This is a genomic window from Candidatus Marsarchaeota archaeon (assembly GCA_023473665.1).
Lineage (GTDB): Archaea > Micrarchaeota > Micrarchaeia > Micrarchaeales > Micrarchaeaceae > JAMCYM01.
Genome location: JAMCYM010000001.1, coordinates 55,985 through 111,271, shown reverse-complemented (window position 1 = coordinate 111,271; position 55,287 = coordinate 55,985). Strand labels below are relative to the sequence as shown.

General features: G+C 53.7%; 62 protein-coding genes, 4 tRNA genes, 1 rRNA gene, 1 other RNA gene and 1 pseudogene (2 of these 69 only partly in view). 32 read left to right on the top strand and 37 right to left on the bottom strand.

What is annotated here, in order from left to right:
- Positions 1 to 485: the final stretch of a hypothetical protein gene (locus M1158_00670; protein MCL5099622.1), read on the top strand. The gene continues 727 nt to the left of window position 1, outside the view; 485 of the gene's 1,212 nt are visible here — the last part of the coding sequence; the start codon falls outside the window, past its left edge; the stop codon is at positions 483 to 485.
- Positions 486 to 496: 11 nt separating this feature from the next.
- Positions 497 to 1,579, top strand: a complete 1,083-nt coding sequence (locus M1158_00665; protein ID MCL5099621.1) for a hypothetical protein — start codon at positions 497 to 499, stop codon at positions 1,577 to 1,579.
- A gap of 12 nt (positions 1,580 to 1,591) precedes the next feature.
- Here M1158_00665 and M1158_00660 read toward each other — a convergent pair.
- The 3 genes from M1158_00660 to M1158_00650 form a co-directional block, all read right to left on the bottom strand.
- A tRNA-Asp gene (locus M1158_00660) sits at positions 1,592 to 1,663 on the bottom strand.
- An 83-nt stretch (positions 1,664 to 1,746) separates the two neighbouring features.
- Complete coding sequence (locus M1158_00655; GenBank protein MCL5099620.1) at positions 1,747 to 2,253, bottom strand: hypothetical protein; 507 nt, start codon at positions 2,251 to 2,253, stop codon at positions 1,747 to 1,749.
- 26 nt (positions 2,254 to 2,279) lie between these two features.
- Positions 2,280 to 2,380 (bottom strand) — tRNA-Tyr (locus tag M1158_00650).
- 128 nt (positions 2,381 to 2,508) lie between these two features.
- Between M1158_00650 and M1158_00645 the strand changes: the two genes are divergently transcribed.
- From M1158_00645 to M1158_00635, 3 genes are all read left to right on the top strand, one after another.
- Positions 2,509 to 5,265: an AAA family ATPase gene (locus M1158_00645; GenBank protein ID MCL5099619.1), complete on the top strand. Its 2,757-nt coding sequence runs from the start codon at positions 2,509 to 2,511 to the stop codon at positions 5,263 to 5,265.
- Positions 5,266 to 5,351: 86 nt separating this feature from the next.
- On the top strand, positions 5,352 to 6,617 hold the full coding sequence (locus M1158_00640; protein MCL5099618.1) for a Glu/Leu/Phe/Val dehydrogenase: 1,266 nt from the start codon (positions 5,352 to 5,354) through the stop codon (positions 6,615 to 6,617).
- A 9-nt stretch (positions 6,618 to 6,626) separates the two neighbouring features.
- Entirely contained in the window at positions 6,627 to 7,442 is an 816-nt protein-coding gene (locus M1158_00635) for an S-methyl-5'-thioinosine phosphorylase (GenBank protein ID MCL5099617.1), read from the top strand.
- Between the two features lie 3 nt (positions 7,443 to 7,445).
- Here M1158_00635 and M1158_00630 read toward each other — a convergent pair whose 3' ends face one another.
- The 4 genes from M1158_00630 to ffs all read right to left on the bottom strand — a co-directional run bounded on the left by M1158_00630 (position 7,446) and on the right by ffs (position 8,870).
- Positions 7,446 to 7,607, bottom strand: a complete 162-nt coding sequence (locus tag M1158_00630) for a hypothetical protein (GenBank protein MCL5099616.1) — start codon at positions 7,605 to 7,607, stop codon at positions 7,446 to 7,448.
- A 62-nt stretch (positions 7,608 to 7,669) separates the two neighbouring features.
- Positions 7,670 to 8,455: a DUF429 domain-containing protein gene (locus M1158_00625; GenBank protein MCL5099615.1), complete on the bottom strand. Its 786-nt coding sequence runs from the start codon at positions 8,453 to 8,455 to the stop codon at positions 7,670 to 7,672.
- A gap of 19 nt (positions 8,456 to 8,474) precedes the next feature.
- A tRNA-Ser gene (locus tag M1158_00620) sits at positions 8,475 to 8,558 on the bottom strand.
- A 49-nt stretch (positions 8,559 to 8,607) separates the two neighbouring features.
- Positions 8,608 to 8,870: signal recognition particle sRNA (gene ffs / locus M1158_00615), an RNA gene on the bottom strand.
- 86 nt (positions 8,871 to 8,956) lie between these two features.
- On the opposite strand from ffs, the gene M1158_00610 reads away from it, so the two are divergent.
- The 13 genes from M1158_00610 to M1158_00550 all read left to right on the top strand — a co-directional run bounded on the left by M1158_00610 (position 8,957) and on the right by M1158_00550 (position 16,396).
- The gene (locus M1158_00610) at positions 8,957 to 9,373 is read left to right on the top strand and encodes a translation initiation factor IF-2 subunit beta (protein MCL5099614.1); all 417 of its coding nucleotides are present in this window, start codon (positions 8,957 to 8,959) and stop codon (positions 9,371 to 9,373) included.
- A 17-nt stretch (positions 9,374 to 9,390) separates the two neighbouring features.
- A complete protein-coding gene (locus M1158_00605; protein ID MCL5099613.1) occupies positions 9,391 to 9,696 on the top strand; it encodes a translation initiation factor eIF-1A in 306 nt (101 codons plus the stop codon).
- 65 nt (positions 9,697 to 9,761) lie between these two features.
- A complete protein-coding gene (locus M1158_00600) occupies positions 9,762 to 11,006 on the top strand; it encodes an AAA family ATPase (protein ID MCL5099612.1) in 1,245 nt (414 codons plus the stop codon).
- Positions 11,007 to 11,008: 2 nt separating this feature from the next.
- Entirely contained in the window at positions 11,009 to 11,542 is a 534-nt protein-coding gene (locus M1158_00595) for a hypothetical protein (protein MCL5099611.1), read from the top strand.
- Positions 11,532 to 11,885 (top strand): Rpp14/Pop5 family protein, encoded by a 354-nt coding sequence (locus M1158_00590; GenBank protein ID MCL5099610.1) that lies wholly within the window; start codon positions 11,532 to 11,534, stop codon positions 11,883 to 11,885. The genes M1158_00595 and M1158_00590 overlap by 11 nt, the downstream gene beginning before the upstream one ends.
- Positions 11,886 to 12,025: 140 nt before the next feature.
- Entirely contained in the window at positions 12,026 to 12,721 is a 696-nt protein-coding gene (locus tag M1158_00585; GenBank protein MCL5099609.1) for an archaeal proteasome endopeptidase complex subunit alpha, read from the top strand.
- Positions 12,722 to 12,758: 37 nt separating this feature from the next.
- Complete coding sequence (locus M1158_00580; GenBank protein MCL5099608.1) at positions 12,759 to 13,442, top strand: ribosome assembly factor SBDS; 684 nt, start codon at positions 12,759 to 12,761, stop codon at positions 13,440 to 13,442.
- 9 nt (positions 13,443 to 13,451) lie between these two features.
- Positions 13,452 to 14,075 (top strand): KH domain-containing protein, encoded by a 624-nt coding sequence (locus M1158_00575; GenBank protein MCL5099607.1) that lies wholly within the window; start codon positions 13,452 to 13,454, stop codon positions 14,073 to 14,075.
- A gap of 4 nt (positions 14,076 to 14,079) precedes the next feature.
- Positions 14,080 to 14,814, top strand: a complete 735-nt coding sequence (locus M1158_00570; GenBank protein MCL5099606.1) for an exosome complex exonuclease Rrp41 — start codon at positions 14,080 to 14,082, stop codon at positions 14,812 to 14,814.
- Positions 14,811 to 15,596, top strand: a complete 786-nt coding sequence (locus M1158_00565) for an RNA-binding protein (protein ID MCL5099605.1) — start codon at positions 14,811 to 14,813, stop codon at positions 15,594 to 15,596. The genes M1158_00570 and M1158_00565 overlap by 4 nt, the downstream gene beginning before the upstream one ends.
- 4 nt (positions 15,597 to 15,600) lie before the next feature.
- The gene (gene rpl37ae, locus M1158_00560) at positions 15,601 to 15,843 is read left to right on the top strand and encodes a 50S ribosomal protein L37ae (GenBank protein ID MCL5099604.1); all 243 of its coding nucleotides are present in this window, start codon (positions 15,601 to 15,603) and stop codon (positions 15,841 to 15,843) included.
- A gap of 20 nt (positions 15,844 to 15,863) precedes the next feature.
- Positions 15,864 to 16,223, top strand: a complete 360-nt coding sequence (locus tag M1158_00555) for a hypothetical protein (protein ID MCL5099603.1) — start codon at positions 15,864 to 15,866, stop codon at positions 16,221 to 16,223.
- A gap of 41 nt (positions 16,224 to 16,264) precedes the next feature.
- Positions 16,265 to 16,396, top strand: a complete 132-nt coding sequence (locus M1158_00550) for a DNA-directed RNA polymerase subunit P (GenBank protein ID MCL5099602.1) — start codon at positions 16,265 to 16,267, stop codon at positions 16,394 to 16,396.
- A 25-nt stretch (positions 16,397 to 16,421) separates the two neighbouring features.
- On the opposite strand, the gene M1158_00545 is transcribed toward M1158_00550, so the two are convergent.
- From M1158_00545 to M1158_00530, 4 genes are all read right to left on the bottom strand, one after another.
- Positions 16,422 to 16,667 (bottom strand): PRC-barrel domain-containing protein, encoded by a 246-nt coding sequence (locus M1158_00545; GenBank protein ID MCL5099601.1) that lies wholly within the window; start codon positions 16,665 to 16,667, stop codon positions 16,422 to 16,424.
- Positions 16,668 to 16,685: 18 nt separating this feature from the next.
- Complete coding sequence (locus tag M1158_00540; protein MCL5099600.1) at positions 16,686 to 17,228, bottom strand: hypothetical protein; 543 nt, start codon at positions 17,226 to 17,228, stop codon at positions 16,686 to 16,688.
- A complete protein-coding gene (locus M1158_00535) occupies positions 17,229 to 17,435 on the bottom strand; it encodes a hypothetical protein (protein ID MCL5099599.1) in 207 nt (68 codons plus the stop codon).
- A 199-nt stretch (positions 17,436 to 17,634) separates the two neighbouring features.
- Complete coding sequence (locus M1158_00530) at positions 17,635 to 17,997, bottom strand: hypothetical protein (protein ID MCL5099598.1); 363 nt, start codon at positions 17,995 to 17,997, stop codon at positions 17,635 to 17,637.
- Positions 17,998 to 18,155: 158 nt separating this feature from the next.
- Here M1158_00530 and trxA point away from each other — a divergent pair, with 158 nt between their 5' ends.
- Together trxA and M1158_00520 are read left to right on the top strand one after the other, a co-directional pair.
- Positions 18,156 to 18,476, top strand: coding sequence for a thioredoxin (trxA, locus tag M1158_00525; protein ID MCL5099597.1), 321 nt, complete (start codon positions 18,156 to 18,158; stop codon positions 18,474 to 18,476).
- Positions 18,477 to 18,489: 13 nt separating this feature from the next.
- Entirely contained in the window at positions 18,490 to 18,999 is a 510-nt protein-coding gene (locus M1158_00520) for a hypothetical protein (GenBank protein ID MCL5099596.1), read from the top strand.
- A 90-nt stretch (positions 19,000 to 19,089) separates the two neighbouring features.
- On the opposite strand, the gene M1158_00515 is transcribed toward M1158_00520, so the two are convergent.
- Positions 19,090 to 21,944 (bottom strand): 23S ribosomal RNA (locus M1158_00515).
- 604 nt (positions 21,945 to 22,548) lie between these two features.
- On the opposite strand from M1158_00515, the gene M1158_00510 reads away from it, so the two are divergent.
- Positions 22,549 to 23,331, top strand: a complete 783-nt coding sequence (locus M1158_00510) for a HEAT repeat domain-containing protein (protein ID MCL5099595.1) — start codon at positions 22,549 to 22,551, stop codon at positions 23,329 to 23,331.
- Between the two features lie 66 nt (positions 23,332 to 23,397).
- Here M1158_00510 and M1158_00505 read toward each other — a convergent pair whose 3' ends face one another.
- Genes M1158_00505 through M1158_00490 form a run of 4 tightly spaced genes read right to left on the bottom strand, consistent with a single transcriptional unit; the run spans position 23,398 to position 27,568 of the window.
- Positions 23,398 to 24,747 (bottom strand): aminotransferase class III-fold pyridoxal phosphate-dependent enzyme, encoded by a 1,350-nt coding sequence (locus M1158_00505; GenBank protein ID MCL5099594.1) that lies wholly within the window; start codon positions 24,745 to 24,747, stop codon positions 23,398 to 23,400.
- Complete coding sequence (locus M1158_00500) at positions 24,707 to 26,143, bottom strand: acetate--CoA ligase family protein (protein MCL5099593.1); 1,437 nt, start codon at positions 26,141 to 26,143, stop codon at positions 24,707 to 24,709. The genes M1158_00505 and M1158_00500 overlap by 41 nt, the downstream gene beginning before the upstream one ends.
- A gap of 11 nt (positions 26,144 to 26,154) precedes the next feature.
- Positions 26,155 to 26,778 (bottom strand): acetate--CoA ligase family protein, encoded by a 624-nt coding sequence (locus M1158_00495; GenBank protein MCL5099592.1) that lies wholly within the window; start codon positions 26,776 to 26,778, stop codon positions 26,155 to 26,157.
- A 13-nt stretch (positions 26,779 to 26,791) separates the two neighbouring features.
- Complete coding sequence (locus tag M1158_00490) at positions 26,792 to 27,568, bottom strand: hypothetical protein (protein MCL5099591.1); 777 nt, start codon at positions 27,566 to 27,568, stop codon at positions 26,792 to 26,794.
- Between the two features lie 126 nt (positions 27,569 to 27,694).
- Here M1158_00490 and M1158_00485 point away from each other — a divergent pair, with 126 nt between their 5' ends.
- Entirely contained in the window at positions 27,695 to 28,951 is a 1,257-nt protein-coding gene (locus tag M1158_00485; GenBank protein ID MCL5099590.1) for an MBL fold metallo-hydrolase, read from the top strand.
- A gap of 38 nt (positions 28,952 to 28,989) precedes the next feature.
- Complete coding sequence (locus tag M1158_00480; protein ID MCL5099589.1) at positions 28,990 to 29,676, top strand: hypothetical protein; 687 nt, start codon at positions 28,990 to 28,992, stop codon at positions 29,674 to 29,676.
- A gap of 25 nt (positions 29,677 to 29,701) precedes the next feature.
- On the opposite strand, the gene M1158_00475 is transcribed toward M1158_00480, so the two are convergent.
- Both M1158_00475 and M1158_00470 read right to left on the bottom strand, forming a co-directional pair.
- Complete coding sequence (locus M1158_00475) at positions 29,702 to 30,163, bottom strand: CYTH domain-containing protein (protein MCL5099588.1); 462 nt, start codon at positions 30,161 to 30,163, stop codon at positions 29,702 to 29,704.
- A gap of 116 nt (positions 30,164 to 30,279) precedes the next feature.
- Positions 30,280 to 31,245, bottom strand: a complete 966-nt coding sequence (locus tag M1158_00470; GenBank protein MCL5099587.1) for a deoxyhypusine synthase — start codon at positions 31,243 to 31,245, stop codon at positions 30,280 to 30,282.
- Between the two features lie 98 nt (positions 31,246 to 31,343).
- On the opposite strand from M1158_00470, the gene ftsZ reads away from it, so the two are divergent.
- Both ftsZ and M1158_00460 read left to right on the top strand, forming a co-directional pair.
- Positions 31,344 to 32,420, top strand: a complete 1,077-nt coding sequence (gene ftsZ, locus M1158_00465) for a cell division protein FtsZ (GenBank protein MCL5099586.1) — start codon at positions 31,344 to 31,346, stop codon at positions 32,418 to 32,420.
- The gene (locus M1158_00460) at positions 32,389 to 32,637 is read left to right on the top strand and encodes an NUDIX hydrolase (GenBank protein ID MCL5099585.1); all 249 of its coding nucleotides are present in this window, start codon (positions 32,389 to 32,391) and stop codon (positions 32,635 to 32,637) included. The genes ftsZ and M1158_00460 overlap by 32 nt, the downstream gene beginning before the upstream one ends.
- 224 nt (positions 32,638 to 32,861) lie before the next feature.
- Here the strand turns inward: M1158_00460 and M1158_00455 are convergent, their stop codons facing one another.
- The 10 genes and pseudogenes from M1158_00455 to M1158_00410 all read right to left on the bottom strand — a co-directional run bounded on the left by M1158_00455 (position 32,862) and on the right by M1158_00410 (position 43,463).
- On the bottom strand, positions 32,862 to 33,077 hold the full coding sequence (locus tag M1158_00455) for a 50S ribosomal protein L24e (protein ID MCL5099584.1): 216 nt from the start codon (positions 33,075 to 33,077) through the stop codon (positions 32,862 to 32,864).
- Positions 33,078 to 33,084: 7 nt separating this feature from the next.
- Positions 33,085 to 33,351, bottom strand: coding sequence for a 30S ribosomal protein S28e (gene rps28e, locus M1158_00450; GenBank protein MCL5099583.1), 267 nt, complete (start codon positions 33,349 to 33,351; stop codon positions 33,085 to 33,087).
- 248 nt (positions 33,352 to 33,599) lie between these two features.
- A pseudogene (gene rpl7ae / locus M1158_00445) lies at positions 33,600 to 33,899 on the bottom strand (50S ribosomal protein L7Ae).
- 165 nt (positions 33,900 to 34,064) lie between these two features.
- The gene (locus M1158_00440; protein ID MCL5099582.1) at positions 34,065 to 36,257 is read right to left on the bottom strand and encodes an elongation factor EF-2; all 2,193 of its coding nucleotides are present in this window, start codon (positions 36,255 to 36,257) and stop codon (positions 34,065 to 34,067) included.
- A 9-nt stretch (positions 36,258 to 36,266) separates the two neighbouring features.
- Positions 36,267 to 37,001 (bottom strand): 30S ribosomal protein S7, encoded by a 735-nt coding sequence (gene rpsG / locus M1158_00435; GenBank protein ID MCL5099581.1) that lies wholly within the window; start codon positions 36,999 to 37,001, stop codon positions 36,267 to 36,269.
- Between the two features lie 5 nt (positions 37,002 to 37,006).
- Positions 37,007 to 37,435, bottom strand: a complete 429-nt coding sequence (locus M1158_00430; protein ID MCL5099580.1) for a 30S ribosomal protein S12 — start codon at positions 37,433 to 37,435, stop codon at positions 37,007 to 37,009.
- A gap of 10 nt (positions 37,436 to 37,445) precedes the next feature.
- Positions 37,446 to 37,766, bottom strand: a complete 321-nt coding sequence (locus M1158_00425; GenBank protein ID MCL5099579.1) for a 50S ribosomal protein L30e — start codon at positions 37,764 to 37,766, stop codon at positions 37,446 to 37,448.
- A 133-nt stretch (positions 37,767 to 37,899) separates the two neighbouring features.
- The gene (locus M1158_00420) at positions 37,900 to 38,913 is read right to left on the bottom strand and encodes a hypothetical protein (protein MCL5099578.1); all 1,014 of its coding nucleotides are present in this window, start codon (positions 38,911 to 38,913) and stop codon (positions 37,900 to 37,902) included.
- A 13-nt stretch (positions 38,914 to 38,926) separates the two neighbouring features.
- Positions 38,927 to 42,340, bottom strand: coding sequence for an AAA family ATPase (locus M1158_00415; GenBank protein MCL5099577.1), 3,414 nt, complete (start codon positions 42,338 to 42,340; stop codon positions 38,927 to 38,929).
- Positions 42,341 to 42,371: 31 nt separating this feature from the next.
- Positions 42,372 to 43,463: a M50 family metallopeptidase gene (locus M1158_00410; GenBank protein MCL5099576.1), complete on the bottom strand. Its 1,092-nt coding sequence runs from the start codon at positions 43,461 to 43,463 to the stop codon at positions 42,372 to 42,374.
- 70 nt (positions 43,464 to 43,533) lie between these two features.
- Here M1158_00410 and M1158_00405 point away from each other — a divergent pair, with 70 nt between their 5' ends.
- The gene (locus M1158_00405; GenBank protein MCL5099575.1) at positions 43,534 to 44,310 is read left to right on the top strand and encodes a metallophosphoesterase; all 777 of its coding nucleotides are present in this window, start codon (positions 43,534 to 43,536) and stop codon (positions 44,308 to 44,310) included.
- Here M1158_00405 and M1158_00400 read toward each other — a convergent pair.
- The 4 genes from M1158_00400 to M1158_00385 form a co-directional block, all read right to left on the bottom strand.
- The gene (locus tag M1158_00400) at positions 44,300 to 44,473 is read right to left on the bottom strand and encodes a DNA-directed RNA polymerase subunit K (GenBank protein ID MCL5099574.1); all 174 of its coding nucleotides are present in this window, start codon (positions 44,471 to 44,473) and stop codon (positions 44,300 to 44,302) included. The genes M1158_00405 and M1158_00400 overlap by 11 nt on opposite strands.
- A 9-nt stretch (positions 44,474 to 44,482) precedes the next feature.
- Complete coding sequence (locus M1158_00395; protein ID MCL5099573.1) at positions 44,483 to 45,928, bottom strand: dehydrogenase; 1,446 nt, start codon at positions 45,926 to 45,928, stop codon at positions 44,483 to 44,485.
- 86 nt (positions 45,929 to 46,014) lie between these two features.
- Positions 46,015 to 46,641, bottom strand: coding sequence for a hypothetical protein (locus tag M1158_00390; GenBank protein MCL5099572.1), 627 nt, complete (start codon positions 46,639 to 46,641; stop codon positions 46,015 to 46,017).
- 22 nt (positions 46,642 to 46,663) lie between these two features.
- Positions 46,664 to 47,095, bottom strand: a complete 432-nt coding sequence (locus M1158_00385) for a hypothetical protein (GenBank protein ID MCL5099571.1) — start codon at positions 47,093 to 47,095, stop codon at positions 46,664 to 46,666.
- 99 nt (positions 47,096 to 47,194) lie between these two features.
- On the opposite strand from M1158_00385, the gene M1158_00380 reads away from it, so the two are divergent.
- Positions 47,195 to 47,935, top strand: a complete 741-nt coding sequence (locus M1158_00380) for a hypothetical protein (GenBank protein MCL5099570.1) — start codon at positions 47,195 to 47,197, stop codon at positions 47,933 to 47,935.
- A gap of 28 nt (positions 47,936 to 47,963) precedes the next feature.
- On the opposite strand, the gene M1158_00375 is transcribed toward M1158_00380, so the two are convergent.
- The 3 genes from M1158_00375 to M1158_00365 form a co-directional block, all read right to left on the bottom strand.
- A complete protein-coding gene (locus M1158_00375) occupies positions 47,964 to 48,359 on the bottom strand; it encodes a cytidine deaminase (GenBank protein ID MCL5099569.1) in 396 nt (131 codons plus the stop codon).
- 25 nt (positions 48,360 to 48,384) lie between these two features.
- Positions 48,385 to 48,491 (bottom strand) — tRNA-Leu (locus M1158_00370).
- Between the two features lie 6 nt (positions 48,492 to 48,497).
- Positions 48,498 to 49,280 (bottom strand): PAC2 family protein, encoded by a 783-nt coding sequence (locus tag M1158_00365; GenBank protein MCL5099568.1) that lies wholly within the window; start codon positions 49,278 to 49,280, stop codon positions 48,498 to 48,500.
- 173 nt (positions 49,281 to 49,453) lie between these two features.
- On the opposite strand from M1158_00365, the gene M1158_00360 reads away from it, so the two are divergent.
- Positions 49,454 to 49,750, top strand: a complete 297-nt coding sequence (locus M1158_00360) for a hypothetical protein (GenBank protein MCL5099567.1) — start codon at positions 49,454 to 49,456, stop codon at positions 49,748 to 49,750.
- Between the two features lie 85 nt (positions 49,751 to 49,835).
- Here M1158_00360 and M1158_00355 read toward each other — a convergent pair whose 3' ends face one another.
- Positions 49,836 to 50,246: a DUF192 domain-containing protein gene (locus tag M1158_00355; GenBank protein ID MCL5099566.1), complete on the bottom strand. Its 411-nt coding sequence runs from the start codon at positions 50,244 to 50,246 to the stop codon at positions 49,836 to 49,838.
- Between the two features lie 9 nt (positions 50,247 to 50,255).
- Positions 50,256 to 51,881: an aldehyde dehydrogenase family protein gene (locus M1158_00350; GenBank protein MCL5099565.1), complete on the bottom strand. Its 1,626-nt coding sequence runs from the start codon at positions 51,879 to 51,881 to the stop codon at positions 50,256 to 50,258.
- 223 nt (positions 51,882 to 52,104) lie between these two features.
- Between M1158_00350 and sufB the strand changes: the two genes are divergently transcribed.
- The 4 genes in view from sufB to sufC are tightly spaced (at most 31 nt apart) and all read left to right on the top strand, a layout consistent with a single transcriptional unit that may run on beyond the window.
- Positions 52,105 to 53,520: a Fe-S cluster assembly protein SufB gene (gene sufB / locus M1158_00345; GenBank protein MCL5099564.1), complete on the top strand. Its 1,416-nt coding sequence runs from the start codon at positions 52,105 to 52,107 to the stop codon at positions 53,518 to 53,520.
- Between the two features lie 10 nt (positions 53,521 to 53,530).
- A complete protein-coding gene (locus M1158_00340) occupies positions 53,531 to 54,793 on the top strand; it encodes a SufD family Fe-S cluster assembly protein (GenBank protein MCL5099563.1) in 1,263 nt (420 codons plus the stop codon).
- 4 nt (positions 54,794 to 54,797) lie between these two features.
- Positions 54,798 to 55,109 carry a helix-turn-helix domain-containing protein gene (locus tag M1158_00335; protein MCL5099562.1) on the top strand — a complete coding sequence of 104 codons (312 nt, stop codon included), beginning with the start codon at positions 54,798 to 54,800 and terminating at the stop codon, positions 55,107 to 55,109.
- A 31-nt stretch (positions 55,110 to 55,140) separates the two neighbouring features.
- A protein-coding gene (sufC, locus tag M1158_00330) for a Fe-S cluster assembly ATPase SufC (protein ID MCL5099561.1) crosses the window boundary here: on the top strand, positions 55,141 to 55,287 show its 5' end (the start). It continues 618 nt past the right edge of the window; only the first 147 of its 765 coding nucleotides appear in the window; its start codon is at positions 55,141 to 55,143; its stop codon lies off the right edge, out of view.

Here is a 55,287-nt window from a genome sequence, read left to right as displayed (position 1 = left end):
ACCGGCTGCTCGCACCGTTGGAGCGCACCGCCAGGAAGTTCGACCACGCATCGGGCAGCAAGGAGCGGCTCACGGATTTCATGGCAGAGCCGGTCGCCAGGATGGCAGACGAATCCGAATACAAAAAGTTCAGGCACATGCTCTCGGGATTGAGGGCTGCGCTGGATTCTGGCGTGATAGAGACCGACAACAAAAACAGGCTGATGGAGGCGCTGGACGAGCTGATGGGCTCAGACATCTACGGCATGATATCTGCGCTCAGAGACCTTGACGTAAAAAGGCTCGAGCTTGAGGGCAGCATAAGACTCTCAAGAAACGCGCTCGCGAGACTCAGGGAAGGCAGGGAGTCGCGAAGGAGGGCCGCGGAAACAATCGAATCTGCAAGGGCGCAGGAAAAGGAGACGGCGGCAGGGCTCGACGAGACGAAAAGGGCTATAGAGAAGATGTTCCTTGATTATTACGGCAAGAGGATAAGGATAGTTTAGATAGTGAGTACATGGAGAAGTGCACGGCCGTCAGCTTCGCAGAAAAGAGCGCACCAAACGCACTGATTGGCGGCGAGAAGAGAGTGCTAGACGAGGTAATCAGAAAAACGGGCTTCGTGCCCGAAAAGGAGATTTTCAGAGGAGAACAGATTTATGCGAAGGGTAAACCGCTCCTGGGGAGCGTACATTACAGCGGCACGTACGAGGGCAAACCCGCAGTGCTCAAGCTGCAGGGCCTCAAGGTCGAGGTATCTGAAGCCCTGATGGCAAGGAACTTTGAAAGGCAAAACAGGAGCAAGATCATTCACGCACCGAAAATATACAGGAACGAGGAATGGAGCGCCAAGAGGGGCTACGGATTCACGATAAGCGAACTGATAGAGGGGCGGCCCATATATGGCACACCGTTCGCCACAGAGAGGCAGATGAAGGAATTTGCAAGATTCTACCAAGAGTACAAGACGAGAGCCATAACAAGGCCCTGGGTGAGCGCCGATCCCGGCAGGATCCATATCAGCACGCCGTCGCGGAGCTCGACGGCCCTCGAGGCGGTCATGAAGTCCGTTGAGAGGTGGAGGTCCAATGCGGAAGAGAGGGGCAGGCTGGAGTTCGACGACTACGCACGGTGTCTCGTAAGGTTCTATCCGCTGGCGGCCGAGTACATTCCCAGGATGAAGCTGGAGTTCATGCACGGCGAGCTTATGGCGCAGCATGTGCTAAGGATGCGGGATGGCACTTACAGGATCCTGTCGAACATACTGTGGCGCTATGCCCTTGAATGGAACGATCTTGCGAAGAACGTATGGTGGAACCTGCTCCAGATACACAGCAACAGCTGCACGCTTAAGGAAGTAACAGCTTATGTTGAAAAATGGCTCAAGGTCTACAGGACCATCCCGGTAGTCAAAAGAGACAAGAACTTCGGGCGGAAGATCGACTTCCTCATGCTGGAAAGAATGATTGGCACAATAATCGGCGACATGGGCAGCCAACCCTACTGGGGCAGCGAGGAAGGTAGAAGGCACTTCAAGCACATGCTCGGCATTTATCAGGGACTGTTCGACCATTTCGCAGAACGCTTAAGCAGATACTAACGATTCAGAAGACGCCTTGGCCGGGATTCGAACCCGGGTCGCAACCGTGACAGGGTCGTATGCTGACCACTACACCACCAAGGCAGCGCGTATTGATTAATGCCGCAGTCTTTTATAAGCGTTCCGTTCGTGCACAAAGGAGGGCGCCGTCACGGCCCTACTTCTGTTCAGCCCTTGTACAGCATGCCTAGCACGCTCCCGATTATTGCCAATCCCATGCCTAAGTACAGGAAGCCTGCGCCGCCGAAGAAGCTGGCAATAGACGCAATTAGCGCTATGATGGAAAGGTTGTGCATGCGCTTTATGTCTCCTGTTTTCCACATCATGAACGCCATTACTATTACCACAAGCCCTGCGACAATGCCTATTCCGCCAGTCGGATATAGCGTGCTTGGCGCATTCTTCAGTGCAGTTATCTCAGTCTGGTTGAGCGTGAGAGTGGTGTTTCCTATTACAAGTGTGTTGCCGGTCACCTTGCCTGCTAGGGATACCGCCGCCAGGCCGCCAAGAAGTATCAGCACAGCGTACAGCAGTATCATTATGCCGCCGATCAGCATCAGTATGAATGCAGCCTTCGGCCTGTTTGCGGTATATGGCGATGCCTGCGTTGATCCCGTCGAGGATCCGTGCGCCGTTGATTGGGCGCTCTGCGCACCTTTCTGAATCGTTGCCATCTAACAACCACTTTGCTTTGGAACAGTCCCGTTGGGGCGAGTTGAACGCCCAACCTACCGGTATCTTCTTGTTTTGCAAGAAGCTAACAAACTACAGCCGGTCGCTCTGCCATTGAGCTACAACGGGCCGGATAAAAATTGCACGACAACCTTAATATGCTTTTAGTGCGCTGGGGAACCCTCGGCACATTTAAATATTAACTTAAAGAGATATGTAAGCCGCAACAGATTTATTGGCTAGGGAGAGGGTGCGCGATGTCTGCGTTGGACCTTAAACGGTCTACGGTCAAGAGCGAGAGGGTAAGGAGACTTGTCAAGGAGAGGCACAAGCTTCTGCCCATAGGCTTCTATACCCTCAAGGACAAGCTGCTCAGGATCGCGACTAACTCTAATTTCATAGATGCTGCGCTGGCGCTCGCGGCATTTCTTGCCGCGACTTATGCATTCGGCTATTATCCATATGCTCTTGTGGCCGCGCTGGCAGTGGCGCTGTTTGCGATCGCGCTGTACAAACCGTTCATCGGAGTAATCGCGCTGATGGCCATAACCTTCCCGATGCTCATGTATACGGTTCCAGCACTGGCGCTCGTATTCATGTTCATCATCTCCGTCGCGCTAGTATACGGTTACATGCACTACCGCACAATGATGTTCGCATACATACTCGTGGCGCTCGCCTTCTCGCCCGCAGGCTACACCTTCTTCATACCGTTTCTTATCGTTACGCCGCTGGTCGTCGGTTTCAGGCGTGCGGCGATCGTCTATGTGATAGCGTTCATCGGGATAGCTGCGCTCTCGGGGGTGCTGGGAGTGCAGAACTATGCATTTGTAATCTACAATGCGGCCGCAGCGCACTCTGCTTTGCTAGGCAACCCGTCGCTCGCATACATCACGCCTCAGTTGCCGCGCCTCACCTTGCAGAATCTCGCCTCTTCAAGCGGCAGCGCATACGCGCTGTTCAAGAGCAGCGCTGTGATAGACGGCATAGACTACACGTTCCTCGGCCTGATAAGCTCGCTAGCGAACAGCATGCTCTACTTGCTCCAGCTTGCAATTGCAGTTGCAATGGCATTCGGGATAGACCTTGTGGCTGTGACAAGCAGGTCGAAGTACAAGGGCACCAAGGCCTCGTTCATAGGGCTCGCATATCCGATAACGGCCCTCGGCCTGGCGCTGTATTCTGGCCAGGCCATCATGTATGTGATACCGTTCGCGAGCTTCGTGCTCGCGCCAATTGCAGTAGCGTTCATGGAGCTCTACAACATCCATATAGTCAAGGCCCTCGACGTCAAGAAGCAGGATGTCAGGATGAAGTTCGGCGAGGCGTTCGAGGACCTCGAGCAGGGCAACGTGACTGAGACATTCGACGATGTGGGCAACTACGACAGGGTTAAGAAGGAGCTCAAAGAGGCCGCGATAGGGCCGATAGAGCAGAGAGGCGTATCGCGCGCCTACAATGTGAATCCGGTAAAAGGCATAGTCTTCTTCGGGCCGCCGGGCACAGGCAAGACAATGATGATGCGCGCGCTCGCCAACGAGATACACGCGAACTTCTACTACGTCAAGTCCGCAAACCTGATATCTGCGTATCCGGGCGAAAGCGAAAAGATTCTGGCTGGCATATTCGACACCGCGAAGAAGAACACGCCCTGCGTGCTGTTCATAGACGAGATAGACACGGTGTGCTCGAGCAGGCTGGCCGAAACCGATGACGTGCACAGGCACCTGCTCTCGCAGTTCCTGCAGGAGATGGACGGCTTTGAGAAGCTGGACCGGGTGCTGATAGTTGGCGCCACCAACATACCCAACGCGCTGGACTCGGCTGTGCTCAGGCCGGGCAGGTTCGACAGGGTCATATACATGCACCTGCCCGACGAGAAGGGCAGAAAGGCCATATTCGACATCTACCTGTCGAAGCTGCCGATCGCGAAGGATGTCAACATAAGCAAGCTCGCCAAGGCTACTGAGAGATATTCCGGCGCAGACATACGCGGCGTGTGCCAGAATGTCGCGCAGGAAGTCGCCCAGAGGGCTGCAGCCGAGCATCGCATAATAGAGATAGGCATGGATGACCTTGAGGACGCAATACGGAAGACGAAGGCTTCGACATCGCTGGCACAGGTCGACGAGTACAACAAATTCAAACTCGATTTCGACAGGTCGCGCGGCGTAACGTCAACGGGCACTGATTCCGATACAGGCATATCGTTCGACGACGTGATAGGCCTCGAGGATGCGAAGAAGGCGGTTGTTGAGGCAGTGCAATTGCCGTTGATGCATCCCGACCTGATAGCGAAGTACGACATAAAGAATATAAACGGCATACTCCTCTTCGGGCCGCCGGGCACCGGCAAGACTATGCTGATGAAGGCGATAACCCACGAGCTTCGCGGAATAACGATGCTCGAGATAAACGGAGCGACGCTGCAGCAGGGCGGCATGGAGAGAGCGGGAGCCACGATAAAGGACATATTCTACAGGGCGCAGGAGAACAAGCCCTCGATAATATTCATAGACGAGATAGACGACCTGGTGGCTGACAGAGGAGGGGCGAGCGAGTACGCCGCACAGGTGACCGGGGAGTTCCTGCAGGAGATGGACGGGATACGCAAGAACGTAGATGTGGTGGTTGTGGGTGCGACTAACAAGCCTGACGCGCTCGATCCTGCGATACTCAGGCCGGGCAGGTTCGACAAGCTGATATTCGTCAGGCCGCCAGATGCTGCACATAGGGCAGCACTCTTCAAAGCCTATCTTAGCAAGGTGCCGGTTGAAAAGGACTTCCCATATGCAAGGCTTGGCAGCGAGACCAAGGGCTTCACAGGCGCAGACATAGCCAGCACATGCAGGGAGGCCAAGACGCTTGTGATGGAGAGGGCCATGGACAGCGGCGCAGACGAGAGCGTACGCATGGACGACATGCTATCCATAATACACAAGATGAAGCCCTCGGCGCCGGACTCGGTGATGAGCAGCTATCTGGCCTTCTACGCGAAATACGGCCAGCGCTAGCGCAAGCTGATGCGACTTTTGCTTTTAGGTGGATAAAATCCGAGCAATATATTTAGCCTTAATCATGCATAATCTGCTGTGATTCTATGGCTGAGGAATTGAATCCTTTCAAGATAGCGCAGCAGCAGCTTGATGAGGCCGCTAAAGTTATGGACCTTGACGAGCAGGCCCATGCAATACTCAGGGAACCGATGCGCACACTTGTTGTCAACATACCAGTTAGGATGGACAGCGGAGAGACAAAGGTGTTCACTGGATTCAGGGTGCAGTACAACGACGCCCGCGGGCCAGTGAAGGGCGGTATAAGATTCCACCCGCAGGAGAGCCTCGATACCGTCAAGGCGCTCGCTGCATGGATGACTTGGAAGACGAGCCTGGCCAACATACCATACGGCGGCGCGAAAGGCGGCGTAATATGCGACACGAAGGGCATGAGCATGCGCGAACTCGAAGCGCTCTCGCGCGGCTACATTCGCGCGATCGGCAAGTTCATAGGCCCGCAGGTCGACATACCGGCGCCAGACGTGTATACGACGCCGCAGATTATGGCCTGGATGATGGATGAGTACAGCAATATTGTCAGGTATGACGCCTTCGGCACAATAACGGGCAAGCCGCTTGAGGTTTGGGGATCTGAAGGCAGGAACGATTCTACGGCCATGGGCGGCATGTACGTCATGCGCGAGGCCGCGAAGAACCTTGGCATAGACCTGAAAAAGGCAAAAATAGCCGTGCAGGGATTCGGCAACGCAGGCATGTTCGCGTACACCTTGTCCAAGAAGCTCTTTGGCTCCAACGTAGTCGCGATAAGCGATTCGAGGGGCGCGATTTATGATGCAAACGGCCTTGACCTGGCGAAGCTCGAGAAGGCGAAGAAGGAGAGCGGCAGCGTGCAGGGCTATGAGGGCGGCACAAAGATGACAAACGAGCAGCTCCTTGAGAGCGACGTCGACATCCTCATACCGGCCGCGATAGAGAACCAGGTAACCGGGAGCAACGCCGACAAGATAAAGGCCAAGCTCGTGCTTGAGCTGGCCAACGGTCCGGTTACGCCAGAGGCCGACAGCATACTCCACGAGAAGGGAGTGCTCGACCTGCCTGATTTCCTGGTCAATTCAGGAGGCGTGATAGGCTCGTACTTCGAATGGGTCCAGAACATAGGCGGCTATTACTGGGGCGCAGACGAGGTGTACCAGAAGCTTGACAAGATAATAACCAAGTCGTTCGCAGACACGATGGCTGTCAGGAAGGAATATGAGGCAAAAGGCAGCAGGATAACACCCAGGACCGCAGCCTACATAATAGCAATAGGCAGGGTGGCGAGCGCGATGAAGGCGCGCGGCTGGTACTGAGGAATTCAGATGGCGGAGCAGAAAGCCGAGATAGGCATCATAGGAGGTTCCGGCTTGTACTCGCTGCTCGACAACGGCGAAGAGCTGGAACTGGAAACAAGGTTTGGCAAGCCCAGCGACAGCATAGCCATAGGCGAGCTTGCGGGGAGGAAGGTGGCGTTCCTGCCGAGGCACGGCAGCAAGCATACCATTCCGCCGCACAAGGTGCCATACAGGGCCAACATCGAGGCCATGAGCCAGCTGGGTGTTGAGCGCATAATATCAGAATCTGCGGTGGGTTCGCTGCGCGCGAGCTTTATGCCCGGCGACTTCGTCTTCCCCGACCAGTTCATCAATCTCAGCCATGGCCGAGACGAAACTTTCTTCGACGGCGGCTCTGAACCGGTGACGCACGTGAGCACAGCGAAACCTTACTGCGACGAGATGCGGCAGTTCGCCATAACCGCAGGCGATGCCACCAACGTGAAGTACCACAATGCAGGCACGGTCATAGTCATCAGCGGCCCGCGCTTCTCTACGAAGGCGGAATCGAAATTCTTCAGAAGCATAGGCGGCGACATAGTTAACATGACGCAGTATCCAGAAATAGCGCTGGCGAGGGAGCGGGGCATGTGCTTCCTAGGCATATCGGTAATAACTGATTACGATTCCGGAGTAGAAGAGAACAGGGACATAGGGCCCGTAAGTTTCAATGACGTGGGCGCAAGGATGAATGCCAGCATGGGCAAGATGAAGGCGCTGATTACAGAGATAGTCAGGACCCTGCCGGAGAAGCGCTCATGCAGCTGCAAGGACGCTCTGGCGGATGCAGCCGTAAAAGCGTAAGGTTCAGCAGTGGCCGCCGCAACCGCAGGCACCACCGCAGCCGCATCCTGCAGATTCTGCAGAACCGCAGCCGCATGATTGCTGGCCGTCGACTACAACCATCTCGCGCCCGCATTCAGGGCATACGCGCTTGTCGGCTTCAGCCTGTTCCTCTTTTAGTTCCATGAACATCGCAAGAATGACACCTGCGATATTTTTAAACAGGTCGCTGCATCTATTTACCTGAATTACAGGAATAGCTCTTTCTGCATGCCGCGCATTGACTCCTTGACAGGCGTTACTATGTAGCCGTTTTTCATGTCGCCCAGTACTGCACATTTTTCAGGATGCGCCCAATAGTAATAGGCAGTATAAGCGCAGAACACTGCATCAAGCGTGTCCTCGTGGCGCTTCATCGCAACATGACTAAGGCCGCCGAGCTTCCTCCCCAGCAGCAGCCCGTCGCCCACTTCGAGCCGCGGATCCGCCTTTGAGAGGCCCTTGAGCAGCGCTTCATACTTGGCAAATTCCTTGACGCGGAACCCAGAAGCCCTGTTCGGCTTGGATTTGTATCTGAGTATGTGGTCCAAGCCGAATATAACCACCATGGCCGGATGTGGATACACTTCGAACACCTTCCTCGTGCGCTCGAAGCGCTTGATATATGGATTGTGGGAGAAGCCGATGCGTTCGAGGCCTGCGACAAGCTCCTCGCCGCGTACCTTGCCATTTGACCATGCGCCCAGGCGCGCGCGGTTCGCCGGATATGCGCCGGCATCATATTTCCTGAACAGCTCGCTGACGAGCGTGTCGGCTGGCCTCCTGCCGGAATTGTTGCGCACTATGAGCGGCGCATCGACGGCCACAAGCGCGCTTGCCTTGCCGACGCCCTTGCGCACATAGTCGACAAGAGAATCATCAGACACCCCTATGCCTGCGCTGGCGAGTCTGCCGCCATTCTCGTCGCCCTTTATGAGCGCTATGCCCGTATTGTTCCTTGGCGACCACGCAAGATCTATTCCGACGAAGAGCACTCAACCACGCACATAAGAACGCCGGGGGTGGGAATCGGACCCACGGAGGCCTTTCAGCCAAACAGCTTAGCAGGCTGCCGCCCTACCTCTAGGCGACCCCGGCAGTGTAATCATTTCGCTACTTTGTGGCGCTGCGCTTTTAGCGCTATCGTGTGGCAGAGGCCGGCGTTGCACATGAATGCCAAATGAGGTTGGTTGCATCTCGACTCAGTCCTGTATCCTAGAAGCATGGCCTGAATATGCTTAAGGTTGCTCCTTCCGGCCTGGCCTGGTTCACATATTGGGCCATCATCCAGGGCAAGACCTCAACGCCTTGGTGCAGGCCTCAAATGGCATTCCGGCACGCTGCCGGCATTGGCCCGCCTGAAAGGGATTTGCGAATGGGAAACCCTTAACTTCCCAGCCTATCTGCCACGGGTAGTATAACGCAGGAACGCTTTAAATAGGTTCGTTGCCATTACTACTAACGCTGCGCTTTCACTGCGCACGTCGGTGTTCTGGTTGGGCGACGAAGAGTACAATGCACTTTTAGACAGGGCATTTTCGAAACTGCCGAGCCTGGCCGCCGAGCATTCTGACTTCGTGATACCTACCGTCGACTCGATAGTGCAGGGCGCGAAGACGATAATAAGGAACATATCCGCTATAGCGGACAAGGCCCGCAGGAACGTGGGCGACATAAGCAGGTACCTGAGCAAGGAGCTCAGCGTGCCGGTCAACATGGAGGAGCAGAGGCTCGTGCTGAACGGCAGGTTCAGCACCGATGACCTCAACGCCAGAATGAAGCGCTACTTCGAGGTTTACGTCATATGCAGGGAGTGCCACAAGCCGGACACGCACCTCGAGGGAGCGAGCCGCGGCATGTTCTATCTCGTGTGCGAGGCGTGCGGCGCGCGCTATGGAGTCAAGAACTATTGAATTGATATGGTGTTGAAATGTCGTTCTACAGGAGAAGGCCGAGGGTCGAAGAGCCGGCGCATGAGCTCAGGCTGCCGGGAAATGGCCAGGTGCTAGGCAAGGTCGTCAAGATATCTGGCGCGTCGAAGTTCGTTGTACAGTGCAGCGACGGCAACGAGCGCGTCTGCTCCATACCAGGAAGGCTGAGGAGGCGCTTCTGGATAAGGGAGAACGACGTCGTGATAGTGATGCCATGGGTAGTGCAGAGCAACGAGCGCGGCGATATAGTGTGGAAGTACAGCATCATGGACGTCGGAAGGCTCAGGGACCGCAAGCTTATATGAGTGCGCAGCGCGCCCCTGCGCATCACTTATAAACCTGCGTGGGCAAATTAAATGCGGTGGGTTTCATGCAGACGCTCAACGATCTCCTTGTCGAGTCAAAAATATTCGCTAACAGGGAGGTGCTATCGCCGCACTTCACCCCACGCAAGCTCGTTTTCAGAGAGAAGGAGATCAATTCTATAGAGAGGGCGCTGGCGCCGTCGCTCAATGGGGAGCGCGGGCGCAACCTGTTCGTCTACGGCCGCACAGGTACGGGTAAGACCACGTGCACTAAGTACGTGATAAACGAGATAGAAGGTATACCTAACACGCACGCGCGCATCTCTTACGTGAACTGCAGGGTATACAACACCCGCTTCAGGGTGCTCAACAAGATAATAAGCGACCATATGCCTACGTACGCCAAGCGCGGCTACGGAACCGTCGACCTGTACGAGAAGCTGGCCAACTGGATAGAGGAAGACAGCAAGATACTCGTAGTGGCGCTCGATGAGATAGACGTTGTCAAGGACCTCGACGACCTCGTTTACACGCTGACAAGGATAAACAGCGACATACGCGCGGGCGGCGTCACCATAATAGGCGTGTCAAACAAGGTATCGTTCAAGGAGGACCTTGACCCGAGGAGCCTGTCGACGCTGTACGAATCGGAGCTCGTGTTCTCGCCCTACTACTCGAACGAGATCTACGCGATAATAAAGGAGCGCGCGAAGGACGGCTTCAAGCCAAATGTGGTGAGCGACGACATATTGCACTACATCGCAGCGGCGGCTGCCAAGGAGGGAGGCGACGCTAGGTTCTCGCTCAAGGTGCTGTCCAAGGCAGGGGAGCTGGCAGAAGAGAACTCCGGCGAAAAGGTGAGCATGGAGAACGCGGAGCACGCCGTCAAGGTCGCAGAGAACGATGTGGTTTATGACCTCATAGTGTCGCTGCCCGAGCACCAGAAGCTCGTTCTTTACTCCATAGTGATGCTTGCGGAGAGCGGCGGCTCCTACAAAAAGCTTACTGACGGCGTAGACACGTACCTGTTCAGCGGCGAGGTATACAACCGCTACAAGTCGATAGCAGAAGGGCTGCACAGGGGGCCCAAAAGCGAACGCTGGTACAGGAACTACATAGCAGAGTTGGAAATGCAGGGGCTCATAGTGTCGTTCGACTCCGGCAAGGGCATACGCGGCCACACCAAGCTCATAAAGCTGCTTTATCCTAGCAAGAAGACTAGAAGCGTGCTCGAGAAGGACATATTCGGTACGGGTGAGCAGCACAAATCTGACCAGCCGGCTGACGGCAACGGCAATGCCGAGGTGTAAGCATGGACTACTACGACCTCGTCAGGGCGACGTGCGACTACGATCGCGGATTCGACGCCAGGCTCGGCTTCAAACGCGTCTTCAAGGAAGGCAATGACATTGGCATGGCGATCCAGGGCGGCGAATCGGGGCAGCATAAAGGGAAGTTCATGGCTGTCGGCAGGGACATGGGCTGGCTCGCCAACATGATAAAGGGAGGCGCCAAGGCGCTGGTCGTGGAGCGCAACGATGCGGACGGGAAGCTCCTCGCCACGATGCGCGAGCGAGGCACCATACTATTGTTTCCAATGAGCTCCATAACCGAGCTCTTCGGGCTCAAGCGCACAAGGGCCATGTACTTCATGGGCAACATGCTCAAAGACGCCACCAAGGCTGGAGTGCGCGTAGGCTTCGTGAGCCTTGCGGCATCGAAATTGCAGATGTGCTCATACATGCAGCTCGTGGAGCTGGCGAAGCTCATAGGCGCCAGCGAGAAGCAGGCGCGCAGTGCGCTGAGCGCTGTCAACTGTGAACTTGGTGGCGACGATGATGCGTGAGAAGAGGCGCTACGTGCTGGTTGAGACAAGCACTCCTGTGCGCGGCGATCAGGACGAGTTCAAGAAGAGGCTCTACATAAGCCTGATGGACTGCGCGGGCCAGCTTGGCTACCACCGCATAAACCCGCACGTCATAGGATTCGTCGGCAGCGACATGTTCATATTGAGGGCGAGCCTTGAGGGAACGCCAAGCATGGTAGCGGCGCTCGCCATGGTGAAGAGCGTGGCCGGCAGCGAGATGGCGTTCTACACGCTGAAGAGCTCGGGCACGCTCAGGGCGCTGCGGGACTACGCCAAGACCCTCGGGCGCGAGAGCGCACCGGGCACGGCCGCCCGGCAATAACAAGCATTAAAAATGTTCTATTCAAATAAATACCGCAATAGAAGGTCGTGCTTTTGCTGCAGGTGTTTGCGCCTTGCATAAGTGTGCACTGCCCGGAAGCGGGCGCGCTGGCAGCCATCTGACGTTCAACTGGTGGAAAAATGTATCCTAACATACAGGCTTATGACAGGGGCGTGATGTTCAGCCCAGAAGGCAGGCTCTTCCAGGTAGAATACGCAAAGGAGGCTGTGCGCAGGGGCGCCACATCGATAGGCATAGTGGCCGACACCGGCATAGTGTTCGTGGCGCACAAGAACATAACCGAACCTCTCATAATACCAAGCACCGTGCAGAAGATATTCAAGGTAGACTCGTTCATAGGCGCAACGTACAGCGGACTGGTGTCCGATGGGCTGCACGTCGTCAACCTGATGAGGAACAAGACCCAGATGCACAGGATGGTCTATGACGAAACGGAATCTGTTGAGGCAGTGGCAAGGGAGATATCTGAGGAGATGCAGATGGCCACGCAATATGGAGGCCTGAGGCCGTACGCCATATCGCTGCTCATAGGCGGCATAGACACAGAAAAGCGCCTCTACGAGGTGGAGCCCGGCGCGTCGTTCTCTGGCTACAAGGCCGATGCGATAGGCTCCGGGAAGCGCATAGCTGAAGATACGCTCGCCAAGGAGTTCAAGGATGACATGGAAGTGAACGATGCAATAAACCTGGGCGTCGGCATCATAAAGAAGATCAACGAGAAGAAGCTAACGTCAGACAACGTCGACATTTCAGTGTTAACCAAGGAGAAAGGCTATTCCAGCTTCTCTCAGAAGGAAATAACAGGCTATCTCTGAGGCGATGCACGCCAGCGCACCGGCGCGGTGTGATTGAATGCCATCTAAAACCGTAATCGCGAAGTTCTCTGCGAACAAGGACGATTTCGAGATCCTGGTCAATTCTGACCTCGCGTACGAGTACATAACTGGAAAGCGCAAGGATCCGATGAGCGTGCTTGAGGCCGAGGAGATCTTCAAGGACGCAAGGAAGGGCGAACGCCAGAGCGAGGACAAGATAAAGAAGGCGTTCGGCACAACCGACCTTGCGGCCGTTGTCGACCACATACTCAAGAAGGGCGATGTGCCCATAACTACCGAGCAGAGGAACAGGTTTGCGGAGGAGAAGCGCAAGCAGATAGTAGAGACCATAGCAAGGAACGCGATAGACCCCAGGACCAATGCACCGATGCCCGCGCTCAGGATCGAGAATGCGATGAAAGAAGCGAGGGTATCGATAGACCCGTTCAAGAATGCGACCGAGCAGATAGATGAGGTAGTCAAGAAGATAAACATGCTGGTTCCGATAAAGTTCGCAGTGGTGAAGATGGAGGTAACAATACCGGCTGACGCCTCGAACAGGTGCTACGGCATACTCAAGCAGTTCGGGCTGAAGTCGGAGCAATGGCTGGGCGACGGATCGCTGCAGGCGACGGTGGAGTTCCCGGCTGGGCTGCAGAACGACTTCTACCAGAAGATGAACAACGCGACGCAGGGAAGGGTCGCAATAAAAATAGTTTGAGCGATATTAATGCGGGAGATAGTGCTACCGGGTACAGCCATATCGGACAGGCAGCTTTCAGTCGAAAACACTTACTTCGACGGCTACAAGACGCGCTCTGAGGTGGTCGGGCTGTACGACAGCACGCACAATGACATCATACAACTGGAGGGCAGATGGAAGCCAAGGCCCCGCGACGTAGTCGTAGGCATTGTGGAGAGGGTAGGCAGGAACGGCGTTTATGGCATCACGCTCGATGAGGCAATCGACGGATTGCTAATACAGGACAAGTACGACAACGCAAGGTATGTGGTGGGCGACGTGATAGAAGCTGAGATACGCGACGTAGAGCACAAGAGGCTCGCCATTCTCGAGAGGCCCAAGCTCTTGCGGGCTGGACTGCTCATGCGGATAAAGGCAGTTAGGGTGCCAAGGCTGATAGGCAAGGCCAACACTATGATCACGCAGATAATAGAGCTTACCGGATGCAATATAATAGTCGGCAGAAACGGGATTGTATGGATGCGCGGGAGCAATGTCGCGGCGGCTACAGCAGCGGTGCTGACCGTAGAGCGCGAGGCGCACACGACCGGCCTTACCGAAAGGATAAAAAGCATGCTCGAAAGAATGAATGAAAACGCACAAAGCAAGTGAGTCTATGGCATCGTCTTTAAACAAACCGGAACTGATAGTGAACGGCAAGAGGCTCGACGGCAGGGATTTCGGAGAGCTCAGGCCGATAAGGATAGAGGCAGGCATACTCAAGAACGCCGATGGCTCGGCGTACCTTGAATGGGGCAACAACAAGATAATCGCGGCCGTATTCGGACCGAGGGAGGCAAGGCCGAAGCATCTTGCAGATCCGAGCAAAGCGATAATCAAGTGCAGGTACCAGATGGCGCCATTCTCGTCGCTTGGGGAGCACAACAGGACCGGCCCGAACAGGCGCGCGACCGAGATCTCCAAGGTGATAAAGGAGGTCTTCGAGAACGTGGTGATAACCAGCGATTTCCCCGGCAGCGAGATCGACATATTCATAGAGATACTGCAGGGCGACGGCGGAACCCGCGCTGCGGGGCTCACCGCCGCATCGGTAGCGTTCGCCAACGCGGGCATAAAGATGAAGGATCTTGTCTACGCAGTCAGCGCGGGGCGCATCGGCGACCATGTCACGCTTGACTTCAACATGATCGAGGACAACTATTCTGACGCTGACATGCCAATGGCCATATCGCCGAGGAACAACGAGCTGCTGCTGCTCCAGATGGACGGAGGTCTAACAGCTGAGCAGTTCGACGAGGCCGTCAAGATGGCGATAGACGCGGGCAAGACGATAAGCGCGCTGCAGCGCGATGCGCTGAAGCGTGTCTACGATACTGGGGTGAGCCAATGAGCGCGCTGGACATAGTGAGGAAGGGATACATAAAGGAGCTGCTTGCCAAGGGTCAGAGGGAGGATTCCAGAGGCATGCTCGATTTCAGGAAGATATCGATAAAGACTGGCATTATAGACCATGCGGAGGGGTCTGCGCAGGTCGACCTCGGCAACACCCGCGTGCTTGCGGGCGTGAAGGTGGTGATTGAGGAGCCGAAGCCCGATACCCCTAACCAGGGCAACCTGGTGATGTCGGCAGAGCTGCTGCCGCTCGCCAATGCGGATTACGAGACAGGGCCGCCGAGCCCTGACGCGATAGAGCTCGCACGGGTAGTTGATAGGGGCATACGCGCGGGCAACTGCCTAGACCTTGAGAGCATGTTCATAGAGGAAGGCAAGGCATGGAGCGCCTACATTGACCTGTATATCCTCAACTACGACGGCAACCTGTTCGACGCATGCGAGATCGCAGCGATGGCTGCGCTCTCCATCACGAAGATGCCAAGCTATAGCGATGGCGCGGCGGATTACTCTAAGCGCGATAAGCCAGCCAAGATAAACACAATTGTCACTTCTACCACGTTCGGCAAGATAGACGGCAAGCTGGTGCTCGACATGACGGGAACAGAGGAGGACGCAGCCGACGCCAGGCTCACCATAGAGACCGATGGCTCTGTAATACGCGCTATGCAGAAGGGGCTCAGCGGCGCCTTCAGCGCCGACGAGATAAAAGGCCTTATAAATGAATCGTTCAAGAAGCACGCAGAGCTAAGGAAGCTCATAGAGGAGAGCGTTAGGTGATTGCATGGTCAACGCAAGCGTTAGATACGGCGCGAGGATAAGGAAGAGGGCCGACGCTGTGAGAAGGCAGAAGGCTGCGCACTACAAGTGCGAGGCGTGCGGGCGCATGACTGTCAGGCGCATAGGCACGAGCATATGGAAGTGCACCCACTGCGGCAAGGTATACGCTGGCGGTGCATACACTATGACTACTCCGGCCGGCGAGATGGCGAGGCGCCAGATAGAGAATCTGAACGCGCAGCGCTGAAGTGCTTAAACTGTGATTATATGGTTAAGATAACATACGCACCGATACAGGAGCTGGTGGTGCATGAGGCCGTGAAGGTGCAGGCAGACGACCTGCTCAGGGAGCGTGTCACGCCTGCCGGCACAATGCCGCTTTACTGGTGCAACGGAATACTCTTCAGCTTCTCTTCGGTTCCGATGTCCAAGAGGGTAATTGACGACTACATGGACGGCACAATACACTGGATGGAGGTGCACTTCTGCGAGATGAAGGACTATTCATCGGTCCTTGACCTGAATGACGAGCACTACAACGCCTCGACGCTCAAGATACGCGTGATAGACACGAGCAAGTCCGCACTGCACAACGAGTTCGTGAAATGGCTGAAGAAGAACAGATAGGCATTTATATTTCGAACGCTAAATTGGCAATAGGTGCTTTAATGGTTTACATATGCGCAAGTTGCGGGAAGGAGATAAAGGAACTCGAGGGCTTCACGAGGTGCACCTACTGCGGTGGGCGCATACTAGTTAAGAAGAGGCCCAACGTGCCGAGAGAGATCTCTACTGACTGATGCTGCAGAAGCAGAACCGGGATTGTTACAGCTTCTGTGTACCAACTATTATGGTCTCGGAGACGTTCTTGACGCGGTCGTAGGAGACGCTGTTCTTCCTTAGTTCCGTTGCTGTGTTCTGGGACTTGACAAGATTATCGATCTTAGTCAGAAGCAGGTTTGACACAGTACCGGACTCGAAGTCGAGTATTACGTCTTCCACGAGACCGAGCTTGTTGCCGGTCGTAGTGATTATCTGCTTCCCATACAGGTCTGACAAAAGAGTAGCCATTGTATCATCAATTGCGCATCATAGCTTTATGCTTAGAATTTTCTTCGACGCAAACATGCGCGATATATACTCTCTAATCTCTTTTATAAACCTTTCCTCATTTCCATCGAGCTCCTCAAGCTCTTTTGGTTCGAATAGAGCCTTGTTGTGCCTGACGAGCTCCTTCAGGTAGGAATCTGTCAGGTAATAGCTCTTTGCGCCGCAGGCTTGGCAGACATACATGGGCATGACAGGCACGTTGTCGGGGCTTGACGCGGATTGCGCGGAACGCCTGAGCTCGGGCGAGCCGCACTTTGGGCATCTGGCGCCCAGGCGCACCTCCTCGTATACGCTCTCCCTGGACTCTATGCCGGAGCTCTCTATGAAATCCGATACCATGTCGCGTATTGTATGCCCGTTCAGCCTTACCAACTTTTGATTTAATATTGCGCCCTGTGCATCGAACGTAGTCTCTAAAGCATAGTCTTTGTTTATGGGCTCCCAGAGCATGGTGGTCCGTGCATGCTCCCCATAGTCCAGGCGTATCGAGTGGCGTGGGCTTTCTGAGATGGCTGCCTGCATTCAATTCCCGTGCTCAAGCTTGTAGGCGTCTATATCCTCTGCGCAGACGGCCTTGCTGCCTTTCTTAGCATGTTCAACGGCATACTTGGCTATCTCTGCGGCCTTGCTCTCTAGCATCTCTGCCATCTTCTCCGCTGCAGCATCCTCCATCATGACGTTGAAGCGCTCCTTCACGAATTTCTTGACGTCGCCCTTCGATATCGCCATGCGCTCACTCCATTTCAGCACTCAAGATCCACATCACAGCCTTAGCTCAGCTGACTCTCTTTTCATCACTGGCTTATTGTGTGGTTAAACGCATTTAAATCTGATGCAGGCGCACAATTAGCGGAAGCGACGTTATTCAATGCGTCCGGTCAAAGAGCTGCAGGCCGCCAGCTATGACCTTGGCCGCCCTTAATCCGGCTTAGTCTTTCAGTGCGTCTTTGAGGGTGTTTTCCAGGGTTGTCTTCTTCTCTTGGGACCTATTGATTGTTGGGGTTATGCTCATATTGAAGTTGATGCCGGCATTGAATCCCGCCCCAATCATACCGGCCTCGCCCGGATACTTGTTTTCGTTGTAGTTTTCGCTTATCCCAAAGTTTACCCGGCTCACCATGCCGGGGCCGTACTCCTTTGCCAGCCTGCTCTCGGTGTCCTCCGCTTTCGACAGGACCTTAACGAATGAAATGAATGCTTTCCGCGCCACTGTGCTCCAATTGATCTCTGGGTGCTCCTTCATCGCCCGCCAGACGTCGTCCGGTACTGTCAAAGTCATATTCTTTGTCATGCAATTACCACATATTACACATATTTATGTGTCATTAGACATAAATATCTTTGCCTGTCACATCAGTCCGAGGGCTATGGTCCGCGATAAAAACCCGCTCACACAAGGTTTAAATATTCCTGATGCGCTAACAATATGCAAATTTTAGGTGAGCAGAAATGAGTGTTATAGACGTCACTGAGAAGACTTTCGAAGGGGAAGTGCTTAAGTCGGACATGCCAGTCATAGCCGACGTGTGGGCAGTGTGGTGCGGGCCGTGCAGGATATATTCGCCCGTCATAGAGGAGGTGTCGAAAGACTACGATGGCAAGATAAAGTTTGTGAAGATAGATGCCGACGAAAACCCGGAACTGGCCAACAAGTACGGCATAATGAGCATACCGACAACGCTGCTGTTCGAGAAGGGCAAGGTGAAGGCGCAGAGCGTAGGCGCAGTGCCTAAGGAAATGCTTAAGAGATGGATAGAGAGCAACAAGTAATGTGGGCAATGCCATGGCAAAATCAGAGGTAGACAAAGTAACAGAAGAGAAGATCGCAAGAGGGGGCGTGCTGGTAAAGTTCTACTTCGACATGCAGCACAAGGACAAGGAACAGCTGCAGCCTTTGATGACTGACCTTATCAACAACCACCTGATGAAGGAGAAGGGGGTGGTCTATTGCTATGGCGCCATAGAGGAGCCGCTGCAGCAGAAGGACGTCTATACCACCAGCGCCGTAATCACGGTTCTGTTTGAGAACTTTATGTCGATAATAAACATCGCATTCAACTATGCACCTGCGGGCATAGAGATACTAAAGCCGACAAAGGACCTGAGCTTCAAGATGGGCGAGCTGCAGAACATGCTCATGGACATGTCGCAGTTATCGGCCACGTATTCGAGGTTCATACTGGAGCGCGTGCTCAAGCCAGAGGAGATAGAGGCGATGAACACGAGCCTTGTGAACAGGGCCGAGATAGGCAAGCGTTTCCTGGAGAAGCGGAGCGACGACAATAAGAAGTGAGGCGTGCAGCCTCAAATCATGCTGCGCGTTGGATGTACGAGGTAGAGCGGCTCCGCTAGGGCATTAAGCAAACAAAAAAATTGGAGAAGAGAGCTTGCAAGTAAGGCGTTAGTAAGGGAATGTTCGCAGGTCGCGTGAGCTCCCTGCTTGCGCACCCCTCCTATCAAAGCCGTCGATTGCGGCCGCCCTAGTGCCTCGTTTCGGGTCTGGCTTCGTCCTTAGATGCTTTCAGGACTTATCCATTTGGCGCGTAGCTACCCTGCAATGCATTCACAACAGGTACACCAGTGGCGCCGATCCCCCGTTCCTCTCGTATTAAGGGGGTCTTATCCTCTGGCACTTACACCTCCAGTAGATACTACCGTACTGTCTCGCGACGTACTGAACGCAGCTCATGTGAGTTTTTAATGGGCGTACAGCCCAACCCTTGGCAGCTTGTGCACCACCAGGATAACCCAAGCCCATAACGATGTATCAATGCGCCAGGTCGATGTGAACTCTCGCCGGCGACGAATCGGTTACCTCTAGAGTAACTTGTCTGACAGCTTGGAGCCCCATTAAAAGAGCTACCAACGTTCGTTAAGCCCCTGTTTCCAGTCTGCGCACCACGCTTTTCAGTGCACAGTCAGCCCTGCATTTGCCTTTTTGCTTAGCGGCGAGTTTCCAACTCGCCTAAGCAGAGCTTTGGTCGCTTTCGTTTCCCTATCGAAAGTAACCGTCCAGTCTAACTACCCACCTGTAGCTGTCCCCTCTCGGGTAAGCTGTACGGAAAGCCAAAAGTGGTGTTACATTGTCGCTCCGCGCGCGCCGCAGCGCGCGCATCGACGCTCCCACTTACGCTATGTATGGCAAACCGGACAACAACAGCAGGCTGTAGTCAAGCTTCATAGAGTCTTCATTTCCCACTGGAGGATCGTGGCATATTCACCACGAAGTGAGTTCACCGGATCCATGGTTGGGACAGTGGAACAATCGTTACGCCCTTCATGCAAGTCACCTATTAAGTGACGAGGTATTACGCTACCTCAAGAGAGTCAGAGTTACTCCCGCTCTTTGCCAGCGCTTATCCCCCTTGAAAAGGGTGTTCACGTACTGGCGGTGAGCAGGCGTCACCCACTGTACTTAGCCTTTCGGCTTTGCGGTGAGTTGTGTTTTTGATAAACAGTCGTTGTTCCCTTGTCAGTGACATCTGCGCTTACTAGGCGCAGACATGGCTTGTCGAAAACTTACGCCACTATTTTGCCGAATTCCCTAACCATGGTTATTCCGACACACCTTGGCCTTTTAAGCCAGCAGCACCTGTACTGGTTCTAGGTACGGACTAACGTGATCGTTGCAGATTCCCTTTTCACGGGCCCAAGAAATCAGTCCAACAGTTCATTTAGCTGCTTCTCCTCATAACGAGACTCCACAGCCCTTTGCACTTTCTTGCGGACCTATCCCCAGGCGTCAGAAATCTGCCTTGTGTTGCCACACCTACACGTTAGGGGCTGGAATATTAACCAGCTTCCCTTTTGCGGCGAGGTGATTGGCCCGCCGCTTAGGATCGCCTAACTCTCCGCTGACAAGCGTTGCGAAGAAACCCGTGTGCTTACGGTGTATGGGATTCTCACCCATATATGCTATTACTAACACCAGGATGTTCACTGCGGCGCGGTCCACATGTGCTCTCGCGCATGCTTCCAGCCGCGCCGTACGCCCTCTTACCAGTGCTTTCGCACTCCAGGGTCTCGGTACCTAGTTTAGCCCCGTATATTTTCAGAAAGGAACGCCTCAACTGGTACGCTATTACGCGTTTTTTGAAGGATGGCTGCTTCTGAGCCTACCTCCCAGCTGTCTGTGGCGCTTCTCGCTTTCTTTGCACTTAACTAGGATTTGGGGACCTTAACCTTGGTCACTATCTTTGCAGTCTCGCGGTGCTAGCTTACCCAACACCGCCGACTCCCGGGGTCTACGCAGCGCATGCATTCGGAGTTTGACGGACAGGCGAGTCCTTCCGGACCCATACCCATCAATCGGTCGCTCTACCGCGTGCGCAAGCTCGCCCGGAGCTATCCTAAAGATACTTCAGAGGGGACCCGCTATTGCCACGCTCGAGTGGTATATCGCCGCTACCCGCGCCTCACCCAACAGGGCATGCCATGACAGGTTGCAGGCCTCCACCAGGCGTTAGCCTAGCTTCGCCTTGGGCGCGCGTAGTTCGCAGTGGCTTCGGGTCGTATGAGTGTGACTTGGGCATTTTCATACCTCGCGCCTCGCATGCTGCGCGCTCTCGCTTTCGCTACGCCTTACGGCTCGCCACATCCATACACTCCCTGGCTCTTGCTTCAAGAAGAATGGCATGACAATGGTTCTTGCGCCTCGCTAAGCCTTCTCAAGCTCGCGCTTCGGCGCACATCATTCCTTCCTCGCCATACCTTCGTGTCACCACCTAGTTTCAGATCTTTTCACTCCCACGCGTGTGGGTTCTTTTCAGCTTTCGCTCACGCTACTTGTTCGCTATCGGTCTATAGCCAATATTTAGGGTTGGGGTTTAATGCCCCCGTCTTCACTCCGCATACTCGAGCGGAATTACTCTCCGGCAGCAGGTCCATCGCACTTAGCCTACGAGGCTGTCACTCTCTATGGCCGCGCTTTCCAGCGCGCTCGGCTCATGTCCTGGATCGGCGCTGCCCCACATCTCCGCGCCTTTTGCAAAGCGGGATTCAGTTCGCCCTGTGCGGCTTTCATTCGCATTACTTACCGCATCGCTTTCGCTTTCTTTTCCTGCGGGTACTAAGATATTTCAGTTCCCCGCGTGTGCTCGCACATCGCTGTGCGCAATTCGGCAATCCCGGGTTCAAAGCCTGACTTGCGGCTACCCCGGGCTTATCGCAGCTTGCCACGGCCTTCATCGCTGCTATAGCCAAGCCATCCTCTAGGTGGCTTAAAAATTTTGCAAGCTTCTCTTCTCCTCGATTCAATCGCGCAAACGCACGATCACACAAGTGCAATAGCACAGCAGCACAGATAGAGCGCTCTAGATAGCAGGTGTATCTTCACAAAGCAAGCAAAACTAGCTTTCAAATACAGGAGCCACTGAGTGCTCAGGCTGCCATACCGACACCAGCAATATTTAGGGCGTGAAAGATTTATATAGGTTGCCATGTAACAGCATTAGCGGGTGTGCAGGTGGAGCAGCCTCAGGAGATATTGTGCCTTACCTGCGGCAGCCCCATGCAGACCATACAGGCCTGCCATCTCAGATGCCAGAACTGCGGCGCTGAGCTTACGTGCGGCGAGAAGGGTAGTATTTGGTAGCATTTACGGGATCGCGTTTCCGCATCGGCCTTCTTTACCGCACCCCCAAGCCGCTGGCTTTGCCATTTTGCTGCTGTTATATTGTTTGGTTACTGACTGTTCGACTGGCGGCATAGCAGAAATAGAGTATAATGCCCCTTTCAAAAAAATATGCCCTTTCGTTACTCTGTCTTTCAACGTTCTTCTATTTTTAAAGCTTTTGGTGGGGTTTTATATATTTCCTAAGAATTCTTATCGTAAGATGATATTATGGGGTCTAATGTAAAGAGTAAGGACACAAACAGCAGGCTGGAAGTTGCGAAGAATTCGAATACTGATGCTGGGACGTTAAAGGGATTAAGCAAGGATACAGATGAAGAGGTCAGATGGGGAGTTGCGGGGAATCCGAATACTGATGCGGAGACGCTGAGGGAATTGAGCAAGGACGAGGATCGATATGTCAGGTGGGAAATTGCGGAAAATCCGAATACTGATGCGGAGACGCTGAGGGAATTGAGCAAGGATGCTGATGAAGAGGTCAGAGAATGGGTTGCGAAGAATCCGAATACTGATGCGGAGACGCTGAGGGAATTGAGCAAGGATGCTGATGCAGATGTCAGAGACTGGGTTGCGGAAAATCCGAATACTGATGCTGAGACGTTAAAGGGATTGAGCAAGGACGAGGATCGATATGTCAGGTGGGAAATTGCGGGGAATCCGAATACTGATGCTGAGACGTTAAAGGGATTGAGCAAGGATGAGGATCGATATGTCAGGTGGGAAATTGCGGGGAATCCGAATACTGATGCGGAGACGCTGAGGGAATTGAGCAAGGATACAGATGAAGATGTCAGAGGAGGAGTTGCGAAGAATTCGAATACTGATGCTGAGACGTTAAAGGGATTGAGCAAGGATGAGGATCGATATGTCAGGTGGGAAATTGCGGGGAATCCGAATACTGATGCGGAGACGCTGAGGGAATTGAGCAAGGATACAGATGCAGATGCCAGGGAGAGAGCAACAATGAACCCCAACTTATATGTGCGTGGTTAATGATGCACACATTTCAGGCATGAAGATGCAAAAGCCTTTACCATCATTGACAATCTTCTGCAGCCTTCAGTTGCCTGATTTCCTGCCTGGCTTGCCAAGCATCGCTGAATTCACCGACTTTATCGCATCCTCAAGCACATCAAGGCCCTTGTCGATGTGCTGCACCGACATGGTAAGCGGCGGTATTATGCGTATTGTTGACTCGCCTGCAGGCAGCATTATCAGGCCGTTGCTAAATGCGTCTTCAAGCACCTTTTCGCGCTCCTTCACTGCGGGCTCCTTGCCTTTCTTGCTTCGCACCAGCTCGATGGCCAGCATCATGCCAATGCCTCGCGCATCGCCGACAAGCTCATAGCGGTCCCTCATCTGCTCCAGCCTCTTCATTATGCGATGGCCTTTGCTCTTCGCCATGGCCTCGAGCTTGCGCCTGTTGCGCTTGACGTGCTTCAGCAGCGCGTATGCCGCCGCAACAGATACCAGATTGCCGCCGAATGTGTTGGCGTGCGCTCCAGGAGGTATGTCGCCGAGGCTCTTCCTCACCATGGTAACACCCATCGGCAGCCCTCCTGCTATTGACTTCGCCATAGTGTATATGTCGGCTGTTACGCCGAAGTGGTCAAGGGCAAGGAACTTGCCGGTGCGCATGTATCCGCTCTGCACTTCGTCTGCGACTAGGAGCATGCCGTTGTCATAGGTAATTTTTCTAATTTCCTTGAAGTAGTCCTTAGGGGGCACTATGTAGCCGCCTTCACCCTGTATCGGCTCCACGAAGAACGCAGCCACTTCCTTGCCGCTTACCTCGTCCTTGAGTGGGTAGTTGCGTATGTAATCGACGCACGCGAACCCGCAGTCTGGGTAGGTCTGCTTGAACGGGCACCTGTAGCAATATGCGAACGGCACGTGTATCGTGTTCGAGAACGGGCCGAAGCCTGTCCTCTGAACTGCCTTGGATGCCGTAAGCGCCAGTGAGCCCTTGGTGCGACCGTGGAAGGCGCTGTAGAAAGCCATTATGTAGCTCCGCTTCGTGAACAGCTGCGCGAACTTTATCGCAGCCTCGTTGGCCTCCGTGCCGGAATTGCTTAGGAACATGCGCCCGAAGTCCCTAGGAAACATCTTGACGAGCTCCTCGCCGAACTTCACCGGCAGCTCTGCGTGATAGTCTGTAAACGCAGGGTGCATGAGCTTGCCGACCTGGTCGACTATAGCCCTCCGCACCTCGGCGTTGGCATTGACTCCGAAGTTATAGACGGATATGAAGGACGAGAAGTCGATGAACCTGTTGCCCTCCATGTCGTATATCAGGTCCCCATCGCCGTGGTCGGCAACGAAAGGATACGACTCCCGTGTAGTTGACAGGAATATCTTCCTATCACGCTCAATCAGCTTCCTTGTCCTGCCCGTTATTTTTATTGCCATTCGAATGCGCCGCGTTCTCACGATAAACAGAATAGTTTATGAGTGCTGCAAGCGACCTCGCCGCGGAGCTTGGCGAATCATAGACCGGAACTCCTGCACTTTCCATCATTATCTTGTGCGCTTCGGTGTAGCTACCGCCAGGGCTTACCACAACAAGGGGCTTCTTGCCCGTAGTGCCGTACTTGATCAGCTCGGCAACAACCCTTGAGTCCGCTCCTGGAGTTTGGAACAGCACAAGCGCCATTATGGCATCCACATTAGGGTCTTCTGCAAGCGTCTCTATTGCTATCCCGAACCTCTTGTCGTCCGCGTCTCCCGCAAGATCGAGAGGCAGGCGCACGTTGACTATAGGGGGCATGGCCTTGCGTAAGATGCGCTCCGACTCCTTGCTTATCTCCGCCATCTTCAGCGAGTTGTTATACAGTGCGTCAGTAGCAAGTACACCTATGCCGCCGCCATTTGTTATAATAGCAATCCTGTTCTTTGTCGTAAGCGGCTGTGTATCAAATATTTTTGCGAAGTACAGCAGGTCTTCCAGATTCTCGGCTTCGACGAACCCAAATTGCTTGAAAACGGCCCTGTAGGCCTCGACACTTCCGGCAAGTGACGCTGTATGGGAGTGGACGGCCTTTGAGCCCTCTTCAGTCGTGCCACCCTTTATTATTACAACGGGTTTCTTTGGCGTGGCCTTCCTCGCGACCTCTATGAACTCCTTGCCGCGCTTCACGCCCTCGAGATAGAATATTATCACCTTCGTGTCGTCGTCATTCGCAAGGTAGTTGAGTATATCGGCCTCGTCGACCACGGCTGCGTTGCCGTAGCTGATGAACTTAGCGAGCCCGAAGCCCTCGTGCGAGATCAGGTCGAGCACTACGCTGCCGACCGCGCCGCTCTGCGAGACGAAGCTGACGCCGCCTATCTGGGGCTTGTCAATCTTGAAAGTAGGGAGGAAGAGAGTGTCGATCCTTGACTTCAAGTCCATGACCCCGAGACAGTTGGGGCCCAGCACAGGCATGGAGTACTTATGTGCAACCTTAGCCAGTTGCTCCTGGAGGGCCGTCTCGCCTATCTCTGCGAAGCCGCCGCTTACTACAACTGCGGTCCTGGTCTTGGCCTTGCCGCACTCCTCGAGTACGCTTGGAACCGCGGGCGCAGGCACTGCAATCACCGCCAGGTCTATCTTCTCCTTAATGTCAAGCACGCTTCTGTACGACTTGAATCCCAGTATAGGGCCCTCAGCCTTTATGTTGACAGGATAGAGCTTGCCTGAATAGCCGACGTTTATGTAGTTCTGCATTATGACATGCCCAACCTTCTCGGGATTTGCAGATGCGCCTATTATCGCAACACTCTTCGGTTGGAGCATCGGATTCAGGTCAGCATATTTCGTTGCCATAAGCACACGCTTCATTCTTCTATTACCCTCAAATCAACCGCGTCGTACGTACCACCGTGCAGTATTATGGGGTTTAGGTCAAGCTCGCTTATTGCCTTTTCCTTGATGAGCAAGCCTGACACATTGAGTAGAAGGTCGGAAATCATCTTCTTTGTTTTTGGATCTGGCGCAACTATGGCACGCGAACGCAACTGGTCTATCATTGAGTCTGCGTCATAGCGCGTTATTGGGCAGACGCGGAGCGCGAAGTCCTTGAACGTCTCAACGTATATGCCCCCGAGGCCAAGGAGGATCATCTTGCCGAACTGAAGATCGGTATTCCCGCCAACTATTATTTCTAGGCCGCCAGTTACCATTTTCTGCGCCAGGATCTTGTACGGCTTGAGGCTGCGCGCCTTCTTCTCAAGCTCGGCATATGCTGAGCGTACGTCGCGCTCTGTGGAAAGGTCGAGCTTCACGAGGCCGTTCTTGCTCTTGTGCAGCGCCTTGTCGGAGATGACCTTCAGGACTATGGGCTTGCTAGAAGCAAACCCAACTGCATCGTCGGGGCTGCCTACGTACTTTGCGTCAAGAGCCCTTATACTGTGCCGATGCAGCATCGCGTATGCATTCATGTATTCCAGAAGCTTGCCCATCAGACCACTAAGGCTATATTATGCCGCGCTGCACAAGCACTACGAAGATTACGATTATCACTATTACAGCAACTAAGATCGTGAGCTTCTTGCTCCTCTTCAGCTTCGAGGCCTTGATTTCTTTCTGCAACTCTGCAATTCCGTTTCCAGGTTGAGGCTGGGTTTCCTGGGCCTGCATCTGCTGCATGCTTAAATCCTGCGCCTGGGCTGATTGCGTCGCCATAGGCTGCACCGGGGCTGCCATGGGTTGCACCTGCTGCGCTTGTGCTGGCGATGGTGACGGGGCACCCTGCTGCGGCATGGCGGCCATAGGCGTTGCAGGCGCCTGTACTGGCATGCCAGTCTTCACCTGGATGAAACCCTTCTCAGTAAGCATCATGTTGACCGAGCCGTTGCGTATGTCGGCTGTGATGTACTGCTGTTCTACGAGCTTATTGAGGTGCATTGCCAGGTCTCTGGGCCTTATGTTGGTCACACCCGCAAGGTCGACAAGCGTGCGCTTCCCGCCTGACAGTTGCGTAAGCATCGATAGGTCGAGCTGGTCGAACTGGGTCTGGGCCTTGCTTGCAGCATCTGCAATGAGCTGCTTGCCGGCATCTGTGACAGTTATGGCATTTTGGCCTGGCACCATCGTTGTGAAATCTATCAGGCCCTTCACCTTGAGCGTGCCAAGTATGTTCTGGGCATCGAAGAACGATGAATTTATCAGGCTTCCGAACTTCTCAACTACAGTATTGCCGGTTATCTTCTCAAGGGCCAATAAATCGAGGAACGTTATTTCATCTGGCATTGAATCTGCTCGCCGGTCAGCAGTGCGGCATAGATTATTGAATACCAATGTTTTTATAGGTAAGTGGAAAAACGAGTGTGAGATGCAAGCGACAGAGCCGCAAGGCCAAGAATCCGATTGATTATGATGAAAATACGATTTTTTGGAGGCGCACATGAGGTTGGGCGCTCCGCCATACTGATAGAGGACGAGCGCAATATAATGCTCGACTACGGACTGAAGATAGACCATGAAACTGAGTTCCCAATAGGCAGCCCCAAGGTCGATCTTGCGGTAGTATCGCATGCCCATCTCGACCACAGCGGGTGCATGCCGGCACTATACAACGAGGCTTCCATACCAACGTTCGGCACGCGGCCGACGCTGAGGCTCGCTGGGCTTCTGCTCGAGGATTCGCTTAAGCTCTCGCACAGGAACCACACCAGGCTGAACTACCACAAGAAGCAGCTCGGCACATTCAACAGCAGGTATGTCGCGATTGACTACGGCAGCCGCGCGAGCTTCGGGAACTACGACATAACGCTCAGCGATGCGGGACACATAAGTGGCAGCGCGGTGACGCTTGTGGAGCGCATGAAGGGCAGGGACAACAGGCGCATAGTATACACTGGCGACTTCAAACTGCAACCGCAGCTGCTGCACACAGGAGCCAAGATCGTGAAAGGCGACACGCTCATCATAGAGTCTACATATGCCACAAGGGAGCATCCAGACAGGCAGAAGCTCATTAAAGGCTTTATCGAGGGTATTAAGGAAACGCTCGACAATAGAGGTACCGCACTTGTGCCAAGCTTCGCGGTCGGCAGGGCGCAGGAATTGCTGGCGATCCTGCAGCAGGGCGGCCTTGCTGAACGTACGTACGTGGATGGAATGGCCCGCGAGGCCACGCGCATAGTCATGGCGCACAGCACCTACATAAACAACGCGAAGCTGCTCGGCGAAGCTGTCAATAGCTCCACATTCATAGACGGCCCAGGCGACAGGAAGGGCATACTCGACGGCCCCGCCGTAATACTCACGCCAGCTGGCATGCTCAACGGCGGACCTGCACTTGAATACATAACCAAGCTCAACAGAAACTCGCGCATCTTCATCACAGGCTATCAGGTCGATGGCACGAACGGCAGGAACCTGGTCAACACCGGCAGGATAGACGTAGACGGGGAGAGGCGCAAGATAGGCATACCAGTAAGCGTGTACGACTTCTCTGCGCATGCAGGCAAGTCCGACCTCTACAAGTACGTCAGGGAATGCGCACCTAACACTGTCATATGCGTGCATGGCGATCCTGCAAACACCGAGGCATTCGCGGAGGAGCTGAAGGGCGAAGGCTTCGATGCCTACGCACCAAAGGTGGGTGACAGCATAGAGCTTGCAGGCTAACGCAAAACGCTAATAACCTGAGTTGCATTGCCTTATCGATGAGGATAATAGCGATTTCGCTCGGAGGGAGCATAATACATCCAGAGGGCGGTTTCAACATAAGCTACGTGAAGCGCTTCTGCGAAATCATAAAGAGAGAGCGCGGCACAAAATTCGCAATAGCCGTAGGCGGCGGCCACGCGGCAAGAACAGCAATCAATGCTGTCAGCGGAGAAATAAAAAACAAATTGCTGCTTGACGAAATAGGCATAGCGATGACGAGGACGAACGCAACCGCGCTGAAGAACGTCATGCTCGAGCAAGGGATGGATGTTGCGCCGCTGGTACCGGCAACGCTCGACGAATTCAAGGCCCTGCATGCACGCCACAGGATAACGGTCTTCGGGGGTTTCGTGGAGGGCGTGACGACCGATGCAGACGCAATGCTCGGGGCTGAGGCAGCTGGCGCCAAGACGCTTATCAACATTGGCATGACGGCCTACGTGTATGATAGGAACCCGAAGGAGCGCGGGGCCATTGCGCTAAAGAGGCTCAGCCACGACGAAATGGTGCGCTTGGCCGAGAAGTTCGACAGGCGTGAGGTAAAGAGCGACTTTGTTTTCGATGTCGTTGCATCGCTGCTCGCCGCAAGATCGAAGGTGAAGGTGCTGTTCGTCGGGCCAGACATTAAGGACTTCGAGGCGGCGCTGCGCGGCAGGCAGCACAGGGGAACCACCGTGGAATGAGCAGCTCAGCACAACCTGTGAAGTATCAGTCGTCTTTCAGCAGCCTTTCCAGCTTGGTTGAATTGCCCCGCATTACGTCCAGGAAATCCAGGCCGTAGCGCTTATAGACACCATGGATTGCGACATTGCCGACGAACTCCCCTTTTATACCGAGCTTTTTGTAGATGCGCTTCAGCTGCGCATTTGAGGGTGCCTCAATCTCCACGTAAAGAGGGATCTTCGGCCACTTGTCTAAGGTGATGTACGCGCCGTCAAGCTCGTATGCCTCGCGGCTGTTCTCAAAGTATATGCATTCCCGTTTAGCAAGCCTGCCCATTATCTTAACAGTCTCGGCGAAGTCTGCTGTCTTGACCTCGTGTTCTATCATCGGCTCGAAGCCGCCATTCTTGCGCATCTGCTTGAACGTGAGCGTTGTTTCATTTCCGTCGGTCCTTACCCGCACCCATGAATGGGCGGAGCCCAGCCTGCCGTCCAAGGCGAATTCCATGCGCCGGAACACGTGGTTGCCGACATGCCTGGCACCCAGCTCCTTCAGCCTGCTGAGGACCTGGCTCCGTTCTACATTGAGGATGGTTATCTCGTGTCGTCAGCCATTGCATCACTTCAGACGATGTCAAGTGCGGCAGCCATGAATGGCAGTATTATAGTGGCGTCGCCGTCTATCGTGGTATACTTGGCCTTCTCCTTTATCTTGCCCCACGACACGGCCTCTGTCAGCCTGGCTCCCGATAGCGAGCCGTCGTACTGTGTTGCAGTGGTTATGTAGACAGCATAGTCGAGGCCGCCCTTGAACTGGTTCCACCATATGACATGGTGCTTGCTTATGCCGCCTCCCATCATCAGCGCGCCAGTAACCTTGTTGTCGAACGATATGTTGCTCAGCTCCAGCTCGTCCTTTATCACATTCAGCTTGAAGTCGTGGTCCTGCGCAAAAATCGCGAGCTGGGTGCCGAAAGCGCCATCCACTATGCCAGGATTGAAGATCTTGACATTGTGCAGGTAGGCCTGGCGCAGTATAGAGTGCTCATCCGTGATGCGCTTCCCGAACTCGTTTATCAGCTCGCTGGGGCTGTACTCGCCCTTATAGTCCTTTGACGCATATATGTCGTCCATTACCTTCCTGAACGAGTCCTCTAGCATCTTGCCGTATTCCTTGTTCTCTATGAATACATTTCCAAGCCTGTATATCCCCATTGAGTGCAGCTTCGTGTCGTCGACATTGAATGTTCCTACGCTGTACTTACCCCCGAACGCCCTGGCTATGTCATGATCGAGTGTGCCGCAAGTCGTGATTATGGCGTCGAAATGTTTCACCATGCCGGCAAGCACGCCCCTGAGGCCTGTTGAGACTATGTCGGCCGGGAACGAAAGGAAGTTGTACGAGTCTTTATCTTTCAGCATCGCATCAAGTATGTGTATGCCGTCGATCATGTGCTGGCCAGAGAAGCCTCCCATTTTCTCCATTGCAGCGATGAGCTCCGACACCCGCATGCCCTTCTTGAGCCGTATGTCCTTCACGCCCTCCGCCAGGAGGGCCTTCTTCCCTAAATCACCGTTAGATTTTGCCATTCCAGCACCTTGATGGAAAACACGCGATTGCTCATAGAGAGTCTAACCTTTTATATTTTTACTTGAAAAGAAAAACAGGCGAACAGGCAGGTAATCTTATGGCAGCTAGCGTTGACGATGAGGACATCCTTAGATTCATAGAGAGCGCGAAACCGAAGATATATGTGGTTGGAACCGGAGGGAGCGGAAGCAACACGGTCACGAGGCTGGCCTCGCTAGGCCTTGACGGAGCAACATTGATTGCAATGAACACAGATGCGCCGCACCTCATAAAGACGAGCGCTGAGCGCAAGCTGCTTCTCGGCAAAAAGGTCACGAAGGGCCTTGGGGCAGGCAGCGACATCAAGGTCGGCGAAGAAGCAGCCTTGGAGAGCAAGGAGGAGATAAGGCACATGCTGGGCGATGCGAACCTTGTTTTCGTGACGTGTGGGCTAGGCGGTGGAACCGGAACCGGATCCGTTTCAACGATAGCGCACGAGGCAAAGGAGGCCGGCGCGCTGACAGTGGCAATAGTGACGCTGCCGTTCTCCAGCGAAGGCAAGACGCGCATGAAGAACGCACTCGAGGGCCTCGGCAAGCTGAGGAAGGTTGCTGATACTGTGATAATAATACACAACGATAAGCTGCTTTCGGTAGCGCCTGACTTGCCGCTCAACATGGCATTCAGGGTATCTGACGAGGTATTGGCGAGCGCTACGAAGGGCATAGTTGAGATGGTGACGAAGCCGGGCATGGTCAACATAGACTTCGCTGACCTGCGCGCTGTGCTGCGCGATTCGGGCTATGCAGTAATAGGCACCGGAGAGGGCGCTGCAACAGCGAACGATGGCAAGCGCGCGCTGATAGCGCTCGACAACGCAATAAAGAGCCCGATGCTCGATGCCGATTTCGGCAATGCGAAGAAGGCGCTCATCAACATAATAGGAGGCGAGAGCCTAACGCTCAGAGAGGCAGAATCCGTATTCCAGGACGTGGCCGGGCGCATAAGTCCTGATGCGATGCTCAAGTGGGGTGCGCGCATAGATCCAGACATGCAGAAGGACGTGCTGCGTGTCATGATAGTAGTGAGCGGCGTGGAGTTCCCCGAATACACAGAAGCAGGCATACAGAGGAAGGTAACCGAGCTGAAGGAGCTTGATCTAGATGAGGTCTTCGAGAAGAACCGGGAAGCGTGATCCTTTCGACCCGTCCATGTTCCCTCATGGTGTAGAAGCAACGGGAAGCGCAATAATCGAGAACGAACATAGAGAGATACTGCTTGTTAGGGACGCAAAGTGGAAAAACAAATGGGTCATGCCGGGCGGGCACATAGAGCCCGGCGAAACCATAATGGATGCAATGGCAAGGGAGGGAAAGGAGGAACAGAAATGGATCTCAAACCAGTTGCCATAGTGACGTGGGCGAGCTGATAAACTCAAAGGACTTCCACCGGCCAGCACATTTCATTTATTTTGACGTTTATTGCAAGGTGACGGGGGGGAAATTGAGGCTGCATGAAGCGCTGGACGCCTACAGATGGGTAAAGCCGTCCGATGCGCTGAAGATGGACATTGGCGAGAGCTATGGCAAGGTGTTGAAAGAATTCATAAGGTACAAGAAAATGAATGGATGAAAGCTCAAGCTTTCGGCTTCGGGGCGGCCGTGCTCGCTTCTGCGGGCTTCTCCCTCTTCACTTGCGCCGTTGCCTTTACCTCCTTCTTCAGCTTCCTGTGCAATATTATGTCGTACTTGTAGCATCTGCTTGAGCAGTAGTAGTTTATCTTGCCTGTGCGGAATACGTACATCATGCCCCCGTCTCTCGGCAGATCGCTTCCGCAATAAGAGCACTTCACGCAATCACTACTTTACCTTTATTTCCCTGGCCTCCCTGCTGGTGTCTGGCAGCCTCACTACGTCGCCCTTCTTGACCGGACCTATAAGATTGCGCCTTATTATGCGGCCTGTATCGCCGCCCTCCAGGATCCTGCATGCAACTGAGTACACCTCGCCGTACATTCCGGTCTTTACCTTCTTGTTCACGTCGACTATCTCCGCCAGAAAGCCGGCCAGTTGCTGCGCTGCTGGCTTCTGCGGCGTAGCCGGACTTTGAGGTGACTCTGCAGCCATGATTCATCACGAATTGATGTCTATTATTGCTTGGCCTGCTGCGACGGCTCAGCCTGCGCTGGCGCAGGCTGCTGCGCCTCGGCACGCTCACCGGGTTTCTGCTCCTGCTTCTTTGCATGGGGCTTGGCCTCCTTTGGCTTCGGCTGCGCTGCCGGCGTCTGAGGCGCCTGAGATTGCGCCTTCTGCGAGGTGCCTGTGACTCTCGCTATGACGTCCTTTATGGCGGACGCGCCTCCACCCTGGCTCTCTATGGCAACTGCCGCGCACTGCACGCCCAGGCCTATCGCCTTGCCGAGCTCGAGCTTGCTTGGAACGTACGAGAAGGGTATCTTCTTCTGCTCGCAGAGCATAGGCAGGTGCATTATTACCTCCTCGGGCTCCACGTCCTCGGCCAGCACAACGAAGCTGGCGAGCCCGCGCTCCACGCTCTTCGTGGCTTCATTCACACCCTTCCTTATCTTGCCGCCTTGCTTGGCTAGCTGGAGGGCCTCGTACGTCTTGTCTGCGACTTCTTTAGATACTTCGAATTTCACGTAGGATTTTGCCATCGGAAACACCTTGGTTTTAGCCTCATCGGTATTTTCATTCCCTGTAAGGAGAAACCTGTGATAATTCCCAGTTAAGCTATTTAAACGTTCGCTAGTCCATAGCTTTGTTCAAGAAATCAATTCTGCTCATAAAATGACTTTATGAGCTACGTTATGAGCAAACCGTTAGTCCATGAACTGCGCTGGCGTTGGCGGCTCAGGGCTCTGCCCCTTGCGTTCGCGTATCTCGCGGACTATCTTGTTCTGCAGGTCCGTGGGCAGGCGTTCGTAGCCAGCGAATGCCGTGTACCATATGGCCCTGCCTTGCGTCAGGCCGCGGAGGTCGTTCGAGAAACCCTTCAGCGTCTCTGCAACAGGCATCTTCGCAGTTATCGAGACCTGCTCGCGGTCCTGCGTTATGCTTGCAACCTGGCCGCGCTTGCTCTGGATGAACGTTATAACATTGGAAATGTACTCCTGTGGTATGTTTATCGTGAAGTCCTGTTTGGGCTCCAGGAGGGTCACGCCGGCCGTGAGCATGCCTGCATATATCGCGTTCCTTATAGCAGGTATTATCTGCGCAGGCCCCCTGTGCACGGGATCCTCGTGTATGGTTGCGTCTACCACGCTGACCAGCACGCCTGAGCATTTCTCCCTTGCCAACGGGCCGTCCTTGACGGCCTCGTCGAAGCCGTCTATCAAGAGCTCCATGACCTCGTTCATATACTGGACGCCGTGCGTCGTGTCTGCGAGCATGCACTTGTTGGATATCTCCTCAACGTTCTTGGCTATCTGCCTGTCCAGCCCTGCTGTGACCATCGCCTCTATGGCGTTTTGGCCTTTGGGCTTGCCCTCGCGTATGGAGCCCTCGTCTATCGCCTTCTGTACGCCTTCTGACAGCGGCTCGACAGTAACATAGAACCTGGAGTGCCTGTTCGGGGTCTTGCCCTCTATCGGGCCTGCTTTGGAGTTTATCGTTTCCCTGTATATCACGATCGGCGGGCTCGTTATGACCGGAATCTTGAAATCGTCCCTGAGCTTCGTCTCTATTATCTCGAGGTGCAGCTCTCCCATGCCGCTGACCAGATGCTCTCCGGTTTCCTGATTTATCTCGGTCACTATCGTTGGGTCTTCCTTGGAGAGCTCGCGCAGCGCCTCTATGAGCTTCGTGGTGTCGCGCGTGTCTTTGGCTTCCACCGCCTTCGTCACAACGGGCTTAGAGTAGTGCGTTATCTGCTCGAACGGCTCTATGATGTTGGTGCTTATCGTGTCGCCTATGTTGACGTCCTTGAGGCCTATGAGCGCTACTATGTTGCCAGCGGGTATCTGCTCCACCGGAACGCGCTCCGCCGCCATGTATATGCCGACCTGCTGGAGCCTTTGCGTCCCAGGGTTGCCTGACACGTGCAGCTCTATGCCCTTCTTTGCCACGCCTGAGAATATGCGTCCTACCGGCACGTCGCCGCTGTGTGGATCATAAACTATGTTGAACACAACGACGTTTGTTCCGGCAGATGCATCGGTGTTGAGCATCGCCTGGCCGTCAGGGCTGTTGAGATCGCCATGCCATATCTGGGGTATGCGATACTTCTGCGCCACCTGCGGGCTTGGCAGGTGGTCTATTATCATTGTGAGCACAGCCTCGTCTATCGGGGCGACTTCCTGCAGCTTCTTCTCGTCCTGCGCGGCAGTGAGCGCAAATATGTCCTTGAACGTGGTCTTGTACTTGTCCATTATCGGCTTTGATATGGCCCATTTCTTGTACGCCGAGCCCATCGCTACGCTACCGTTCTCAACGCTGACCTTCCAGTCCTTCACGAACTCCTCCGGGGCGTAACGGTCTATCATTTTGTTTATGTCGTCTATGAGCTTCAGCAGGCGCTCGAATGTCTGCTCCTGCGTGAGCCTGAGCTCGTTGAGCAGCCTGTCGACCTTGTTTATGAACAGCACGGGCTTCGCCTTCTCCTTGAGGGCCTGCCTCAGCACCGTCTCGGTCTGGGGCATCACACCCTCGACAGGATCGACGACAAGCACTACGCCGTCAACAGCGCGCATGGATCTGGTGACGTGACCACCGAAGTCGACGTGGCCTGGCGTGTCTATCAGGTTGATTATGTAGTCCATGCCCTTGTAGTCAAAGCCGAGGGATATGTTGGCGGACTTGATGGTCATGCGCCTGTCCTTCTCTATGGCCTCGTAGTTTGTGTACAGGGCCTCTCCTGCAACCGTCTTGGATATGAGACCCGCGCGCGCCAACAATGAATCGGTAAGGGTGGTCTTGCCGTGGTGGACATGGGCTATTATCGCAACGTTCCTTATACGCTCTATGGCGTGCATTATCTTAGCGATTTCCTCTACAACGTATTCCTTTCTTACCATGAGAGCACCTCACTTTGCGCTCCTTGCCATGCGCTCTATCTCGTTCTTGCGCTTGATCGCATAGCTGTTAACGTCATTCTTCGATGCTAGGATAAGCTCGTTGGCCAATGCCTGAGAGATGCTGCGCTTGTTGGAGAAAGCGCCGATTATTGCTGCAGTGGCTATGTTCCTGAGCGCCGTGTCGAGCCTGCGGCTCGCGCTTATGTCTACAGGTATGTTCGATATTGTGCCGCCCTGCCTTATCCGGGTGGTGTCTTCTATTGGTGCGCTGTTCTCGAGCGCATTGATGAACACCTGAACGGGATTGCTGCCTGTCTGCGCATGCACTGCGTCGAACGCCTTCTCTATTATGTGCATGACCTTGAGCTTCTTGCCCTGAAGCCTGCCCTTTGTGCGTATGACGTGCCCGCCTATCTTCTTGCCGGTGCCTCCGCGCATCAGTGCATTCTCCAGCCTCTCAATTATGTTTATGTTGGCCTTCGAGAACTTCTTGTCGCTCGTGCGCCTGTAGCTCGCAGGATAGGCCGCAGGCCTCAGGCTTACGTAACTTTTTATACTCTGGTCTGATACGGCAACGTCGTAGCTGTACTTTTCGAAAAGCAGCGAAAGGTCCATGCCGTCGCGGTGCTCTGGCAGGGGCGCTGTCTTGGCCTGCGGACGGCGCTTTTTCGGCGCGGCAACGCTGCCGGTAAGTGCATTGCTTGGTTGCGCACCAGCGATTGCCTCCTGAGCTTCCTTCTCCATGATCGTCATCTCTTCGGCTTCTCCTGCTTGCCCTTCACTATCTGCACCGCATTGGCGCCGTTAATCTCGACTACCTTGTACTTCATGCCAGGTATGCATCCCATCTGGCCTCTCTGAGAGCCTCCAAGGCCCTCTATCGTGACCTCGTCGTGCTCGTCTATGTAGTTTATGGTGCCGTCGCCAGGCACGAAAGCCCCAACGACCTTCCCGTTCTTGATGAGCTGCACGCGCACGCACTTTATCTGCCCGGAGTGCGGCTGCTTCTGCTCGACAGCAAACTTCTGCAGCACAAGGCCGGTCGCCCTTGGCACTGTGCCCATAGGATCGTACTTCTGCTTCAGCTTGAGCCTCCTCCGCTTTAGCCACTTCTTCAGGAGGCGCTGGTGCCTCCGCTCCCTCAGGAGCTTCCTTGCTGCGAATTCACCGTTAGGCAAAATATCACCATCATTGCTTTGCTGTATGTTGAACGTAATTTTCCTCGAGTATCTTCGAGTTGCCCTGCTCTGATATGGACAGCACGGAGACGCTGTAGGGTTTGCCGCACACCGCCCCGAGTTCCATTGAGTTGCCCGGAAATACAATCACGCTTATGCCTGCCACTTTGGCCAGGTGCGATATGTCGTTTGCTGTCTGGGGCTTGTTCTTCTCTGCCAGGACTATGAGCTTGGCGCTATTGTCCTTTATCGAGTCTATGACCTTGTTGACGCCCATGGCTGTGACTCCGCTGTCGACTGCGAGCCGTATGTCGCTTGCCAAGTCTGCCATTTAGGGCACCGTAAAATCCGAGCATTAGGCCAGAGAACAGACGCTAAGTCGGCTTTATTGCAGAGGTATTTTAGTAGAAACACATATATAAATTGTTGCGTTGGCTGGTTTCGTCGGCGTATGAAAGCAGGCATCAGCCCTGCGTCGTGTAGTTGCAGCCCGTTGGCTCTGTGAAGCTGCCGCTTATCGCGAGCTTGAGGTACCCGAGATAAGGAATTGAGGCGATGACCTTGCCCTGCACTTCCGAGGAATTAGCAGGGTAATTGCCGTACTGCAAGTCTAGGCCAGGATTGTTGTCGCCCTTCGTAAGCACGTAGTAGTTGCTGCTTGTGCGGAGCACCGCGTATACCCTGTGCACTATGTAGGCGTCGCCATAGCTGTAGAACAGGTCGCCAGGCACGGTTCCGTATACCAGCACGGTGTTGTTGGCGTCTCCGGTTATAGTTGTGTTTCCGATCGTTATCGACTTTGTATACGCTTCCTGCATTATGGTGCCGTTCGTGAATAGCACGCTTGTGGTGCCGCAGGTGTAGCGCACGAGATTCCCGTCTTGGAAGCTGCCGGGCACTATCTCGCTTCCTGAAGATGAGCTGTAGAGCAGGCCAACGCTGTAACCCTGCCGCACGAACTGCGAGACGTACGTGCCTGCAGGGGTGCTGAGGTATGCTACGCACTCCAGCGACTCCCTGTTGAGGTTCTGCTCGAGCGCGGCAACCTGCTCCTGGGTTACATCGACGACAGGCGCCTTTATCTGAGATATGTTATGCACCCCCTGGAGCAGGATCATATCGCCCCTCTGCAGGTAAGGCAGCATACTGCAGCTCGGCACCACGTCGAGCGGATGGCTCGTGGCCAGCACCGCCTGAAGCCCGAACCACAGCGCGACCACTATGGCTATGCCCAGCACTATCTCGGCAATGTTCCGCACCCTTCCCTTCTTCTGCATCGATGCATTGGCTATCTCTATGACGAGCAGCGCTACTATCAGCACTACGACCAGTATGCCTGCAACGAGCGAGATGTAGGCGACGCGCTGGAACAATATGTAAAGAGCGAGCATCAGAACGAGCAGCACATATAGTGGCCATGTGATTATATCATGCCTGCGCTGCACATTGGCATTGTGGTTGGCTCTCTTTCCCTGCATAATAAACACCTGCCTATGCTTTCTTCTTCTCCGCACTCTCGGGAGTGCCTGGCCCGACGAGCTGTATTCCTATGACCTTCGACTCGCCGTTCTGCAGGGCCACGCCCATCGCCGTTTCGGCTGCGCTTATCAGCGAGTCGTTGTGGCTCACGACAACGAACTGCGACCTAGAGCTCATCTGCTTTATCAGCATGGAGAGCTTCTTCGAGTTCTCTTTGTCCAGCGCAGCATCTATCTCGTCGAATATGTAGAATGACATCGGGTTGCGCATCTGTATCGCAAATATCAGTATGAGTATTAGCAGCGACTTCTCTCCCCCAGAAAGCTGCTCTGTTGTTTTCTTGAACTTATCCTGCATGCTTATCTTGAGCCCCGATTCGAACGGCTCCTTAGGGTTCTCTAGCACAAGCGACGCCTCGCCGTCGAATATGTAGCTGTACAGCTGCCTGAAGTTCTCGTTCACAGATCTGAAAGTCTCCATGAACACTGCAAGCTTCTTGGACTCTATCTCGTTTATCATGGAGAGCACAGAGTTGCGCTCGTTGTCGAGGACCTGCAGCTTCGCTTCTGCTTCGTCCACATCGCGCTTCCTCACCTCGTACATCTCCGGCGCCTTGAGGTTGACATTGCCGAGGCGCTCTATGTCGCTCTTTGCTATGACGAGTCTCTTCTCCAGCGACTCTGGGCTGTCGGGCATCTCCTCGTAGGCGGGATACGTTGCGAGCTCCGCCTTTATGTCGCCGAGCCTTGTCTCGAGCTGCATCTTTGCCGATTCCGCGAGCATGAGCTCTCTATTCAGCTTGTCGAGCTCTGCCTGGCGCTCGCCACGCTCAAATCCGAGCTCTGATATACGCTTGTCCAGTTCAGACAGCTCCTTGTAGAGCGATGAGGAAAGCTCGTCGTGGCTCTTCAGCTTCTTCTCCAGCTCTCCCTTCTGAGCCAGGAGCCCCTTCTGCCGCTCCTTCAGCGAAGCGATGGAATCCTTCGCCTGGTCTGCGTCCCGAGAGAGCTTGACGAGCTCCGCCTCAAGCTCTGAGTCGCGCGCCGCCAGCATCTCATTCTCCTTGGCAAGCGACGCTTGGCGCATCATCAGCTGTTCTATCTCCTTCCTTATCCCGCTTGACATAGCCTTCGAAGCGCCGTCCTGCGCCTCGGTGCCCTTTTGCGAAGATGCCAGTGCTGAATGCAGGGCGTCGCGGGCCGCTCTCGCGGCCGACTTCCTCTTTGCGGCGTCGCGGATTGCGCTCTCAAGGCTGTTGAGCTCCTTCTGCGCGGCCAGCATCTGCGAAGATAGAGATGAACCCCTGGCGTTCAGTTCCTTCAGAGCTGTGAGTGCCGTTTCGCTTGCCTCGCCGGCATGCTTCAGCTCGATGCCATAGTTCATTGATTCTATCTCAAGCGCCGAGAGCGCCTTCTTTGCCGAATCCACGCGCGCAGATATATCTAACAGGCTCTTGGCGAGCCCGGCCCTCTCCTCCTCGAGGCTCTTCAGCTCCGCCTGGAGCTTGCCAGGGAACTGCATCGCCTTTATCTGGCCGCCTGTTATCGCGCCTGACTGCTCTATCAGCTCTCCGTCAAGCGTGACGAACCTGTGCTTGCCAACGCCTATCTTCTGTGCAGCATCGACGCTCGGGACAAGGAATGTGTTGGAGAATACGTACTCAAAGGCCTGCGCGAACTTCTTGTCGAACTTGACAAAGTTTATCAGGGGCTCCTGCCCGGACGCGCGCTCTGTCAGCTTAACAGAGAGCTCCCTGAGGGGTATGAACGTGGAACGGCCGAGGCCTTTCTGTTTTATCGTCTCTATGCATCGCTTGGCAACGTCTATCGAGTCGACTATGAAGTAGTTTAGCCTGCTGCCGGCGGCAGCAGAGACTGCATTAGAATATTTGTCGTCGAATGAGCAGAGCTCGTACGCCCTTCCGTAGAATCCCTGCTTTATTGAACTGGAGAGCGCTGCTGCGGCCCTGTCCTGGCTACCCCCGTACAACGCGAGCGACTCGCGCACGTTTATAACTTGCTCGTCCAAGCGCGCCCGCTCCTTCTGCAGCTTCTCTTCCTCTGCCATGATGGCGGATATGCTTTCCTTAGCGTCGCTTATCCTCTTCGCCACAGAAGCGCTCGATGCCTTGGCGTCCTGCGCCCTCTTTTCGCTGGCAGATAGTTCTTCGGAAAGCGAGGCGATCTGCGAGCCTATGCCTTTCGATTCGGATTCCAATTGCTGCGACCTCGCATTGGCACTGGCCAGCCTGCGCTGCAGCGCCTCCTCTTCCTCTGTCGCAGAATCAACGCGCTTCTGATGCTCCTCATATGCGGCGAGCGCCTCCTCGGCCTCTTCGGGGCCTACGCCTAGCGACTTCAATGTGGAGGAGCGTTCGTCGATCTGCGCCTTGACTGCCTGCAGTTCGGCCTCGTTGGCGCCGATCTGCGACTTTATCCTCTTGCGTTCGGACTTCTGCAGTTCTATGCGCTCTTTTCCTGCCGAGAGCTCCTTCGACAGGCTGTCCGACTGGGCGGCAACCGTGGCTGCCGACGCATTTATCTCCTCTAGCTTCTTGCCGGCCGAGCTCGTCTCCAACGAGCGCTCGCTGAGCTTCTGCGACTTGTCGGAGCGCTCGGCACCCAACTTGTTCGCCTCTTCGCCCAGGCTGGATATCCTGCGCTCTATCCCCGTGCGCGTCTCGCCGAACCTTGAGAGCTTGTCTGCGGCTTCGCCGTATTCCTTTGCAAGCTGCAACTCGCGCTTCTTGAGCAGCGAATAGTTCATGCGCTTGACAGAGTCGGTAAGCGCGATGTATCGCTCGGCATCGTCCTTCTCTTTCTTGAGCTCATTCAGGAAGCCCTCGCGCTCGCCGAGCATCACCTTGGCGTTGGATATCTTGTCCTCGACCTTCCCTAGCTCCTTAAGGGAGCTCTCCTTCTTGTCGTCGAACTCCTTTATGCCTGCTGCCACGTCAAGAAGCCCGCGCCGCTCCTTGGCATTGTAGTTGAGTATGCGGGTTATCTCTCCTTGCGTTATCGTGTTGGTCTCGTTTATATTGCAGTTGTTGGCGTCTAGCACATCCATTATGTCCTGCCTGTGCACCCTCTTGCCGTCGAGCCTGTAGGATATCTTGCTGTTGGAGCGCACTATCCTCGAAACCTCTATGTGCTTGTCAGAGCCGTCAGAGAACATGACCGTCACGTAGCTGCGCTTGAGATGCGTTTCGGGATCAGGCTTGACCGTGCCGTTTATCAGGTTGGCCGTCGCAGTGACCCGCATGCGCCTTAGGGATGACTCGCCAAGGGCAAACAGCAGCGAGTCGCAGAGGTTGGATTTGCCAGAACCGTTAGGGCCCACTATGCAGTTGAAGCCATTACTGAAGCTCACGTTCGCATGCCGAAACGACTTGAAGTTATGCAGGGTAAGCCTGTCAAGATAGAGCATAAATCCACCAGTCGCCGCTTAGATATGCCGTCTAAGCATTTTTAGTCCTTCCCTCTGCACGGGAGACATGGAGCGCTATGACAGATTCGACGTGCTGCCTCTGCAGTATTCCTACCAGCATGCCATGGCTGAGCACGCCCGCCACGCCGGTGTTGGCCTCCTGCATCCTCTCCAGCGCGGAGTAGAGGCTCGCCTTAGCATCAAGCGTGGGTAGCTCGGCGCTGAACCCAGATATGCTCTGATTGGCCATGCCCCCTGCCATCTTGCCGAGGGAGTTGTAGGGCAGCCGCGATACCACGTAATACTTGCCCGCATTCCTGAACAGCACTATGTGGGTATGCTTGTCAAGAACCATACCATACAGGCGCGCTAGGGTCGTTGAACCCTTCGTCATTATGTAGTTTTTAGTCATCGCCGAGACGGCCGTCAGCCCTCTCGTGTAGGTCTTCAGGTATGCGGCCTGAAGCTCGGCCTTGGCCCCGCCGTAAAGGAACACTGCTATGAAGACGTCCCACAGCACTATGAACTCCTTGTAGAAGAATGGATAGCCGGGCTCCAGCCCAACATACACGAGCGTGCCTACTATGAACAGCACGATGAGCACGTTGCTCGCCTTCACTGCAGTGCGCGTTGAGTCGAGGAAGCTGTGCCTGCGCTGCAGGTAGCTCCTCAGCACGCGTCCGCCGTCCATCGGGAACCATGGCAATATGTTGAATACGGCGAGCAGCAGGTTGAGGATGAACAGCAGCTGCACGAACACCTTAACTGTACCGCCTGGCAGCAGCACGACAGCCATGCCGAACAGGAAGGCCAATAAGAAGCTCGATACTGGCCCGGCTATCGATATCCTGAACTCGAGCGAAGGCGGCACATTGTCAAGGTCTATTATGGAGCCACCGCCGAGGGGGTACAGCACTATCTTCTTTACGCCTATGCCGTAGCGCTTCGCGGTAAGCGAGTGCGCAAGCTCATGCAGGAATACGCACACGAACAATAGCAGGAACACTAGGAATATGTAGAACGAAAGCACGAGGGCGAACAGCATCAGCAGTATGAACGACCAGTGCAGCTGCACGCCTATGCCTGCAACCCTGCCTATCGTGGGCGAGAAGTTAAATGCCACATCCGCACCAAGCAACGTGTTTTGGCAAACAAAATATAAATAAGCAGCACTGCGATTTATGCGCGGCATTATGGGCAGCATTGAATCGATCAGGTTTGTCTACAACGAACCCGCACTCGTGGTTAACGACAACGGTAGGAACGTCCTTGTAGTGGGCGATCTCCACATAGGTGCAGAGGCGAGGCTCGCAGACAAGGGCATACATGTATATGGCACCAGCGCTGAGATGGCGAAGCACATAATCGGCACCGCCAATGAGTTCTCTGCGAAGGGCGTTGTGCTGCTAGGCGACGTGAAGGAGAGCGTGCTGTATCCACCCGTTTCCGAAAGGAGGGCGATTGCAGCATTCTTCGGCGCGCTCGGTGCGCTAGACGTGGAAGTGGTGGCAGGCAACCACGATGCACACTTGGGGGAGATTGCGGGCATAGAGCCCCTCAGGGAGCTCGTACTGGGCGATGTTGCGCTTATTCACGGACATACATGGCCGTCCGAGAAGGCAGTTGAATGCAGGTACATAGTGACAGCGCACAACCACATAGCAGTCACAGTGCGCGACAGCAACGGCGCACTCTACCGGGAGAAGGCCTGGCTCATAGCTCCAGTTGCGCGAGCGAAAGCAAAAGAGAGATACGGCCGGTTCAAGCCATCGAGGCTCGTAGTCATGCCTGCGTACAACGACCTTATACTCGGCATGCCTGTGAACGAGCTGGGCTCGAAGGGTGAAAACATTAACCCGCTGCTGAGGAGCGGCATATTCTCGCACGACAGGGCTTATGTGTACACGCTGAGGGGCGAGTATATGGGCACGGTGAAGGAGCTGCGCAAGGCTAAGAGCCTCATTCCCTGATTATTGTTATTGGTATTACTCCCTTCTCGAATTCCAGCTCTGCTAGGTCGAGAGGCTCGATTATGTCCTCGGGAACCTTTATCAATGGCGGCGCCCCATTGGCAAGCTGCAGCGCCCTGGCGCCTATCACCCTAGCCTTCTCGAATTTTGTATAATTTTCCATAATATCACGTCATATCGGATTTGGCTTGAAGCGTTCCTTGGCCTCGCTGATTATTTTCTCGACGCGTAGCTTCCAGGCATCGAACTGCTCAGGGCTCTTCGGGTACTCATTGTATACGGAATTGAGCTCCTTCATCTTGCCTGCCACATAAATCAGGTTCCTGAATGCGCTTATGTTCGATGCGCCTTTCAGTATCAGCTTGAGCTTCGATGTCATGCTGAGCTCCGGTATTACGCCAAGCGTTATGTCAGAGGCTTCTTTCGCAGTCAGGAATGTGCGTATCCCATAGTTGAGCGTGTCGTTATTGAGCGACTGCATGTATATCCTGAAGACCTCCATGCCGGCGGTCTTATGGCCATATGCCTCGTTGTAGTCCAGATTGTACTTCCAAAGCCCGCTGACGGACGTGTCGTTCTCGGCTATCGCTCTGACTGCGTTCTCACCGGCAAGCACCCCTGCTATGAGCGCCGGGCCTATGCCGCCAGCGCTTATCGGATTGGGCATTGCCATGCTGTCGCCTGCTCCCATGTAGCCATCGTATACCAGGCTCTCCATCTGCCTGCGGACCGCGACCGACCATATGCCCCTGCCGTTATTGTCCTTGTTGAACAGCTTAGTGTTCCTGATCGTGACGTTCCACTTCACGTAAGCGTCGATAAGGGATTGCACAGTATCCTTCCTTCCGAGCTTCTGGTTCCTCATCTCGAGGCTGCGCTTCTGTACGCCCAACCCTATGTTTATCTTCCCATTGCTCTTTGGGAACACCCAACCATAGCCGCCTGGCGCCATCTCCTGATTCAGGTGTATCAGCGCATTCTTTGGGTCGTAGTAGCGCAAATCCTCGTGGTCGAGTTCGAACTCGTAGATGTACCTTCCTGTTGACTCTATGTCATCTATGTCGATGTTCTTCTCTATGTACTTGTTTTCGGGGAGCCTGCGCCTCAGCACTGTGGCTACGCCCAATGCATCTATAACCAGCTTTGAGCTGAAGGTCTTGTGCTCCTTCTTCTCGTCCTTGCCGAATATACCAGCAACCTTGCTGCCTTCCATCACGGGCCCTTCGACCTCAAAATGATGCACGTAGTGCGCGCCGCTCTTGATTGCAAAGTCGAGGAGCATCCTCTCGAACTCTGGCCTGTCGAGCGTGTAGCCGACACCGTCGAACATGTACTTTGCGCCGAGGTCCGGCGAGAATGCGTATACGCCGTCGACCTTCAGGTCGAGGCCCGGCTTCGAGAACGTGATACCGGTCTTTTTAGTTATGTAGTCGATGTGCGACCCCGCTACAGCGTCGCCGCACGTCCATCCCCAGTTGTTCTTCTTGCCGGCGGTATCGCGGTCGTTTCGGTCAAGGAGGAGCACGCTGAGGCCCTTCTTGGCGGCTATGCCTGCCGCGAGCGATCCGGCCATGCCGGCTCCTGCTACAATTACATCATAGCTTTCGTTTTTATCCATGAAAACACGCACCGTGGCTAATATGCAGAATGTACAGTAGAGTTTTCTATCGCAGGTATTTAAAATTTTGTGTTATATGGTAAAGGCTACGGTTTAGGGGCAAGACCAAGCCTCGCCCCGAGCTCTTCGATGTCGACGTAAGACATAGGCTTCTTGTACAGTTCATTGACAAGCCAGAGGCCGCTCTCGCGTATTTTCTGCTTAGAAGAGAAGTTGCCGAGCCAGTCAGGCGATGGTTTGCATGCATCGCACAGCGACACTGTAGATATGAGCTTTGATTCCAAAGCCAGCCTATCCTCTTTGGCACCGACCTCAAATACAACGAAACTGAGATTTTTCCGCATGTATTCCGATACCTCATTCTCCACCTTTGTTATCGCGTCCATATCAAAGCCCTTGCTCTCGGACTTGCCCTTTCTTGTTGTACGATCCTTCTCCCACATTTCGAGGAGCTTCATATCGCCAGATTTACTTATTATTGCCCTGCCGACGTTCTTCCTGAATATGCTCCTGTCCTTGTTCTCGTTTATTAGATGTTGTGCAAGCCTTGAGCGCAGCTGGTTCTGGCCGTTGTGCGTGCCTATCCGCACTATGCGGTCGAAGCCATGGCTTCTCTCACCCTTCTCGAAGAACACGTATATACCATTGAGTGGTATCTTTGACGCGTCAAACTGCCATGTAAACCTCTCCAGCGAGTTAAACAGTTTGTGCAAAAGTGCACAGCGTTCGTTTGTACTATCCATGCCTATCGCTCTCTGCTGCTAATGCCTTCAATCTTTTGAGCCTGTTGCCAAGAGAAAGGCCAGCCAGCGGATATTCCTTTATGTGCACATGGCTTTCCAATGGCTTGGCATACTCGCTTCCGGCAAGCATTACGAATGTGTCGTTTTCGAGATCAGCGTGTTCACGCAATTGGCCTATCACGATATTGGCCCATTCCGCCTTTTCGGCTTTGCTCATCAATTTTAGGGACAAATCGTAAGGCTCTATCTCCCTGTTCGGGTCAAGCAGGTGGTGCTTGGCCGACAGTATGAACAGCTTGTCGAGCTTAAGTGTTTTGGCGTACTGGAGGCTCAGCCTGAAGAGTGCGCCGGTGTACATGTCGATGGCTTTCGCCCTGTGGTCCAGCTTGCTTTTTGAGCATGAGATAAGGACTATTTTCGCCATGGTATGTATTAGCAACTAGAATATTTCAAACTTTCTGCGGCACTGCCACACCTTTTAAATAGGGCTGTATAAGTAGCAATACACAAAGATGTGAATTGCATGGGGTTGCCTGTCGTTAAGGCTAAAATAATACCGTTGAGAATGGACCTCCCAACCATATATTCTCTGCGGAGCCGCTGGGTAAGCATCTTCAACCATTGGTATCCAGAGCTGGAAACACTATTAAAAGGCATAGACACGGCACATGAGCGAAGAAGGATAACGTATGGTTTTTTTAGCAGGGTTTATTTAAAACAAAAACCCGCAATGGAGAGAGCATTAATGAGATTCAACAGGAACTGGCCTTCTCTGAACAATGAGGTTATGCTTGCGCTATCGGAAGTGATTGAGAAGGAATGGCCAAAAAAAGACAGAATAATACACGCCTACATTTCAATGGACCCAGTAGGCCCTAGATACATAAAATCTAGGAGATTCGACATATTCTACAAATTTAAATTTATAGGAATGGCAGTAACATGCGTGCATGAACTCTCACATTTCCTGTATTTCGAGAAATGGAAGGAGGTGCTCCCCAAGGCTGATGAGAAGGAATTTGATCCCCCATATCTTGTATGGAAGTTGAGCGAGATGGTGCCACAAATCATCCTGAATGATAAGAGGATACGTAAGGTCGTGGACTTTAATTTCGGTTCCCATCCACAGTTTCAAGGATGTGTCATAAAAGGCAGACCACTGCTCGCTTACCTAAAGGATTTCTACGATAACAGAAAAGATTTTGCAGACTTTCTGCGCCAGTCATGGAAGTTTGTAAAGGCGCACGAGAAAGAAATACCGTAATCTCCATGCTCTGGAGGGCCTAATCTTCTCAGTAGAACCTTTTCTGCCAGACCTCTGGAAGCAAATCTCTGAGTTTTGTAGCTTTACCTTTTCCGATGACTATTTCAGTATCCAAGTTTTTGTTGTTGATCTGATACATCAACTCTCTGCACCTGCCGCAAGGCGGCAATATGGTTCCATTGCTTGAAACGGCCACGATTCTCTTAATGCTGTATTCCCTATTGGTCGCCATGCTGGCTATGGCACTGTGCTCGGCGCAGAACCCTATTCCGCAAGAGGCCTCGATGCTCACGCCAGTATACACATGGTTTTTATTAGTGATTAATGCGCAGCCTACCCTGCCAGTTTTAACATCTGTTGACGCCTTATGCGCTTTGGCTACTCGTTTTGCCCGTTTGATTAATTTGTTATCAGTCACTTCCACTGCATTACCCCTTATCAGCATGAGGTGCAGGGGGAGAGATTCGAACTCTCGAAGGCGCTAGGCCACAGGATCTTAAGTCCTGCGCGTTTTTCCGTGGCTAGTAAGAGCCAAACCAGACTCCGCCACCCCTGCATTCGCTTAAGCGTACATCGATGGGCCGCTCGAGTCCACAACCTGCTTGTAGCTGTCGTGCGTTTCCTTGCTCTTCTTGAGCATGTCCCTTATCTTTGCTTCTACTTCCTTGGCCTCGCGTTCGAGCTCTGTTGTGTCTATATTAAGGTCCGCGATTTTGTCTATGGCTTGTATGGCCAATTCGGCATAGCGTGGATCTACTATGTTCTGGTCGACAGGCACGAGTATCGTGACGTCAGGCAGGTCTGTCTTTGCGGCGTTAATCAGAAGCATGGCGCTTACGCCTGTGGCGACACCCTCGCTCACCAGTGTCATGCCCGCCTTGCGGACGTCTCCCTCGAGCTTGGCGCTTGAGGTTATCGCGAAAACATCCTCCTTTTGATGTTTGGCTTCTTCGTCTTTGTCGTCATCGTCGCCTATCTGCAGCGATGTTCCGGAAGGCATGCCGCCTATGGATATTACCTTTGCCATTCCTGCATCCTTTATCAGCTTGTTGAGTTCGGTGGTAAGTTCATAAGTCATCTTTAGAGGGATTGCGAACTCGGCGAAAATCGTGACTATTTTCTGCTTCTGGCTGTAGTACATGCGGACAGGGGGCATAGGTCTGCCGCCGTGTATCGAAACCAATGGTGGGAAGTCGTCGCTCTCTATGTAGCCGCAGTACTGCATCCCCAGCTTGTCTATCATGTAGCTTATTGCCATGGGCCCGACTAGGCCGATTCCAGGAAATCCTTCTACAAGAGTATATCCAGCCAGGTTTACCTTGTCGAATATTTTTATGGTTATCATGCGAATCGATAGGTATTAGCAAAAGATATTATTAAGTATGCGCTGCACACGGCAGATAACATTCACACCAAAGATGCATAGACGCCTAACGAGACCGCATTTGGCAGTTTTTCCCTCGAAGTTACGTCGATAGTTATTTAAGTTTATCCATGTATTAGTAATCGGTGAATCTGATGGCAGAAAGGATTGGAAGAGAAAGGGTAGGTAGAGAAGACGGCTATCTCTATTACCTAGGCAAGGACGGTTACGTCTGGCGCACACCAATGAGAGCCAATGCGCGCGGAAGGAAGGCGCGTATAGGAAAGGAGCGCGTGTCTAGGCAGAATGGCTACCTATACTTCATCGACAAGAGCGGCTATGTAGCAAGGACAAAGATGAACCGTGGGGGAAGGATGAGAGGCTCGAGGAGCTCAAGGAGGAGCGCAAAGAGGGCGAGCCCGGCAAGAAGGGCCAAGGCAAGAAGGAGATAATCCCTACGGACCTTTGCTTAACCGCACAGTAAGTTGGGTGCTGCGCCCAATGCAGCACCCCATTCTTTTCTTTTTGGCATTTTGCCTAGTTGCTAATTCTGAATGAGGCCTTCGCGCCGATCTTTAATTTTCTACGCTTTACAAACCCTAAATTTGTCTCAACTACGTACCTTGCTTGCCTAGATGGGTACATCGTTTTGCAGGTCAGACCACGGCATGGCCTTGCGTTCTCAAACATGTCGATTACGCGTTTTTGTGAATCAAGCCAGAGTATGTCTATCGGAAAGCGCATGTTGCGCATCCATATGCCCGGCTTGCCATCGGAGTCAAAAGTGAAAAGCATGCAGCTGTTTGGCGCTAGCTCATCCATATACATAAGCCCTATCATGCGCTTCAGCATCGTGTCGGCTATAAGCGCGCGTAGCCTTGCCCCGCCGATCGATATGCTTGCCGTCCTGTACCTCTGCCGGCGTTGTATAAAGCTCAGCAGCCCCATGCACACCACTCATTCGGTAAGGGAGACACTTTTCTCTCTCATGAACTGTGATAGGTAGTGCCTGCTGCCCGTTCCCTTGCCGGTAAGGCCGCTGCCCTTCCAGCCAACGAACGTGTGCATGCCGACTATGGCGCCCGTTGTTGCGCTGGTGCCGCGGTTTATGTAGACAGTACCTGCCTGGATGCCCTCAGCAAACTCCTTTATTTCACGCCTGTTCTTTGAGTAGAGGCCTGCCGTGAGGCCGTATTCGACGTCATTTGCCATCCTGAGCGCGTCCCTGAACTCATTGTATGTTTCTATGGTCAGGAACGGCAGAAAGAGCTCGGTATGCACCAGCTCGTGCTCGTGCCTTAGCTCAACTATGACGGGCTCGACATAGAAGCCGTCCAGGCTTGTAGCTACCCGGTTCCCGCCATAGAGCATGCGGCCTGATGCCTTCGCCTTCTCTACGGATTCTACGTAGCGCTTGTAGGCGCTTTCGCTGATCAGAGGACCCATGTAGTTCTCCTTGGCAAGCGGATCGCCCACTTTTATGGCCCTTGTGCGCTCGAGGAGCTTGCTTATGAAAATCTCCTTTATCGACTCGTGCACGTACACTCTGGAGAGGGCACTGCATTTCTGGCCGGCGAAGCCGAATGCTGCGCTCACAGTCCCGTCAACGGCCTTGTCAATGTCTGCATATTTTGACACTATGGCGGGGTTTTTGCCGCCCATCTCGACTATAAACGCCTTTTGGTTCCCGGCGCTGAAGGTGCGTGCTATCATCTTGAGCCCAGTCGACTTCGAGCCAGTAAACACTATTCCGGCAACGTCATTGCTTGAGACCAGCTCGTCACCTACCTCTGAGCCTGGACCGGTCACGTAATTGAAGACACCATCGGGCACCCCGCTTTCTTTCATGAGCCTGTAGATATGAAGGCCTGTCAGCATCGACATGTTGTCTGTTGACGATGGTTTAAACACTACCGTATTGCCGGTTATCATTGCCCCGACGCTCATCCCGACCGATATCGACACCGGGAAGTTGAACGGCGCGATGACGCCGAATACACCGTATGGCTCCATTGTTATTGTTATGCGCTCGTTGCCAGATGGCGCCCCTTGGAAGCCAAGTTGCACTTTGCCGGAACTCTGTTGGATTGCGGTCTTGCGTATGTAGCCTTTGTTGCGCTCCAGCTCATCAGCGTAGTAGCGCAGGAAGTCTATAGCTTCATCTACCTCACCGACAGATTCGTACCTTGATTTGCCGTTCTCATAGCTCAGCACTGCAGCCAGCTTGAACTTGTCCCTCACAAACAGCTCGGCTGCCTTCCTGAAGATGGTGATGCGCTCCTTGTAGTTAGTGGAGCTCCATTGGGCAAAAGCCTTCTTGGCCTCTGCAACCGCAAGGCGGCTGTGCTCCCTCGTGCCCTTCTGGAAGTAGCCTATCAGCATTTTGCGGTCTATCGGGGAGCGCTCTTCAAGAAGCTCGCTGGCATGCACTTCCTTTCCGCCTATGTACATGGGGTTCTTCGCACCGAAGCTAGCCCTGGCTTCCTTCATCGCCTGCTCGAAAAGTGCATCGAATTCCTGCTCCTTGCCCGACTCGAGAAAGTGCCTGTAGGTAAACTCGTTGGTGAATTTTGTACCTGCCATTAAACCACTCTACGCAATTAGCATGTGTGCAAGCATATTACGCAGGCAAGCAATTTAAAGGTGCAGCGACCAGGTCCGACATTCTCGTCCTGTTCCTTTCATGCAACCGGACATTATAGGAGAACGCTGCCTAAGTTTGACATGCTTACTCCGCCGTGATATAAAGGTTTAAATATTATGGAGAAGCCATCCATATTACTGGGTTATAAAATTAGTAGATAACATGACCGCAACGCAGGATAGTAATGTTGTTCAAGAGGAAAATGAGTACCTCAAGCTCTACGGCTTCCGGGACAAGACAGAGTATTCTGAGATACAGAAGGGTCTAAGCGAAGGCACCGTAAGGTTCATATCGAAGAGCAAGGGAGAGCCGGACTGGATGCTCGAGAAAAGGCTCGCGGGCTACAGGACATTTGTATCCAAGCCTGTGCCGACGTGGGGCGCCGACCTCAGCAAGATAGACTACGATGACATATACTACTACCTGAAGCCTAAGGCGAACAAGAGCGATGCGTGGGAGAACGTGCCCGAGGATATAAAGAAGACGTTCGACAAGCTTGGCGTTCCAGAAGCCGAACGCAAGTTCTTTGCTGGTGCAGAGGCGCAGTACGATTCTGAGGTCGTGTATCACCACGTCAAGGAGGAGCTTGAGAAGCAGGGGGTCATATTCACCGATACAGATACAGCGGTCAAGAAATATCCGGAACTCGTCAAGAAATACTTCGGGACAATAATACCTCCGACTGACAACAAGTACGCAGCGCTCAACACAGCAGTATGGAGCGGCGGTAGCTTCATTTATGTGCCGAAAGGCGTTAAGGTAGTTATGCCGCTGCAGGCCTACTTCAGGATAAACGCAGAGAAGGCAGGCCAGTTCGAGCGCACGCTCATTGTGGCAGATGAAGGCGCTGACGTTACCTACATAGAGGGATGCACAGCTCCGATATACATCAGCTCTTCGCTGCATTCCGCAGTGGTCGAGATAGTCGTACACAAGAATGCGCACGTCAGGTACGTTACTGTGCAGAACTGGTCCAAGAATGTCTATAATCTAGTCACGCAGCGAGCCTATGCGTACGAGAATGCGCACATGGAATGGCTCGATGCCAACATAGGGAGCAAAACCAACATGAAGTATCCTAGCATATTTCTTAAGGGAAGCGGAAGCAAGGGCGACATTCTTTCCATCGCGGTTGCAGGAGAAAACCAGGTGCAGGATTCCGGCGGCAAGGTTTACCATCTGGCCCCGAACACGACCTCGCAGATAATCTCGAAGAGCGTGTCTAAGGGAAGCGGAGTCGCTTCGTACAGGGGGCTTGTGCACGTCGATAAGCGGGCGACTAATTCCAGCGCTGCAGTCAAGTGCGATGCATTGCTGCTGGACGACAGCGCGAGAACCAATACTTACCCATATGAAGAGATTTACGCTGACGACGCCTTCGTCAGCCACGAGGCGGCAGTGGGCAGGCTTGGTGAGGACGAGCTTTTTTACCTTATGTCAAGGGGAATGAAGGAGGATGACGCCATAGCCACAATAGTTTTGGGGTTCATAGACCCGCTCGTGAAGGCACTGCCGCTTGAGTACTCGCTTGAGCTAAAGCGCCTCATAAAGCTAGATACCACAAATGCAGTAGGCTGATAGTGATCTTATGACCCCAGAAAGGCCCATAGGCGCATCGATCGATTACAGGTCAAAGCCCTATGAGCTGAATGAGCTCTACAAAAAATATGGGGTGGAGTTTGACTTGGACCGCTACGCGAAACTGCTCTCGGAGGAACAGCAATTGGTAGATCACAGCGCTCTCGCTTCGAAGATAGCCACAAAACTGAAAACGAAGTTTGATGCTGTAATATTGAACAACGAGCTGGTTTTTGACGATTCGGGATCCCTCAAGGGGGCAGATGCAAATGGCGCATTGGAGCATATGAACGGGCTTATACACGACAATAATAGGTTCAGCGCATTTGCAGGAGCCTTTGCTAAGAAAGCATTCATTCTAGACGTGCCATCCGGCGCTGAGGTGGCACTCAGTGTGCTTTTTATTTCAGGTACAACAGTTGCGCCATTGCTGCTTTCGGTCAAAGCCGGCAGCAACTCAAAACTCACCATGAACGAGGTGTTCGCTTCCGGGCAAGGTGAGGTGATGACAAGCATGCTGCAGAACATTCAGGGAGACGAACGCTCTGCGGTTGAGATGAACGTGCTGCACGTAGAGGAAAGCGGCGCTGCAGGCTTTTCAATCGCTAATGCAACTGCGCAAGACAGAGCATCTATCGCGATGAACAGCCTGTATGCCGGAGGTGCGATTCACAAGCAGCACAGCGAATTGGCAGCCATAGGCAGCAATTCTCGTGTTGAGTCAAATGACGTTGTAATTGGCGTAGGCGCACAAAAGCTTGACATGTACACGGGTCTTTTGAATGGGGGCGAGGCCTCAGTTGCCACATCAGAGGCAAAGGTCGTTGCCATGGACACGTCGTCTGTGATTGCCAAGGGGATGGCAAAAGTGCTACATGGCTCGAAAAAGTCGCTTTCGTACCTTAAGGAGCGGGGCCTTATATACGACAACGGTGCGCAGATAAAGATGATGCCCGACATGTCCATAGACGAGGGCGAAGTCAAGGCCACACACTCTAGCTCTGTGTCGCCAATAAGCGAGGACGATATCTTTTACATATCTGCCAGGGGGGTGCAACGCGACGAGGCGAAGAAGATAGTTGTTGGAGGCTTCATGCTGGAGACGCTTGGTAAGATAAATGATCAGCGTATAAGGTCGATCGCAGCCGCAATAGCACTTAGCAGGCTGCGGGAAAGAAGTGGGGGTGTTCCGGAGATAAGCCTGAAGGACGCATGGGCAAGCCAGACACAAGGCCAGCAAGCGCAATTCGATGGGGCACACAAGCTCAGGTGATACGATGGATGCAAACTACGATGTTGTGTTGAGGGAGTTTATGCCAGCGCTCAAGGGGAACCTTGCGCGAACCATGGCGTTGAAGTACAAACTGAAGCAGGTCGAGATAGCCAGGCTCATAGGCGTCACACAAGCGGAGATAAGCAAGTACGTAAATGGCAAGCAACCGAAAGGCAATGGGATTGTTTTCGATCATGGTAGCATAGACAAGATAGCAAGGCATATGCTAAGCCATAATGAACACGAGGCACAAAAGGCAGTTTGCAGCATGTGCCCTAAGGGCATGTCGCTCTCGTGTTCGCTGATGATTAGATAGCTGTAAAAAGCAACTATGAAGATGTGATACCATGAAACTGGAGATTAAAGACCTGCACGTTGGTGTCGGCGGTAAAACCATACTGAACGGGATAAATTTAGTAGTGAATAGCGGTGAGTTCCATGTGCTTATGGGGCCCAACGGCTCGGGCAAGACAACACTGGCCAAGGCCATAATG

Coding starts and splice junctions, on each gene's coding strand:
- M1158_00665 (MCL5099621.1), top strand. CDS start 497: ATGGAGAAGTGCACGGCCGTCAGCTTCGCAGAAAAGAGCGCACCAAAC.
- M1158_00655 (MCL5099620.1), bottom strand. CDS start 2,253: ATGGCAACGATTCAGAAAGGTGCGCAGAGCGCCCAATCAACGGCGCAC.
- M1158_00645 (MCL5099619.1), top strand. CDS start 2,509: ATGTCTGCGTTGGACCTTAAACGGTCTACGGTCAAGAGCGAGAGGGTA.
- M1158_00640 (MCL5099618.1), top strand. CDS start 5,352: ATGGCTGAGGAATTGAATCCTTTCAAGATAGCGCAGCAGCAGCTTGAT.
- M1158_00635 (MCL5099617.1), top strand. CDS start 6,627: ATGGCGGAGCAGAAAGCCGAGATAGGCATCATAGGAGGTTCCGGCTTG.
- M1158_00630 (MCL5099616.1), bottom strand. CDS start 7,607: ATGGAACTAAAAGAGGAACAGGCTGAAGCCGACAAGCGCGTATGCCCT.
- M1158_00605 (MCL5099613.1), top strand. CDS start 9,391: ATGTCGTTCTACAGGAGAAGGCCGAGGGTCGAAGAGCCGGCGCATGAG.
- M1158_00600 (MCL5099612.1), top strand. CDS start 9,762: ATGCAGACGCTCAACGATCTCCTTGTCGAGTCAAAAATATTCGCTAAC.
- M1158_00595 (MCL5099611.1), top strand. CDS start 11,009: ATGGACTACTACGACCTCGTCAGGGCGACGTGCGACTACGATCGCGGA.
- M1158_00590 (MCL5099610.1), top strand. CDS start 11,532: ATGATGCGTGAGAAGAGGCGCTACGTGCTGGTTGAGACAAGCACTCCT.
- M1158_00585 (MCL5099609.1), top strand. CDS start 12,026: ATGTATCCTAACATACAGGCTTATGACAGGGGCGTGATGTTCAGCCCA.
- M1158_00580 (MCL5099608.1), top strand. CDS start 12,759: ATGCCATCTAAAACCGTAATCGCGAAGTTCTCTGCGAACAAGGACGAT.
- M1158_00575 (MCL5099607.1), top strand. CDS start 13,452: ATGCGGGAGATAGTGCTACCGGGTACAGCCATATCGGACAGGCAGCTT.
- M1158_00570 (MCL5099606.1), top strand. CDS start 14,080: ATGGCATCGTCTTTAAACAAACCGGAACTGATAGTGAACGGCAAGAGG.
- M1158_00565 (MCL5099605.1), top strand. CDS start 14,811: ATGAGCGCGCTGGACATAGTGAGGAAGGGATACATAAAGGAGCTGCTT.
- rpl37ae (MCL5099604.1), top strand. CDS start 15,601: ATGGTCAACGCAAGCGTTAGATACGGCGCGAGGATAAGGAAGAGGGCC.
- M1158_00555 (MCL5099603.1), top strand. CDS start 15,864: ATGGTTAAGATAACATACGCACCGATACAGGAGCTGGTGGTGCATGAG.
- M1158_00550 (MCL5099602.1), top strand. CDS start 16,265: ATGGTTTACATATGCGCAAGTTGCGGGAAGGAGATAAAGGAACTCGAG.
- M1158_00545 (MCL5099601.1), bottom strand. CDS start 16,667: ATGGCTACTCTTTTGTCAGACCTGTATGGGAAGCAGATAATCACTACG.
- M1158_00540 (MCL5099600.1), bottom strand. CDS start 17,228: ATGCAGGCAGCCATCTCAGAAAGCCCACGCCACTCGATACGCCTGGAC.
- M1158_00535 (MCL5099599.1), bottom strand. CDS start 17,435: ATGGCGATATCGAAGGGCGACGTCAAGAAATTCGTGAAGGAGCGCTTC.
- M1158_00530 (MCL5099598.1), bottom strand. CDS start 17,997: ATGACAAAGAATATGACTTTGACAGTACCGGACGACGTCTGGCGGGCG.
- trxA (MCL5099597.1), top strand. CDS start 18,156: ATGAGTGTTATAGACGTCACTGAGAAGACTTTCGAAGGGGAAGTGCTT.
- M1158_00520 (MCL5099596.1), top strand. CDS start 18,490: ATGGCAAAATCAGAGGTAGACAAAGTAACAGAAGAGAAGATCGCAAGA.
- M1158_00510 (MCL5099595.1), top strand. CDS start 22,549: ATGGGGTCTAATGTAAAGAGTAAGGACACAAACAGCAGGCTGGAAGTT.
- M1158_00505 (MCL5099594.1), bottom strand. CDS start 24,747: ATGGCAATAAAAATAACGGGCAGGACAAGGAAGCTGATTGAGCGTGAT.
- M1158_00500 (MCL5099593.1), bottom strand. CDS start 26,143: ATGGCAACGAAATATGCTGACCTGAATCCGATGCTCCAACCGAAGAGT.
- M1158_00495 (MCL5099592.1), bottom strand. CDS start 26,778: ATGGGCAAGCTTCTGGAATACATGAATGCATACGCGATGCTGCATCGG.
- M1158_00490 (MCL5099591.1), bottom strand. CDS start 27,568: ATGCCAGATGAAATAACGTTCCTCGATTTATTGGCCCTTGAGAAGATA.
- M1158_00485 (MCL5099590.1), top strand. CDS start 27,695: ATGAAAATACGATTTTTTGGAGGCGCACATGAGGTTGGGCGCTCCGCC.
- M1158_00480 (MCL5099589.1), top strand. CDS start 28,990: ATGAGGATAATAGCGATTTCGCTCGGAGGGAGCATAATACATCCAGAG.
- M1158_00475 (MCL5099588.1), bottom strand. CDS start 30,163: ATGGAATTCGCCTTGGACGGCAGGCTGGGCTCCGCCCATTCATGGGTG.
- M1158_00470 (MCL5099587.1), bottom strand. CDS start 31,245: ATGGCAAAATCTAACGGTGATTTAGGGAAGAAGGCCCTCCTGGCGGAG.
- ftsZ (MCL5099586.1), top strand. CDS start 31,344: ATGGCAGCTAGCGTTGACGATGAGGACATCCTTAGATTCATAGAGAGC.
- M1158_00460 (MCL5099585.1), top strand. CDS start 32,389: ATGAGGTCTTCGAGAAGAACCGGGAAGCGTGATCCTTTCGACCCGTCC.
- rps28e (MCL5099583.1), bottom strand. CDS start 33,351: ATGGCTGCAGAGTCACCTCAAAGTCCGGCTACGCCGCAGAAGCCAGCA.
- M1158_00440 (MCL5099582.1), bottom strand. CDS start 36,257: ATGGTAAGAAAGGAATACGTTGTAGAGGAAATCGCTAAGATAATGCAC.
- rpsG (MCL5099581.1), bottom strand. CDS start 37,001: ATGGAGAAGGAAGCTCAGGAGGCAATCGCTGGTGCGCAACCAAGCAAT.
- M1158_00425 (MCL5099579.1), bottom strand. CDS start 37,766: ATGGCAGACTTGGCAAGCGACATACGGCTCGCAGTCGACAGCGGAGTC.
- M1158_00420 (MCL5099578.1), bottom strand. CDS start 38,913: ATGCAGGGAAAGAGAGCCAACCACAATGCCAATGTGCAGCGCAGGCAT.
- M1158_00415 (MCL5099577.1), bottom strand. CDS start 42,340: ATGCTCTATCTTGACAGGCTTACCCTGCATAACTTCAAGTCGTTTCGG.
- M1158_00405 (MCL5099575.1), top strand. CDS start 43,534: ATGGGCAGCATTGAATCGATCAGGTTTGTCTACAACGAACCCGCACTC.
- M1158_00400 (MCL5099574.1), bottom strand. CDS start 44,473: ATGGAAAATTATACAAAATTCGAGAAGGCTAGGGTGATAGGCGCCAGG.
- M1158_00395 (MCL5099573.1), bottom strand. CDS start 45,928: ATGGATAAAAACGAAAGCTATGATGTAATTGTAGCAGGAGCCGGCATG.
- M1158_00385 (MCL5099571.1), bottom strand. CDS start 47,095: ATGGCGAAAATAGTCCTTATCTCATGCTCAAAAAGCAAGCTGGACCAC.
- M1158_00380 (MCL5099570.1), top strand. CDS start 47,195: ATGGGGTTGCCTGTCGTTAAGGCTAAAATAATACCGTTGAGAATGGAC.
- M1158_00365 (MCL5099568.1), bottom strand. CDS start 49,280: ATGATAACCATAAAAATATTCGACAAGGTAAACCTGGCTGGATATACT.
- M1158_00360 (MCL5099567.1), top strand. CDS start 49,454: ATGGCAGAAAGGATTGGAAGAGAAAGGGTAGGTAGAGAAGACGGCTAT.
- M1158_00355 (MCL5099566.1), bottom strand. CDS start 50,246: ATGGGGCTGCTGAGCTTTATACAACGCCGGCAGAGGTACAGGACGGCA.
- M1158_00350 (MCL5099565.1), bottom strand. CDS start 51,881: ATGGCAGGTACAAAATTCACCAACGAGTTTACCTACAGGCACTTTCTC.
- sufB (MCL5099564.1), top strand. CDS start 52,105: ATGACCGCAACGCAGGATAGTAATGTTGTTCAAGAGGAAAATGAGTAC.
- M1158_00340 (MCL5099563.1), top strand. CDS start 53,531: ATGACCCCAGAAAGGCCCATAGGCGCATCGATCGATTACAGGTCAAAG.
- M1158_00335 (MCL5099562.1), top strand. CDS start 54,798: ATGGATGCAAACTACGATGTTGTGTTGAGGGAGTTTATGCCAGCGCTC.